Raw genomic sequence first — 49,095 nt, 5'->3', positions numbered from 1 at the left:
TGATTGAGAAAAAAATGAGTAGCAACGGACTTTTAGAACTCAGTTTTACTCCCGAAGAAAAACACCTGACTGATGCAGAATTAAACCCAGTGCATTTTTACATATAAGTAAGCCGAAAAATAATAGACCCCAACGATTTTAGAAATAACTATTATGTTTTTGAAGCCGATCAATTGGTTGCAATGCTTTACCTAAACGTAAACTTGGTGAGAAACCCAGATATGAAAACCATAGTGACTAGTCAGTTGAAACCAACCAAAGTCTCATAGGAAACGGATTCTAAACCTTAAAAGACATCTTGAATAATTGAACTATTAAAGGAAATAAGTCTTTTAGCCTTAAAGATAATTAGAGAAAAATAAACATTTAAATAAACCAAAATAAAAAATAATTAAGAACAACAGCATTATATATTAGAAAACTAGACTTATTTAATTTTTGTGTTTACTTTTGCAATCTAAAATTTGGATCATGTATAGAAGTCATAATTGTGGCGAATTAAACGCCTCACATATTAATACAGAAGTTACACTAGCGGGCTGGGTTCAGAAATCGCGTGATAAGGGATTTATGAATTGGGTCGATTTACGTGACCGTTATGGAATCACACAACTTATTTTTGACGAAAGTCGTAGTGATAAAACCGTTTTTGAAGCAGCAAAAACGCTGGGAAGAGAATTTGTTATTCAAGTTAAAGGAACGGTTATTGAGCGTGAAGACAAGAATAAAAACAAAAACATGATTACTGGTGACATAGAAATTTTAGTTACCGAATTAACTGTTCTTAATGCTGCATTGACACCTCCATTTACAATTGAAGATGAAACTGATGGTGGAGAAGATATCCGAATGAAATATCGTTACCTTGATATTCGTCGTAATCCAGTAAAAAATAGCTTACTGTTCCGTCACAAAGTGGCAATGGAAGTTCGTAAATATTTATCTGACCTAGATTTCTGCGAAGTTGAAACTCCATATTTAATAAAATCGACTCCAGAAGGAGCAAGAGATTTCGTTGTACCAAGTCGTATGAACGAAGGACAATTTTATGCTTTACCACAATCACCACAAACTTTCAAACAATTATTGATGGTTGGAGGAATGGATAAATACTTCCAGATTGTAAAATGTTTCCGTGATGAAGATTTGCGTGCAGACCGTCAGCCAGAGTTTACACAAATCGATTGCGAAATGGCATTCGTAGAGCAAGAAGACATTTTAAATGTTTTTGAAGGATTGACAAGACATTTACTAAAAGAAATAAAAGGTGTAGAAGTAGATAAATTCCCAAGAATTACCTACGACTATGCTATGAAAACATACGGAAATGATAAACCGGACATTCGTTTCGGAATGGAATTTGGAGAATTAAACGAATTTGCACAACACAAAGAATTCCCAGTATTTAATGCTGCCGAATTAGTAGTTGGTATTGCAGTTCCTGGCGCAGGAAATTATACCCGTAAAGAAATCGACGGATTGATTGACTGGGTTAAACGTCCACAAGTTGGTGCATCTGGAATGGTGTATGCTAAATGTAATGACGATGGAACGTACAAATCATCTGTAGATAAATTTTACGACCAAGAAGATTTAACCAATTGGGCAAAAGTTACAGGAGCAAAACCTGGCGATATGATTTTTGTTCTTTCTGGTCCAGCCAATAAAACACGTACTCAGTTAAGTGCTTTACGTATGGAATTAGCAACTCGTTTAGGTTTGCGTAAACCAGAAGAATTTGCTCCACTATGGGTAGTTGATTTTCCATTATTGGAATTAGACGAAGAAACTGGTCGTTACCATGCAATGCACCACCCGTTTACATCTCCTAAACCAGAAGATATGCAATTATTAGAAACTGAGCCTGGAAAAGTTCGTGCTAATGCATATGATATGGTGCTAAACGGAAATGAAATCGGAGGAGGTTCTATTCGTATTCACGACAAAGCAACACAGCAGTTAATGTTTAAATATCTTGGATTTACTGAAGATGAGGCTAAAGCACAATTTGGATTTTTGATGGACGCATTCCAATTTGGAGCTCCACCACACGGAGGATTGGCTTTTGGATTAGACAGATTAGTAGCTATACTAGGTGGACAAGAGACAATTAGAGATTTTATAGCATTCCCTAAAAACAATTCGGGTCGTGATGTTATGATTGATGCTCCTGCTCCTATAGATGCTTTACAATTAAAGGAATTACATATCAAAATTGACGCAATATAACGAGCGAATACACTGTAAATCAATATTTTTTCTAAAAAATTAACAGTTTGTTGTCTTTTGTATTATTTTATATCTTACATTTGCCTCATTATAAATTATTATTACTATTACAATGCGTACAGGTACAGTTAAATTTTTCAATGAGTCTAAAGGTTACGGGTTCATTACAGACGAAGAAACAGGAAAAGACATTTTCGTTCATGCATCAGGAATCAACGCGGAAGAATTACGCGAAGGTGACAGAGTTAGCTACGAAGAAGAAGAAGGAAGAAAAGGTAAAGTTGCTGCTAAAGTTGCAGTAATCTAAGCATAAAAATATAGCAATTTATTTTTTTTGCCACCGAATGCTTAAAAGCGTTTCGATTAATTTCGAAACGCTTTTTTTTTACGTCTATTTCTTAAAAAAATCATAAAATTAGAAATCTTATTTATAATCAATAAAAATTACACTATTACTACATTTCAAAACCTACTTAAATCATTTTTTAGCTTGTGATTTACATACTTGAAGGCTATCTTTGTGACTTATTTTTAAGCAAAAAATCCTTAAATTATGCATTCAGATCAAGTAAATTATATTCCAATTTTAATGCAGCTTATTTTAGCTGTTGGTTTTGTAGTAGGAACCATTATCATTTCTGGAAAATTAGGTCCAAAAAGAGCTTCTGCCAGCAAAGACAAAAACTTTGAGTGTGGTGTCGAATCTATTGGTAATGCCCGTGTACCATTTTCAGTAAAATACTTCTTGGTTGCCATCTTGTTTGTATTGTTCGATGTTGAGGTTATTTTCCTTTACCCATGGGCAGCAAACTTTAAAGAACTAGGTATGGAAGGAATGCTAAAAATGCTAATATTCATGTCGCTTCTTCTAGTAGGCTTTTTCTACATTATCAAAAAGAAAGCCCTAGAGTGGGAATAAAAAGAGATTTTAGATTTTAGATTAGTGATTTTATAATTACAGTTTAAAATTTAAAACCCTTGAATTAATACAATTGATTTAAAAAAATTGATTTCACGTTTTACGATTTCAAAAAATCTAAAATTAGAAATCAGAAATCTAAGATAAAAATGAGCGATTCAAATATAAATATGGTTGCCCCGCCAGAAGGAGTCACAGGAGAGGGTTTCTTCGCTACAAAACTTAACGATGTTGTAGGTTTAGCAAGAGCCAATTCATTATGGCCTTTACCATTTGCAACATCATGTTGTGGTATCGAATTCATGGCAACAATGGCTTCGCATTACGATATAGCACGATTTGGTTCTGAGCGTGTGAGTTTTTCTCCTCGTCAAGCTGATATGTTAATGGTAATGGGAACTATTTCTAAAAAAATGGGCCCTGTTTTACGTCAGGTTTACGAACAAATGGCAGAGCCTCGTTGGGTTATTGCCGTAGGTGCTTGCGCATCATCTGGAGGTATTTTTGATACTTATTCAGTTCTACAAGGAATTGACAAAATAATACCTGTTGATGTTTATGTTCCGGGTTGCCCGCCAAGACCAGAACAAATTCTTGATGGTGTAATGAAATTACAAGAATTAGTAAAAAGCGAGTCTGTAAGAAGACGTAGCTCACCTGAGTACCAAGAATTATTGGCTTCATATAACATTCAATAACAAAATGGCATTAGAGACAATAGAAATTCAAGATAAATTAATTGAAACATTTGGAGAAAGTGTTTTCAATTTCAATCAAGAAAGAGATATTTTTTCATTAGAAGTTGATTCTGAAAAAATTACAGCTGTAATTCTTTTTTTGAAAAATGACCCGATATTACGTTTTCATTTTTTAACCGATTTATGTGGTATTCATTACCCTGATAATGACGTTGATCATCAATTTGCAATAGTATATCATTTGCATAACTGGTATGAGAACAAAAGAATAAAAATAAAAGCCTTTATTAATGGTGAAAAGCCAGAAATAAAAACCATATCAAACATTTTCTTGTGTTCAAACTGGATGGAAAGAGAAACGTATGATTTTTATGGCGTAAATTTCATCGGTCACCCACAATTGAAACGTATCTTGAACATGGATGAAATGATTTCATTTCCTATGCGTAAAGAGTTTCCTTTGGAAGACAGTGGAAGAACAGATAAAGACGACAGGTTCTTTGGAAGAACAACAACAAATTTCTAAGACAAAATCATATAATTTTTCACATTAAATAAATGTCAGAACTATTATTACCACCAGAGCATCGCTATGCTAAAATAATCGAACAGAAACTAAACGACGAAGGAAGTGAACTTTCTGTTCTGAACTTAGGGCCAACACACCCAGCTACACACGGTATTTTTCAAAACGTACTATTAATGGACGGTGAAAGAATTCTTGAGGCTGAAACAACTATTGGTTACATCCACAGAGCATTCGAAAAAATTGCCGAAAATCGTCCTTTTTATCAAATCACTCCTCTTACAGACCGAATGAACTATTGCTCCTCTCCTATCAACAATATGGGATGGTGGATGACTCTAGAAAAACTTTTGGATATTGAAATACCTAAACGTGTTCAATACTTAAGAGTTATCGTAATGGAATTGGCAAGGATTACGGATCATATCATCTGTAATTCAATTCTTGGTGTAGATACAGGTGCGTACACAGGTTTCCTTTACGTTTTTCAATTTAGAGAAAAAATATACGAAATCTATGAAGAAATTTGTGGAGCTCGTTTAACTACAAATATGGGAAGAATCGGTGGATTTGAAAGAGATTGGTCTGAGGCCGCTTTTCAAAAAATCGAAACTTTCTTAGAAGAATTTCCAGTTGCATGGAAAGAATTCGAAAGCTTATTTGAAAGAAACAGAATTTTCATTGACAGAACGGTTAATGTTGGACCAATAAGTGCCGATAGAGCTATGGCTTACGGTTTTACAGGACCAAACTTACGTGCTAGTGGTGTTGATTACGACATTCGTGTTGCACAACCCTATTCATCTTACGAAGATTTTGACTTTATAGTTCCTGTTGGAAAATCTGGAGATACTTACGATCGTTTCTGCGTTCGTAATGCAGAAGTTTGGGAAAGTTTAAGCATTATTCGTCAAGCATTAGATAAAATGCCTGAAGGAAATGTTTTCCATGCTGAAGTTCCTGATTATTATCTTCCTCCAAAAGAAGATGTATACACTAATATGGAATCTTTAATATATCACTTTAAGATTGTTATGGGAGAAGTTCCAGTTCCTGTTGCCGAAATATACCATGCGGTTGAAGGCGGGAATGGCGAATTAGGTTTTTACCTGGTAACCGACGGAAGTAGAACTCCATACAGATTGCATTTTAGAAGACCTTGCTTTATATATTACCAAGCTTATCCTGAAATGATTAAAGGAGCTATGTTATCGGATGCCATTGTAATATTATCAAGTTTAAATGTTATCGCTGGAGAGTTAGACGCTTAAAAGATTTCAGATTGTAGAATAACGATTTTTGATTTCAGATTTAAAATAAAATGGAAAGAACACATTACAAACAAGAAATAAATATGACTGAGGCATTGATGAACCGCATCAATGAACTAATCAGTCATTATCCTGAAGACAAAAGAAAATCGGCATTATTGCCTGTTTTACACGAAGTACAAGACGCCCATGAAAATTGGCTAAGTATAGAGTTACAGGATAAGGTTGCCGAAATTTTACATATAAAGCCAATTGAGGTTTATGAGGTAGTAACTTTCTACACTATGTACAACCAAAAACCAATGGGTAAATACATGTTTGAATTTTGCCAAACTTCTTGTTGTTGTTTAAGTGGTGCCGAAAATTTAATGGATTATACATCTGAGAAATTAGGTATCAAAATGGGTGAAACAACTCCTGACGGTATGTTCAGCATTGCTGGTGTAGAATGCTTAGGTGCTTGTGGATATGCTCCAATGATGCAGTTAGGTGATTTCTACAAAGAAAAACTTACCGAAGAAAAAATTGATCAGTTAATCGCTGATTGCAAGGATAATAAAATAATATTACACGATAAATAATATGTCACAGAAAATATTATTAGATAAAATCAATATTCCTGGTATTAAAACCTACGAAGTATACCGCAAAAATGGTGGTTATGCATCTGTAGAAAAAGCTATAAAAACGCTAACACCAGACGAAGTTGTTGAAGAAGTAAAAAAATCAGGTCTTCGTGGTCGTGGTGGTGCAGGTTTCCCCGCGGGAATGAAATGGAGTTTTATTGATAAAAAATCAGGAAAACCAAGACATTTAGTTTGCAACGCCGACGAATCTGAGCCAGGTACTTTCAAGGATCGTTATTTGATGGAATTCATTCCTCACTTATTGATTGAAGGGATGATTACTTCAAGTTTTGCCTTAGGCGCTAACCTATCATATATCTATATTCGTGGAGAATATATGTGGGTTTACAAAATATTAGAAAGAGCCATTGCCGAAGCGAAAGCTGCTGGATTTTTGGGGAAAAATATATTAGGATCAGGATATGATCTAGAACTACACGTTCACTGTGGAGCCGGTGCTTATATTTGTGGTGAAGAAACTGCACTTATTGAGTCATTGGAAGGAAAAAGAGGAAATCCGCGTATTAAACCACCATTCCCTGCTGTTTCTGGACTTTGGGCTAACCCAACCGTAGTAAACAATGTTGAAACTATTGCCACTGTGCCATGGATTATCAACAACTCTGGTGATGATTATGCCAAAATTGGTGTAGGCCGTTCTACTGGAACTAAATTAATCTCTGCTTCTGGACACGTTAAAAATCCTGGAGTTTACGAAATTGAATTAGGTTTAAGTGTTGATGAATTTATGAATTCTGATGAATACTTAGGCGGAATGTCTTCTAGCAGACCTTTGAAAGCATTTGTTCCTGGAGGTTCTTCAGTGCCAATTTTACCTGCTGAATTAATTTTTAAAACTGCAAATGGTGAAGATCGTTTAATGACTTACGAATCTTTAAGTGATGGTGGTTTTGCTACTGGATCGATGTTAGGTTCTGGAGGATTTATCGTGTACAACGACACTGCTTGTATCGTAAGAAATACATGGAACTTTGCACGTTTTTACCATCACGAATCTTGCGGACAATGTACTCCTTGTCGTGAAGGTACAGGCTGGTTAGAAAAAATATTGTGGAGAATCGAAAACGGTCAAGGCCGTGAAGAGGATATCGAATTATTATGGAGCATCCAAAGTAAAATCGAAGGAAATACGATTTGCCCACTTGGAGATGCAGCATCTTGGCCTGTAGCAGCAGCTATTCGTCATTTTAGAGATGAATTTGAATACCACGTTCGTTTCCCAGAAAAGATAAAAAACAGAGAGCATTTTGTTGCTGAACCTTTTTCGCAAGTGAAACATTTAGTAACAAAACAAACAGTTTAAATTAGTTTAAAGCTTTTTAGTTTAAAGTTCAACAACTTGAAACTTTAAACCTTAAACTAAAATAACAAAATATAGAGATGAAAGTAACCATAGACGGTCAAAGTATAGACGTAGAGCCAGGGACAACAATCCTACAGGCTGCACGTATGATTGGTGGAGATTTAGTTCCGCCTGCCATGTGCTATTACTCAAAATTAAAAGGTAGCGGAGGAAAATGCCGTTGTTGTTTAGTTGAAGTATCGAAAGGAAGTGAAGCTGACCCAAGACCAATGCCAAAATTGATGGCATCTTGTGTAACAGGATGTATGGATGGTATGGAAGTAAACAGCAAATCTTCTGACAGAGTAACTGAAGCACGTAAATCAGTAACAGAATTTTTATTGATTAACCACCCTTTAGATTGCCCTATTTGTGATCAGGCTGGTGAATGTGATCTTCAAAATTTAAGTTTTGAGCACGGAAATCCGAAATCACGTTTTATTGAAGAAAAAAGAACTTTTGAACCAGAAGATATCGGTCCGCATATACAATTGCACATGAACCGTTGTATCTTATGTCAGAGATGTGTACAAGTTGCAGATCAATTGACAGATAATAGAGTTCACGGAGTATTAGATCGTGGTGATCACGCTAATATTTCGACTGGTATCTCTAAAGCAATCGATAATGAGTTCTCTGGAAACATGATCGATGTATGCCCTGTTGGAGCTTTGACTGATAAAACGTTCCGTTTTAAATCAAGAGTTTGGTTTAATAAGCCTTATAATGCACACAGAGAATGTACTACTCCTGGATGTTGTGGTAAAACAACTGTTTGGATGTTTGGTGGCGAAATACAACGTGTTACTGGCCGTAAAGATGTTTACCATGAAGTAGAAGAGTTTATTTGTAATAGTTGTCGTTTTGACCACAAAAACGTTGCTGACTGGACTATTGAAGGACCAAGAGAGTTTGAGAAAGATTCAGTTATCAACCAAAATAACTATACTCGTAAGTTAGAAAAAGTAGAAATCGATACTGAAAAGAATATTCTTTTAGGTAGAGATGAAGACCGTAAAAAAATTAGTATGGCTCAAATTCCATTAACCAATAACGACAAAAACTCTTAGAAATGGATAGTACATTTATAATAGAAAAAAGTGTTGTAATTCTTGTGGTTTTTGCTGTAACTATGATTATGGCGATGTATTCTACTTGGGCTGAACGTAAAGTTGCAGCTTACTTACAAGATCGTGTTGGACCAAACCGTGCTGGTTGGGGTGGATTATTACAACCTCTTGCAGATGGTATGAAGTTATTCTCGAAAGAAGAATTTATCCCTAATACACCAAACAAATTTTTATTTGTAGTAGGCCCTGCAATTGCCATGAGTACTGCTTTAATGACAAGTGCCGTAATTCCTTGGGGAGATAAGTTACACTTATTTGGCAGAGATATTTTATTACAAGCTACAGATATCAACATTGGATTATTATATTTCTTCGGAGTTGTTTCTGTTGGAGTTTATGGTATCATGATTGGTGGATGGGCATCTAACAGTAAATTCTCATTGATGGGAGCGGTTCGTGCTGCTTCGCAAATGGTTTCATATGAAATTGCAATGGGTTTATCCATGATTGCTTTGTTAATGATGACTGGTAGTTTAAGCTTAAGAGAAATCTCTATGCAACAAGCCGAAATGAACTGGAACGTATTTTACCAACCTTTATCTTTCTTGATTTTCCTTATTTGTGCTTTTGCTGAAACAAACAGAACTCCTTTTGACTTAGCAGAATGTGAAACGGAATTAGTTGGTGGATATCATACGGAGTATTCTTCGATGAAAATGGGATTCTATTTATTTGCTGAATATGCAAATATGTTTATCTCTGCTACTATTATTTCTGTATTATTCTTTGGTGGTTATAACTATCCTGGGATGCAATGGATGGTGGAGAATGCAGGTGTAAATCCAGCTAACGTTTTAGGAATGGTAGTTTTATTTGCTAAAATATGCTTTTTCATATTTTTCTATATGTGGGTTCGTTGGACTATTCCAAGATTCAGATATGACCAATTGATGCATTTGGGTTGGAAAATATTAATTCCGCTTTCTATCATCAATATCATGATTACAGGTGTTGTGATGTTAAGAGGTGAAATTGCAGCTTATTTAGGGTTTTAATAAACGGAAATACCTAGCCCTGATAAAAGTGAAAATCCTTTATTGTTTTCCTTTAAAACAATAAAGATTGTAACAGATAGCAGGATTAGCTTCAGATAAAAATAAAAGAAATAAATTTTTGAATTTGGTTTTGGAATCAAAATCGCAAATGATAAATTAAAATGTCGATAGAAACAATATCATTATCGGGTAGAAAAAAGGTAGTCTCTAACAAAGAGATGACTTTTCTTGAGCGATTGTACCTTGTTGCAATTTTCAAGGGGTTGGTTATTACAATCAAACACTTTTTTAGACGTAAGAAAACAATTCACTATCCAGAACAAGTTCGTGTACGAAGCGATGTTTATCGTGGTCAACACCAGTTGAAACGCGATGAGCAAGGTCGTGAGAACTGTACTGCGTGTGGATTATGTGCTTTGTCATGTCCTGCTGAGGCAATCACAATGAAAGCCGAAGAACGTAAAGCAAATGAGAAACATTTGTACAGAGAAGAAAAATATGCTTCGATATATGAGATAAATATGTTACGTTGTATTTTTTGCGGATTGTGTGAAGAGGCTTGTCCTAAAGATGCAATTTACCTGACTACGTCAAAAGTATTGGTTCCTTCTAGTTACGAAAGAGAAGATTTTATTTTTGGAAAAGACAAATTAGTGATGCCACTAGATGTGGCTATGAAAAACGCTCAACTTAAAAACGCTAATTAATGATACATATACCTGATTTTGCAAATGCAAATGCAATACAAATTACTTTTTGTATATTAGCTTTCATAACAGTGATAACTGCTTTCTTAACGATTTTTAGTCGTAACCCTATTCATAGTGCTATTTATTTAGTGATTTGCTTTTTCTCGATTGCGGGTCATTATTTACTATTAAATGCTCAGTTTCTAGCGATAGTTCATATTATAGTATATTCGGGAGCCATAATGATTTTGTTTTTATTTACCATTATGTTGATGAACCTGAACGAAAAACACGAAGTGCATAAACCCCGAATTACTCGTTTGGGAGCTATTGTTTCTTTCTGTTTGATTTGTATTGTATTAATTGCAATATTTATTAACTCTAAACCAATTGTTGGTGAATACGACTCGACTGGTGAAGATTTTCAATCGATAAAAGTATTAGGTAAAATATTACTGAACGAATATATGGTTCCGTTTGAATTTGCTTCTATTTTACTTTTGGTTGCCATGATTGGAACTGTGTTATTGTCTAAAAAAGAAAAATTGAAAAAATAATGAATAATATTTTAAATCAAATAGGTATTGAAAACTACATATTTTTAAGTGTAGTCCTTTTTTGCGTAGGTATATTTGGTGTTTTATACAGACGTAATGCGATTATCGTTTTTATGTCTATCGAAATCATGCTTAATGCCGTAAACTTATTATTTGTTGCTTTCTCTACTTATCACCAAGATGCACAAGGACAAGTATTCGTATTTTTCTCGATGGCAGTTGCTGCAGCTGAAGTTGCGGTTGGATTGGCAATTTTAGTATCGATATTTAGAAACATACATTCAATTAGTATCGATAATTTAAAAAATTTAAAAGGATAAATGGCAATGGATACCAATTTAGCTTTAGTTTTAGTATTAGCTCCTTTTTTAGGATTTTTAATCAATGTTTTCTTTGGAAAAAGTCTAGGAAAGACAGTTTCTGGCGCTATCGGAACGCTTTCTGTAGTGGTTTCATTTGCTGTAACTATTTATTTTTTCCTTCAAATAAATCAGACTCAACAACCTATCAACATTTCTTTATTTGAATGGATTCAGATAAGTAATTTCAAAGTTGATTTAGGTTTCTTATTAGATCAATTGTCATTACTTTGGTTACTTTTTGTAACTGGTATTGGTTCTTTGATTCACTTATACTCTATCAGCTATATGCATGATGATGAGAAAATGCACCAGTTTTTTGCTTACTTAAACCTGTTTGTGTTTTTCATGATTACGCTTGTTGTTGGAAGTAACTTATTAGTATTGTTCATTGGTTGGGAAGGTGTAGGACTTTGTTCTTACTTACTAATCGGTTTTTGGTATAAAAACCAAGAGTATAATGATGCAGCTAAAAAAGCTTTCATCATGAACAGAATTGGAGATTTAGGATTATTGGTTGGTATTTTTATCATCGGTTCTATGTTCTCTTCTTTAGATTATGCAACTATAAAAACTGCTATCGCTAGCGCAACTGACTTAAATGTTCCGTTGCTTTCTTTAGCTGCTTTTTGTTTGTTTATTGGTGCTTGTGGTAAATCGGCTCAAATCCCGTTATACACATGGTTGCCAGATGCGATGGCTGGACCAACTCCGGTTTCTGCATTAATTCACGCTGCTACGATGGTAACTGCTGGTATCTTTATGATTACCAGATTGAATTTTGTTTTTGATTTAACTCCAGATGTACAAAGCTTAATTGCTATTATTGGTGCAATAACTTCTCTTGTTACTGCTACAATTGGTCTGGTTCAAAATGATATTAAAAAAGTATTGGCTTACTCTACTGTTTCGCAATTAGGATTAATGTTCTTAGCTTTAGGATTAGGTGCTTACGAAGTGGCAGTATTTCACGTTATAACTCACGCTTTCTTTAAAGCTTGTTTGTTCTTGGGTTCTGGTTCTGTAATTCACGCTTTGCACGGCGAACAAGATATGCGTAAAATGGGTGGTTTGCGTAAAGCTATGCCAGTTACATTTATCACAATGCTTGTTTCTTCATTGGCAATATCGGGAGTTCCATTATTTTCTGGATTCTTCTCGAAAGACGAGATTTTATTGACTGCTTTTCACCATAACATACCGCTTTATGTTGTTGCATCGGTTGCATCTATCATGACTGCTTTTTATATGTTTAGATTAATGTTCTTAACTTTCTTTAAAGATTTTAGAGGTACTGAACACCAAAAAAGTCATTTACACGAAAGCCCTGCTTTAATCACTTTCCCATTAATTGTTTTAGCAATCTTAGCTACTTTTGGCGGATTGATTAGCTTACCTGGAAATAGCTGGTTGAATACCTATTTGGCTCCGCTTTTTACAAAAGTAGCTGGCGAAGCTCATCATTTAGGAACTACTGAATATACCTTAATGGGTGTTGCTGTTATTGGTGGTTTAGTTGGTATTTTTATTGCCTACTTAAAATACATCAAACAGGATAATGTTCCTGGTGAAGATGAATCTATAACTGGAGTTGCAAAAGTATTATACAACAAGTATTATGTTGATGAAGCTTACGATTATGTATTTGTACGCTCTATTAATGGATTATCTAAATTCTTTAGAGATTATGTTGAAACAAGTATATCAGCACTTGTTTTCGGATTAGGAAAAGTAACCAATGAGATAAGTTATCAAGGTAGAAAATTACAAAGCGGAAGTATCGGACTGTATTTGTTCGCATTTGTTTTGGGTCTTTGTGCCATTGTTTCTTATATATTTTTAGCTCAATAATTTAATAACTATGAACGTTTCTCTTATATTAATTATACTTTTAATTGGTGCATTTGTCACTTATTTTGTTGGTGATAAACTAGCTTCAAAAGTAGCTTTGTTCTTTAGTTTGGCCGCTTTAGGTTGTTCGATTGTATTGTTAAATCATTATAATCTTGGCGAAAGCATTAGCTATATTAGCCAATGGATTATTCAGCCTAAAATTTCATTTGTATTAAATGCAGATGGATTGGGTATTGCAATGTTGTTGCTTACAACTGCTTTAACGCCTATAATCATATTCTCTTCTTTTGGTAATTCTTACCCAAATGCAAAAGGATTCTATGCTTTAATTTTATTCATGGCATTTGCAATGGTGGGGACTTTCCTTGCTGCAGATGGTTTGTTATATTATATCTTCTGGGAATTATCATTAATCCCTATTTACTTCATTGCCTTAATTTGGGGTAATGGTGATACTGAAGAGCGCAGAAAAGCGGTAGTTAAATTCTTTATCTACACGCTTGCTGGTTCATTATTCATGCTTGTAGCATTTGTTTATTTATACACAAAAGCGGGTAGCTTCTTATTGACTGATTTATACGAACTGAATTTATCTGCAACTGAGCAACTTTGGATATTCTTAGCTTTCTTCTTAGCTTATGCTATTAAGATTCCTCTTATTCCTTTTCATACTTGGCAAGCAAGTGTTTACCAAAAAGCTCCTACTGTAGGAACTATGCTTTTATCTGGTATCATGCTTAAAATGGGATTGTATAGTATCATACGTTGGCAGTTGCCAATTGCTCCACTTCCTGCACAAGAATACATGAATGTATTTATTGGGTTAGGTATTGCTGGTGTGATCTATGGTTCTATTGTTGCATTAAGACAAAAAGACTTAAAAAAATTACTTGCTTATTCTTCATTAGCTCACGTTGGGTTAATTGCTGCAGGTACTTATACATTAACTGCTGATGGTTTAAGCGGATCTGTTTTACAAATGATTGCTCACGGTTTTGTGGTAGTTGGTTTGTTCTTGGCTGCCGAAATCATCTTCAGAAGATACGAAACTAGAGCTATTGCTGAGTTGGGTGGAATTCGTTACCAATCGCCTAAGTTCACTTCGATGTTTTTAATTTTAGTATTGGCATCGGTAGCATTACCATCTACGTTTAACTTTGTTGGAGAGTTTACAGTATTATATAGTCTTTCTCAAATTAATATTTGGTTTGCCGTTATAGGTGGAACTACTATTATTCTTGGTGCTTACTATATGCTTAAAATGTTTCAACATGTAATGTTAGGCGAAACAAATACGAAACCTTTTGCTGATGTATCTATCTCTGAAGGAATTTCGCTTGTAGCAATTATAGCTGTATTATTCTTTTTTGGATTGTATCCAAAACCAATTACAGATTTGATTTCTCCAAGTTTAGATGTAATTTTAAAAGTTATACATAGAAATTAAGATTTTAGAATAAAAGGTAATTATTTTTGAATTCGGATTTTATCTGACTCTTAAAAAGTTACACTGCTAAAGAATAAATAACATATTTTAAATAAAAATAAATTAGGGCATCATTAGTTTTAGATTCCTAAATCAAAAAAACAAAAATGAATACATTAATAGCTATAATAGGATTGGGTGTTTTTTGCCTACTGTTTGAAATTCTTAATTTAAGAAAAGCCATTATTCCAGTAACTATAATTGGTTTATTAGGCGTTTTGGCAATAAACTATTCAGAATTTGGTTTAACCGAAAGTTATTACAATAACATGATTGCGGTGAGTAAATACTCTACGGCATTTTCATCTTTGTTTATTGTTTTAACTATTTTCTTAGTGGCTTTGAGTTACAACTTCTACGAAGATCATCAAACAAAAATTTCTGATTATATAGCCATTAAAATATTCTTATTGGCTGGAGCTGTAGCAATGGTTTCTTTCGGAAACTTAGCGATGTTCTTTTTAGGAATCGAAGTATTATCAATCGCATTATACGTACTTGCTGCAAGTGATAGAACGAAGATAAAAAGTAATGAAGCTGGTATGAAATATTTCTTGATGGGTTCTTTCGCGTCTGGGATTATCTTATTCGGAATCTGTTTGATTTACGGTGCTATGGGTAGTTTTGATGTAATCGAAATTAGTGACTTATCTCAATCTGCTGAGTTACCTATTTGGTTTCCAATTGGTATTGTTCTATTAACTGTTGGTATGTTGTTTAAAGTTGCTGCTGTTCCTTTCCACTTTTGGGCTCCAGATGTTTACGAAGGTTCTCCTGCTTTAACAACTGCTTTAATGAGTACTTTGGCTAAAGTTGTTGCTATTGCTACTTTATACAAACTGTTAACGATATTGAATGCTGAACTTTCTGAAAGCTATGTTATCGTAATCGTAATTGTTTCGATGTTGTCTATGACTGTTGGTAATATTATGGCATTGCGTCAGGTTAATGTAAAACGTATGCTTGCTTACTCTGGTATTTCGCATGCTGGTTTCATGTTAATGACTTTATTAACTTTGGCTACTTCTGCTGGAACTCTTTTATATTACACTACCGCTTATGCATTAGCTGGAATTGCAGCTTTTAGTGTAATCTTATATGTTTGTAAAAATCAAGATAATGAAGACATCACTAATTTTCATGGTTTAGGAAAAACTAATCCTTTATTAGCAGCAATCCTTACGGCTTCGCTTTTATCTATGGCTGGTATTCCTATTTTTGCTGGGTTCTTTGCTAAGTTATTCTTGTTTAATCAAGCAATACAAGCTGGATACATCGCATTAGTAATTGTTGCAGTAGTTAACTCTATCATAAGTGTTGGTTATTACTTCAAATTAATATTAGCAATGTACACTAAAGAACCTAATGAAGCTCGTACAGGAAGACCATTCCTTATTTATGCTGTTGCAGTAGTTTCTATACTATTAAACATCATCATAGGTTTATTTCCTTCTTTGATTTTAGATCTTTTGAACTAATCATAATTACATAAAAATACAAGCCATCAAGTTTTACACTTGGTGGCTTTTTTTATTTGAACCATATAAGTTATTTAAGAGAATGTAAGTTTTAGCTGGAGGAATAAATCTAAAACTAGTATAGCCTTTAGTCTAACCTTATAATTATTTTGGCTAAAGCCACATTTATTATCAATTCATCAACCTCCAGCTAAAGTAGGAGGCAATTCAGAATAAAAATGGAACTCTTATGCTTTAGAAGCCACTCAGGATAAAAAAGACATAATCCAATTGTTAAAATATTTATAGCGCTTAAGGCAAATATCAAAATATAGGTTATATTTGGTACGTTTTAAAATCAAAATATATTATGGCTTTCAATTCAAACAACCCGTTTTTAAGTAATAAACGTTTTTCTCCAACTTCGGTTGTAGCAAAAAGTGACAATCCTCATCAGGCAAGAGTTATCGATTATGGTAACGAAATGACATTATCAGGTACTATCAATAAAACTCTTATTTTATTTTTATTGCTTACTGCTACTGCAATGATAACTTGGTGGATGTCTTTTAACGGAATCAACCCTATGCTTCCTACTATTGGTGGAGCAATCGTTGGATTAATTTTAGTAGTTATTGCAGCATTCAAACCGCAGCTTTCTCCATACCTAGCACCTGGCTATGCCTTGTTCGAAGGTTTGTTCATTGGTGGTATATCTGCAATTTTTGAAGCAATGTATCCTGGAATCGTAGTTCAGGCTGTTGGTGCTACATTTGTAACATTTATGGTTTGTCTTGGTTTATATAAATTCAAAATCGTAAAAGTAACAGAGCAATTCAAATCGGTTGTTATGGCAGCTACATTAGCAATTGCTACTTACTACTTAATCTCTTGGTTATTTTCGATGTTTACAAGCTTTACCCCTGTTCATCATGGCAGCTCTATGATGAGTATTGGTATTAGTGTTTTTGTAATTGTTATTGCAGCTCTAAACCTATTCTTAGATTTTGACAGAATAGAGCAAGGTGTTCAGGAAAAAATGCCTAAATTCATGGAATGGTACGGTGCAATGGGATTAATGATCACTCTAGTTTGGTTATATATCGAATTCCTAAGATTGTTATCTAAATTGAATAGTAGAAACTAATCGTTTCAATAATTATATAAAAAAAGCCTTTTTGAAAATCAAAAAGGCTTTTTTTATGCTGCTTTTTCAAAAGCAATAAAATGTGTCAATTTTCCTTTTAAGTTAAAAACAGGAAATGCATTTATTGTACAAAAGTAAGTTTCTCCATTTTTCTTATAGTTAAGAATAGTCTTTTCAAAAGTTTCCTGAGATTTTATAGCCAATCTAATTTCTTCTCTAACAACAGAGGAAGTTTCAGGTCCCTGAAACATTTTTGGTGATTTACCCAGAACTTCTACTTCTGTATAACCTGTCATATTAAGAATACGGCTGGAAGCAAAAACAATCTTCAGTTTCAAATCTGTAATTACTACAACTTCTTCTTTCAATCGTTCTAAAACATCAAATTCGGACTCATCCCAATTGTACTGATCTGCGATATGATGCACTTTTTGCCAATCAGAATAATTACTTTTTAAATCATTTAAAGACTCGTGATGAAAATCCCATGAAATCACTGGGATAACATTGCAATTCATCGCTTGATGGTATTTTGCAATTGCAGCATCGTAAGCATCTAAATTATACATAAAATAAAAATTTATTCAAAGATAAATCGAAAACAACATCAATCATAGCCTTATGCTGCATTTAACGCTAATTTAAGCGGTTTAAAAGTCAAACTTAAGCTGTACAACAATAGCTTTCTTAACTTCGGTATTAAGATTGCTTAATGAAATACCTAGCAACCGAACTGAATCTTTCATTCGCTCCTGATACAATAACTCTTTTACGGTTTCCATAATCAAGCTTTTATGGGCTATGAAATAAGGCAATGTTTTGCTTCTTGTTTGCTGAGTAAAATCACTATACTTAATTTTAAGCGTAATCGTTTTGCCTGAAATCTTATGCTTTTGCAAACGTTTCTCTAAAGAATTTGCAATTCGTTCGAGTTGCTCCAACATAAAAATTTCCGAAGAAAGATTAACATCAAAAGTATGTTCTGCTGCAACCGACTTCGTGATTCGATCTGATTTTACCTCACTATTATGAATTCCGCGTACGACATGATAATAAAAAGTACCCGATTTCCCAAAATGCTTTTCTAGAAACTCTAAGCTTTTACTCTTTAAATCTGTTCCTGTAAAAATACCAAGCTGGTACATTTTTTCGGTAGTCACCTTCCCTACTCCATAAAACTTCCGAATGGGTAATTCTTCCAAAAAAGGAATTATCTCATCGGGGTTAACTGTTTTCTGTCCGTTGGGCTTATTGTAATCACTTGCAATTTTAGCCACAAACTTATTAACCGAAATTCCTGCCGAAGCAGTTAATCCAACTTCATTAAAAATTCGCAATCTAATTTCTTCCGCTAATAAACTCGCACTTGGATTGCCTTTTTTATTAACTGTAACATCAAGATAGGCCTCATCAAGAGAAAGTGGCTCAACTAAGTCTGTATATTCATGAAAAATTTTGTGAATTTTATTTGATATCTCTTTATATCGATCAAAACGTGGACGAACAAAAATAAGTTGCGGACAATTGCGCTTAGCCTGCATGCCGCTTATTGCACTGCGAACACCAAATTTACGAGCCTCATAACTAGCTGCTGCCACAACACCACGATTCTCAGAACCACCTACTGCAATAGGTTTACCTCGCAAATCTGGATTATCCATTTGCTCTACAGAAGCATAAAATGCATCCATATCAATATGGATAATTTTTCGATATGTAGGCACGTCAGACATGTTACAAATTTAGATAGGAAACCAAGAAAAGAGAATAAAATGATCATAAATATTTTAACTTTTTACGTTAATTTTTCGAACCAACGCAACAAACAAAAAAATTCAAATTAACTTATAAAACAGCTGGTATTAGATTTTTGTGATAATAACAAACATTAACAAGTGAATAAGCAAAAACCAAATCATTTTCTCCTATTTTTGTAAGTACATTACAAAACATTAAAATGAGAACATTCGTTATTGGAGACATACACGGTGGCTTAATCGCTTTGAAACAAGTACTCGAAAGAGCAGCTGTAACAAACAAAGACACTTTAATTTTCTTGGGTGATTATGTTGATGGTTGGAGTCAATCACCACAAGTGATTGATTACTTAATTGAACTAAAACAAAAACAAAACTGTATTTGCATTCGTGGTAATCACGACGATTTACTTCAACAATGGATGAGAGACGGTAAAGACAATGAACTATGGCATCACCATGGTGGCGAAGCTACTGTTCTTGCATACGAATCGATTAGTTCTACTCACAAACAAATACACGTTTCATTTTTAGAATCACTGCAGGGTTATTATCTTGATTCTCAAAACAGATTGTTTATACATGCTGGCTTTACAAATATGAGCGGCGTGACTTACGAATACTCATCTGAATCCTTTTACTGGGACAGAACTTTGTGGGAAACTGCAATGGCATTAGATCCAAATATGAAAACGGATTCTTTATTCTATCCAAAGAGATTAAAACTCTATAAAGAAATCTTTATTGGGCATACTCCTGTTACTAGAATTCATGAAACAGTCCCTATACAAAAGGCTAATGTTTGGAATGTTGATACTGGTGCTGCATTTACAGGAAAATTAACCATTATGGACATTGACAGTAAAGAATTCTGGCAAAGTGACCCTTTAAACGAGTTGTATTTTGACGAAAAAGGCAGGAATTAATATATAAAGACTTATTTTTGCAAAAATTATAAATCACTACATTTTATGAAAAAGATTATTACACTTGCGTTTTTATTAGTTTTTGGTTTAACTCAAGCGCAACAAGCTTTCAGCGGCAAAGGTGACACTAAGGTTAACATCGGGGCAAACATCCAAGATGGTGGTACAGGAATTCAGGCTTCTATAGATTTAGGTCTTGGAGAAAACATCTCTATTGGATTTGTAAGTAGCTATTTATTAGGAATAAATGAATATAATGGTTTTTATGGTACCACTCAATATTACGGAGTAAAACCTGCATTTAAAGATCGTTTTGATGCAAAAGTTAGAATGAATGCTAACCTAGGAAACGTAATAAATGTAGATAAAAAACTAGATGTTTATCCTGGTTTAAGCCTTGGATTAAGAAATTTTGGCGGTCATGTTGGTGGTCGTTATTTCTTTACAGATGGTTTTGGTGTATTCACTGAACTTGGTTTTCCAATTGCTAAATACGGTGACAACGATAAAGTGTTTGACCATTTAAACAATCAATTTACTTTTAGCTTAGGAGCTTCTTTTAGTTTATAGAAAGAAACAACAACACTTTTCAAGCTTTAATAGCTTAAACATATCCAAAAGGCCATTTGAAATTTCAAATGGCCTTTTTTTATCACAAACTCACTAGATATCAATTATATATTAAATACATTTGTACTAAATTATTTACACTTCAATTATGGAAAAATTTATCAAAAATACTTTTTACTCTACATCAATAGCATTTTTAGTACTTACTGCTGTATCATGTAAAGATTCTAAAAAGGAAACTGAAAAAATACAGCCTAATACTTTCGCAGGCACTTGGATTGCAAAAGACTTCATCGATAATATAATTATTGATAATGGAATCCAGACCATTCACAATGGTGTTACAGAAATTATAGTACCAGAAAACTTGAAAGATAGCATTACTTTTATAAATGAAGATCTCGAAAAGAGCAACTATTTAGCTTCCTTTAAAAACGACACTTTAGTCAACCATTTGTATGAAACCAAAACTCAAAAAGCTGTAATCCAAGATGGGAATTTAATCCTATTACCACTCGATGAACGTTATCATTCACAAGAATATGTCAAAGCAGATAGTTCATTGGTCAAAAAAGCGAAAGAAACAAACGTAACTGTACTTCGTCTTTTAATAAACAAAGCACTCTCGGATAACATTTATTCAACTAAATCTTCAAAAACTGAAATTAAGTTTACTGAAGATGGAAAAGTAGATGGTCTTGCAAATTTCAAAAGCTATTATATTAGCATAAATGGAGATTCAGCAGATACTCGAGGTATAACAGCAATAAATTTCACGACAGTGGATGGATCTGATCAAAAATTAGGAATTGAATTCCAAAAAGATAAAGTAGAATTATATGATCTTGTACTTCTAACAAAATCAGATGAGAAACCATCCTACAGAAAAGGTAAATTATTATATTCATTGAGAATAATAAAACCAAAAAAATAAACATTTACAAAACAGAATGTAGTATTTACTTACACTCGCTCAAAAAAGCAACTCTTACGAGTTGCTTTTTTTTATGTCCTAAATTTTCAGAAAATGAAGATGTGATATTCAGCCAAGCCAATAATCTCAACCATTAGCTAATACGTAACGCTAAAAGAATATCATTACATAATTAATATTTAAAATGGATATTTTTTTACTATGTGTATTTTTTATCTAAAATAAATAATAATATAGAAATTTTATTTACTTTCGTGTAATCGATTACATTTTAACAATAAAATGAACATTTAGAGTAATCTATTTAAAACCAACCATTAACAAAAACCAGAATTATGAAAAAACTATTACTTTTTTTGACAATTTCACTTGCTTCTGTCCAAGTATGGGCACAACAAGTGTCCATTAACGAAGCTGCTGGATGGCTAGAATCTGCATATGTAAAATGGCAGCCTGTCGCTAATGCTCAAAGCTATAATGTTTACTATACCGGAATGGGAATAACTGATCAAAAAATAGATAACCAACTTATCCGAAGTTACGGGAGTTACTACCGCGCAGACATACCCGGAATTAAAGCTGGTGCATACACTGTAAAAATAAAACCTGTTATAGCTGGCGTAGAAGGAACTAGCTCAACGACAGCTTCAATTACCGTAAAATCACATGATCGTGCTGGATTTGCATTTTCTAACGGTCGCATACCCGGTGCATACAATTCAGAGGGTACTCCAAAAAATGGAGCTGTAATTATTTATATAACAGAAACTACTAAAAACACAGTCTCATTGGCTGTAACCGGAGCAACTCCTAGTCCATCTGTTGGCTTACAATCAATATTGGATGGATATAAAAAAGGGAAAGATTTACGCCCTTTAATTGTACGTATGATTGGACAAATAACCGATCTTGATTATATGTTAGCCGGTGATATCGTAATCGAAAATAATAATGCAGCTGCATCTTACATCACTGTAGAAGGAATTGGGGATGATGCTGTAGCCGATGGATGGGGAATACGAATCAAAAATGCATCTAATATTGAAATACGCAATATTGGTACTATGAACTGTAATAGCGGAGAAGGTGACAATATTGGACTCCAGCAGAGCAATGACTATGTTTGGGTACATAATTGCGATTTCTTTTATGGAAATGCTGGCAGCGATGCCGATCAGATTAAAGGGGATGGTGCTTTAGACAGCAAAAAATCAAATTATGTTACATTCTCATACAATCACTTTTGGGATAGCGGAAAATCAAATCTATTAGGCTTAAGCGAAGGAGCTAATCCTGGATATATAACATATCACCATAATTGGTACGACCACTCTGATTCACGTCATCCGCGTGTACGCTATTACTCAGCCCATATATACAACAACTATTATGATGGGAATTCTAAATACGGGTCAGGAGCTACTTTAGGCTCTTCTCTATTTATGGAGGCAAACTATTTTCGTAATGCAAAAAATCCTATGCTAATCTCTATGCAGGGTACTGATATATGGAGCGGCTCTAAACAAGCAAATGATGCTGGTAATCAGGGAACTTTTTCAAATGAAGCTGGTGGCTCAATAAAGGCATTTAATAACACATTAGACTCCTCTATCGGAACTAACTCCATGCGTTTTGTAGCTTATGCTGATCCAAATCCTTTATATAATATTGCTGGCAAAATTAATTCTACAACAGACTTCGACGCTTATGTTGCTTTAACAAGAAACGAACAAGTTCCTGCAACAGTTAAATCAAGTTCTGGCGGGAATACTTATAACAACTTCGACACTAATCTAGCAATAATGTATCCTTACATTCCTGATAGTCCTGAAGATGCAAAAACAAAAGTTATGCAATACGCTGGTCGTATAAACGGTGGTGATTTCAAATTTGGTTTTGATAACGCAGTAGATGATACTTCATATGCCGTAAATATACCCTTAAAAAACGCTCTAATAGGTTACAAAACAACATTAAAAGCAATTCAAGGTGAGCAAACTATACCAACTAGCAGTCAAACACTAATTGCAACAACTAACAACATTAGCCAAGAAGTTGCTGAAAACACGTCTATTGAATCAATCGTTTTAACTTGGGGAGGCGATGCTACTGATGTAACTATATCTGGATTACCTGCATCAGGAATTAGCGTAGTAAAAAATACTTCTGCTAAAACAATCACAATCTCAGGAACACCTACTGCTACTCTATCTTATTCAGTAACTACAATTGGTACTGCAGGGACACCGACAATATTATCTGGAACTGTTACAGTTATACCTGTAGGAAGCGCTTCTGGCACTCAAATACATAACTTTACAGCATCTATCAAGGAAAGTTCATTCTACAACATCACTGGCAACATGAATGCCACAGCAGGATCTGTAAGTTATTCTGATTTGGCATTAACTGCACGTTTAAAAATAGAAACAAGCACGACCATAACATATACTACAACTAATGAGTCAACATTGACTTTAGTATTCGACAATACTTTTTCAGGAAAAGTCAAGATAAACGGTACAAATTACACTGCAAGCGCAGGAATCATTACTATTACAGTTCCTGCTGGCAACAATACAATTTCTAAAGGCGACACGGCAAACTTATATTATATAAGTACTGAGTACAAGACTACATTGGGGGTTAATGACAATATTCAAACTAAAAAAATAATTTTGTACCCTAATCCCGTAACTGATTATTTAAATATATCAAACTCAAATCAGAATATAGAGAATGTAATGATTTACAACATGAATGGTTCTTTAGTAAAAACTACTGGAAAAGACATTGAAACAATCGACATGAGCCATTTAACTCCTGGGAATTACTTAATAAAACTACAAACAGCAGAAGGCACATCAAACCAAATAATAATTAAAAAATAACTCATTGCAAATTACTGTTCAAAAGAAAGACTTCCCAAAAAAGGAAGTCTTTCTTTATTGCAACTGTATTGCGAAATCTGTTTTCAACACCAATTTCACCAATTAACACTAATCCATTTCTGGAATTAATCGCTTATGCTTAAAATGCAATTTTGTTGCATTACCTGTTTCTATTTCTAAACTCTTGCTGTTCAGACATCTTTCCGAACTCTTTTACAAACTTTTTAATTGTGCTGAGATTAAATACTACAAAAAACAGCATCCCTAAGAAAATAGTTATCCAACTATAAATTAGCTGCACACCTGACACATCTGAAGCAACTACATAAAAAAGAATGGTGGGTAATACTGATAATAACAGCGTAAGCCCTAAACACAATAGTAGTGGCGAAATGAAATAACTAATAATAGCCGTAAAACCCATCTTTCTCAATATGGCCGCGATAATTGTGAATCCTAAAATACCAAAGATTATAATAGCAAATCCGTAGATTAAAACTAAATCAGTGGCTTTGTTTATTTCGGTTTCATAACCGAAGAGTTTATTAAAATTGAATTCCATTATATGCTTTTTCTTCTGTTGAAACTTCAAATAAAGTTTGTGTTTTATAACCCAACATTTTTGCTAAAATAAGGTTTGGAAACTCCTGAATACCGATATTATAAAGATTTACACTATCGTTAAAAAACTCTCTTCTGTCGGCGATTTTGTCTTCCATTTGCGAAACTCGTTTTTGTAATTCAAGAAAATTTGAATTAGATGCTAATGTTGGATAATTTTCTGAAACAGCAAACAACGTTTTCAAGGATTTAGAAAACTCATTAGCGTTTTCTATTTTTTCATCGACCGTTTTAGAATTTAAGAAATCAGTACGTAACTTAGTCAAATTAGTCAGCATAGCTGTTTCATGTTCCATAAACTTAGAGGCAACTTTAACCAACTCTGGTACTTCATCTGCTCTTTGCATCAAAATAACGTCAATATTCCTAAAAGCTTTCTCGAAGTTATTCTTTAGCATAACCAGCTTATTATAAGTACCGATAAAAAAGTTAAATAGTATAATTACCAGAATTAGCCCCACGATTAAAGCAATGTTTTGTGCTGTCATATTTTATTTAGTTTAAAATGATATAGATAAGTATAAGTGTAATGAAAAATAGTGTTGTTAAAAATGAAATTAGCAATGGTTGGTATTTATTCCTAAATGAAATACTTTGAGGTATCGCTACCCCAAAAATGCCATTAGAGTCTCCTTTTCTGAGAACGACATTGCCTTGATCTGAATCGGCATAACCAATCAGCAACATATAATCGTTATGTTTTAAATAGGTTTCGGAATACCTCTTTTTTCCTCCCTCCTGCTTATCGATTCTATCAAAATAGAATTCTAATCCTTCTCCATTTACAGTAACACTTCCTGTTTCGTCTTTTATCTTAAAAACACCCGTTTTAAGTTCTGTAAATATAGTTCTATAAGATCTTTTGCCATCATCATCTGCAGGTCCTTCTTCTTCGATGGTATAATAATATCCTATACAGGGTTTACTAAAATAAGGTGAAATAATAGGTTCAATTTCTTCCAAATCACCTTCTACCTCAACTAATCCCATCGCAATCGCATTCATCTTAGAAGTTGGCAAAACCGCCTGAAGCTTAAGAAACTTACTTTTGTTACTTGGAAAAAAAATCATTTTTATAAAAATAAGCCCAGGAATAATAAAGAAAAGAAACTTTAATTTCTCTATTTTAACCAACCAAGCAATTGCCCCAATCACTACAACTAAAATAAGCAAACCAAGCAGTTTCTCACTTAAAGGTGTTTTTTGAATATTATGTTTTCTATTGAATTTTTCTCTTTCAGCTTTTTCAATTTTACTACTTTGAATTCCTGAATAAAACATACCTATAATTCCTAGTATAAAAACAGATGCAAATAAAAAAAAGAAAACCATAAGGGTATATTTGGAATCAACTAGAAAACTCAAGCCAATAAACGATGGACATAAAACAAAAAACAGCCATGTTGGGAATTTTAAATTATATAAACCTGAAAGAATTATAGTTTGAAACAATGCAATTCCCAGACTAAAAAACATCAGGAAAACTACCATTCCACCATCTGGCTTATTTTGATCAAAAAATGTAAAGAATTCGTTCATTATTAAGACTATAGATTATTCAATATTAAAATTATTAAAACACAATTTCTACTTGATTAGAAAGCAACTTTCGGATCTTATTTCTTTCTAAATCAGAAACTGGGTTGTTACTTAAATCTAAACCGATTAATTGCTGCAATTTATTGACTTCGTTAGGAATCTCACTAATATTATTATTACTTAAAACTAGAAACTTAATGTTTTTAAATTGTAGAATTGCTACGGGAAATGCATCTAGCTTAGCATTAGTTAAATTTAATTCGACTACCATATCAGGTTTTAGCTTTGCTTCTTCTAACTTATAAAAAGTAGTTTTTTCTTTTTTCTTACCTTCTTTACTTTGGATAAAAAGACCTACAGCAGCCAAAATAAGTGATGCTAAAAAAAAGATGCATAACAGAGCAACCCAAATAGGAGAATCATCTTTTTCATGAGTAAAAAGCCTTAAATAAACGAAATAAGCTAATCCGCCAAGCATCGTTAAAAACAATCCCAATACTATTGAAAACAAAACGTATTTAAAAATCCCTAAGAGCACTTTTTTAACTCCTGTTCTATTCTTACTAAATATAATATATGCTCCCAAAGCAAAAAGTAGAAACCAAAAAATAGCCACTCCTAATTGGGTAATTTTTGTTCCATTCTCTATAATAGAGAAAGATATAGCAACAGGAAACATTAAAGCAAACCAAATGACAAAGGCAGTAAATCCGATGGAGAAACATCCCATTTTCTCTTTTTTTCCCGATGACTTAAGCCACATATAAGCAATTAATATAGAAAGCGCTATCACTCCTAAAAAACCATATCCAAAAGGAGTAAGTCCCGCTAAAAAAATTAAACTCATATTAATAATTTTTCAAAATATTATTTATTTACCACTATTTAAAAAGCACATGAAATAACAGAACACTTCATATTTAAGTGCTAATTTAAATAAAACACTATAAATTAAGCATTAAAAAAAACCGCTTTTCTCAAATAATAGGAGAAAAAGCGGTTTTTATATAAATGATTTTAATCTTACAAATCAAATTTTATTCCTTGTGCCAATGGCAAACTTGTAGTATAATTGATTGTGTTAGTCTGGCGACGCATGTATATTTTCCAAGCATCAGAACCTGATTCACGACCTCCACCAGTTTCTTTTTCACCACCAAAGGCTCCACCAATTTCAGCACCCGAAGTTCCGATGTTTACGTTTGCAATACCGCAATCCGAACCTACAACAGATAAGAAATACTCTGCTTCACGCAAATTATTAGTCATAATTGCTGAAGACAAACCTTGAGCAACTCCATTTTGAATATCAACAGCGTTTTCTACAGTTCCACTGTATTTTATTAAATACAAAACAGGAGCAAATGTTTCATGTTGTACGATTTCAAATGAATTTTCAGCTTCAGCAATAGCTGGTTTTACATAACATCCGCTTTCGTAACCTTCTCCAGAAAGTACACCACCTTCTACAAGGATTTTACCTCCCTCGGCAACAACTTTTGTTAAGGCATTTGCATACATCTCTACAGCATGTGTATCGATTAGCGGACCAACATGATTGTTTTCGTCTAAAGGATTTCCGATACGTAATTGTTTGTAAGCCGAAACGATTGCATCTTTTACTTTATCATAAATACTTTCGTGAATGATTAAACGACGTGTCGAAGTACAACGTTGTCCTGCCGTTCCTACTGCTCCAAAAACAGCACCAATGACAGTCATTTTAATATCTGCATCAGGAGTAACAATAATTGCATTATTTCCTCCTAATTCTAATAATGATTTACCTAAACGTCCAGCAACAGTTTGGGCAACAATTTTACCCATACGAGTAGAACCTGTAGCCGATACTAAAGGAATACGTTTATCTGCAGTCATCAGCTCTCCTACTTTATAATCGCCATTAATCAAGCAAGAAATACCTTCTGGAAGATTGTTTTCTTTAATTACCTGTGCAATTATATTTTGGCAAGCTATACCACAAAGTGGTGTTTTCTCTGATGGTTTCCAAACGCAAACGTCACCACAAATCCAAGCCAAAGCCGTGTTCCATGACCAAACCGCTACTGGAAAGTTAAATGCCGAAATAATACCGACAATTCCCATTGGGTGATATTGCTCATACATACGGTGTCCTGGGCGCTCAGAATGCATTGTTAATCCGTGAAGCTGACGTGATAATCCTACTGCAAAATCGCAAATATCAATCATCTCCTGAACTTCTCCATATCCTTCTTGTAATGATTTCCCCATTTCGTAAGAAACCAATTTACCTAAAGCTTCTTTATTCTGACGTAATTTTTCTCCAAACTGACGTACGATTTCTCCACGTTGTGGCGCTGGCATAAGTCTAAACACCTTAAATGCCTCAGTCGCTGTTTGCATTACTTTTTCATAATCGGCAGCCGTAGATGTTTTTACCGATGCTATTAATTTTCCGTCTACTGGCGAAAAGCTTTCAAGAATATCACCTGAAGAAAAGTTATTTATTCCGGTTGATGTTCCTTCGTTAATGGCTTTTATACCCAATTGCGCCAATGCGTCTTTCATTCCGAATTGCTCTGCTATTGTTATCATTGTAACTTTTTGGTTAGAAATTGTTATATTTTTTTATGTAAATATATTTGAATTTATCTATCTATTAAAATTTTATTACGTGTGGTTACATAATGTTTTTCCTTTTAAACCATATATAGATAAAAACACACATGACAAACATAAAAATAATTGCGTACAAATACCCATATTTCCATTCTAATTCTGGCATATATTTAAAATTCATTCCATAAACCCCAACCAAAAAGGTAAGAGGCAAGAAAAAAGCGGAGAAAACTGTTAATAATTTAACGACATCATTATTTTTTTGAGCAGTCACCGACATAAAAGTATTCATTAAGTTTATCGCATCATCCATAGCCTCCTCATAAGCTAGTATAAGCTTAACCAGATTATCTTTTACATCTTCAAGCGCTGAAGAATTTTCTTCTGGAACATGAAATTTATTAATTACATTTTGCGTTAGCACCAATAATTTCTTAGTAATTCTAGTCTCTGCCTTTTGAAAATACAAATCCTCCAAAGAGATTTTATTTTGTTGCTTTAAGAAAATAGTTTTCTCAACTTCGTCTATCTGATCCGTTTGCCATTGCGAGGGAGCGTTATAGGTTAAAATAATTTCTTTAAAAATGCGTATTAGCAATTCATAAACAGAAGTACACTTTAAATCTGATTTAAAAATATCCTCCAAAAAAGGAAAAGAAGTTCTGTGTATCGTTATTAGTTGCTTTTCATTATAGAAAAAAGCTACTTTATTTGAAAGTTCTCCTACTGTAGAATTATTATCATATTCATTTGCAGTATAAGCTCTTAGAATAATAAAATTAAAATTTTTGATTTTTTCAATTTTTGGCAAATGCCCATGTTCTACCGAATCCTTGACAGGAAAAACCTCCAAGTCAAACTTTTTAGCAATATCTTCTAATTGTGCTTCTGTTGGCCCTTTTATGTCAAGCCAATTAAATGATTCAAATGATTTTTCGGAGATATTTTTAGTCATTATGCTGTTTAATTTTTAATTAAGTTTGAACCTGTTAGGTGTAATTAATTTTAATTCTATAAAGTTACGATTAAGGATTTAAAACAAGCAAAATGATTTTTGTTTCACCTAGCTATTACAGATTAAAGCCGATTTATAAGTAAATAAGTCTGCGTATATCAGCTTAAATCTTGTGAAATCTGCGTGAAATAATGTTTATACCTTCTTTATTATTGAATTGACCTATGAGTTAAAACATATTCTTTTTCTTAAACAAGAAAACGCCGCAAATTGATATTAATAAAGAGATTAGCAAGATGATAAAAAAACCGTGGTTGTTTTCCTGAAGATTATTAGGAACATTCATCCCGTATAAACTAGCTACCAAAGTTGGAATCATCAAAATTATAGAAATCGAAGTTAACCTTTTCATAATAACATTTAAGTTATTCGAGATTACCGATGCATAAGCATCCATCATTCCGGTTAAGATATTACTGTAGATGTTTGTAGTCTCTTCGGCTTGACGCAACTCAATTTCAACGTCCTCAACTAAAACAGGGTCAAAATCATCTCTGTGATTTTTTAGGTTTTTAATTCTATGAAACAACATATCGTTGCCTTTTAGGGAAGTAATAAAGAACACCAAACATTTTTCTATTTGAAGCAATGCTTGTAATTCTTCATTTTTAATCGATTTTTCAAGATTATCTTCAGCCAATCGAATACGCTGATTTATTTGCTTTAAGTACTTTAAGAACCAAATACTTGAAGACAAAAGCAATTTTAAAACCAAATCAAAATGGCTACTGATATCCGATTTTTTGCGTTGGGTATATAAAACAAAATCGGGTAAAATCTCGGTTTGATGAAAACTAAGTGATACAAAGACATCATCTTTAAACATTAACCCTAATGGTGCTGTATTGAATGGTAATTTTGCATCATTGCTTTTAAAAGGAATTCGCAATATAATAAGAAACCAGCCATTTTCGATTTCGATACGTGGCCGTTCGTCAATATCTTCAATATCGTTATAAAAAGCTTCTGGAATTTGTAACTCCTGGAGTAAGAATTTAGTTTCTTCCTGAGTAGGGCAAACTACATTAATCCATTTGTTGTTTTCGCGGTTTTCTGTTGGGAATAATCCGTTGTTGTTTTTGTAAAAGGTAATCATAATGCAAAACGTTATTATAGAAATAGCGCATGCATTACACAACAACTATTTCTGTTTATCTTTCTTCTTCCTCGAATAATAATCGTCCATGTGGATAATTTATTTTTTTTTTGCAAAAGTATGCCTTTTAAATAGAAAACTACGAATTATTTTTTCGCAACAAATCTTGGGTCAGATTCCATCACAGTACCACATTTAGTACAGGTTCTCAAATCTTTAGAATTATAGAAATGTTCAAAGTGTGGTAAGAAATCTTTCTCGATATTATGAAGTTCAAAAAACACTTCGTACAATTTATGATTGCAATTATCACAATGCCAAAGCAATCCGTCTTTATGCCCCTTTCCAACTCGTTTTCTTTCGATTACTAAACCTATAGAACCTTCTGAACGTACTGGACAATGTGGTATACGAGCAGGATGAAGATACATATCTCCCGCATGTAAATCCATTTCCTTACGTTCTCCATCTTCTTGGATAATTACTTTTATGCTTCCCTCAAGTTGATAAAAAAGTTCTTCTGTTTCATTATAATGATAATCTTTACGGGCATTAGGCCCCGCAACAACCATTACGATATAATCATCAGATTCAACATATAAATTTTTATTACCTACTGGGGGTTTAAGTAAGTGACGATTTTCATCAATCCATTTAGTAAGATTGAATGGTTTTGCTATAGCCATAATTATGAGATGCTAGTTTTGAGGTGCTAAGTTAGTAAAAAGTATTCTTTCTCGGTGTTCAGTGACAATATTCAGTGTTCAGTACCATTCTCAGTATTCAGTGGCAGTCGCAGTGTTCAGTTCACTTCTGAATACTGCCACTGGTACTGCGACTAAAAACTAGAAACTCATTTCTTTAATAAGGTAAATATAAACTGGGAAATGATCACTAAAACCTATTTCGGTTGCGGCATGTCGCAACGGATATCCTTTGTATTTCCCTGAATTTTGTATTAAATACGATTTATTGAAAATTCCGGCTTTCCAGAATTGAAAAGATTTAAAATCTGTCTTAATCAAAGATTCTGTAACCATGATTTGGTCAAAGACATCCCATGAATCACGATAAGCAATAGTTCCCATTCCTTTCTTTGCCATATCTTCAAAGGGATTGTAAACTCCAAACTCTGGTACATCGGCTTTATTGGCTTTCGCACCAAGCGCAACTTTTATACTTTTGTTATAAGGTCCATCATTAAAATCTCCCATTGTAATAACTTTGGCGTTAGGATTTATTCGTTGCAGGGAATCAATTATTTTTCGGTTCAATGCACCTGCAGCTTCACGATACGGACTCGATTTTTGCTCACCACCAGAACGTGACGGCCAGTGATTTACAATTATATTAATTTCTTCTCCATCTAGAAATCCTGTTACGAGTAATTGATCTCTAGTAAACACCCGTTTTTTCTTATCCTCAATTGTATCAGTAATACTTTCTATCGGTTTTTTATAAATAACAAGCGGAATATTCGAAAACGTAACTGGTTTAAAATATTTCTTTTGATATAACAAAGCTACGTCGATACCTCTATGATCAGGGGAGTCAAAATGAATGATTCCTAATTCATTATCTATTAATTTAGGTTGTTTTATTAAATCTTCAAGAACTCCTCTATTTTCTATTTCGGCACACCCAATAAATGTTGGCGGATTAGGATTCGTGGGCATTCCAATTTCAGACAGAACTCTGGCAAGGTTCTCTAGTTTTTTAAAATATTTCTGGGATGTCCAATGTCGGGATCCTTTTGGTGTCCATTCGGCATCCCGGATATTTGAACTCTTTATAGTATCAAAAAGGTTTTCAACATTATAAAAAGCTACAGTATGAATAGCATACTTTTTTGTTTGTGCTTGTAGCTGTTGCAACAATAAATTTAAAAAAATTAAGACCGAAAAAGCAATTGTTCTCATTGTTATTCTTATTTATAAACACTTATTTTAAAGAAATTTCTTTCAAATACAAAACTAATTCATTTAAATAAGAAGTTTTAAAATACTTTACATAATGGTTATCTTTGTTTTCAGATAATCTTGTTTAGGTTCTAAATAAGGGATTCACATTGATAACATTGATATAAAATGAAATATTTAACCGCAACCTTACTCCTTTTTTTATGCAACTTTACTTTTGCACAAGCAACTTTTAAAGTAGATAACTTCTCAAAGGATTATTATGGAAAGATATTTATCGCGGACACATCCGAAGTATTTTCTAAAGGTTGGATTGCTATTTATGATACTAAATCTCAAAAACAAATTATAAAAGTAGCCGCTGAAGAACTGGCGTTGAGTTTATATAACGGAAAAGCGTTGGCAAACATAAAACAACTGCCTTATGGCGAGCAAAGTTTAATCATGTATGAAGATTACAATTTTGACGGAATTAAGGATTTTGCTATCGAAGATGGGCAAAACAGTTGTTACCACGGTCCTTCTTTCAGGATATATCTAGCCTCTAAAACTGGTTTTAAATTCAGCCCCGATTTTACAGCGCTTGCTCAAGAATATTGTGGCATGTTTCAGGTAGATTACAAGCAAAAGAAAATAAGTGTAATGACCAAAGATGGCTGTTGCTGGCATCAGTTTTCGGAATTTATTGTCGAGAATAACAAACCGAAAGTAATTAAGATTGTCGAAGACGACCAAACTGGTTTCCCTTATAATAATTACAGTGAACAAAATTGGGATGGCAAGAAAATGGTAACAATATCCAAAAGAATGATTACGCTGGACGAAGAAGGTGTAAAAACAATATTCTCTTTTAAAGTAGATAAAAACCAAAAACAAGTTGTGCTTTTTAATAATAACGACCGAACACTTAACTATGTTTTAATTGATAAAAATGACGAAGTGGAGTTTTCCTTTCCTATAAATATCGCTTACCAAAACCCCGATTTTAATTTTGACAGAAAAAACAATACCATAACATTCCAGAATAAAAATGTTATTTATACCATATATGACAATAACAATTCTATAGGAATTACCATAGTTACTGGTGGAAAAACATACAACTGGATTGGAAATAATACAACAAAAAAAGGCAAACTAACGGATATAACTACAACGCCATTAGACAATGTTGTTGTGAACTAAAAAAATAAAACATGAATACTAACCAATTCCGATACGTAAAGAAACATTTTGCTTTTTGTAAATTCGCATTTCTTATAATAGCATTACAATCATTCACCTGTCAATCTCAACAAAACATGATAACACCACCTTATTTACAAAAAGGCGATACTGTAGCCCTAGTAGCAACAGCAAGAAAAAACATCGATGATAATTTAAAACCAACTATTGACTTACTTAAAAGTTGGGGAATAGAAGCTGTAATAGGAAGTACAATTGGTTTAGACACCAATCAGCTAGCTGGAACCGACGAGCAACGTGCCATTGATTTTCAACATCAAATGGACAATCCAAACATTAAAGCTATTTGGTGTGTTCGCGGTGGCTACGGAACAGTTCGAATGATTGACCTACTTGACTTTACAAAATTTAGACAACATCCTAAATGGGTTATAGGCTTTAGCGACGTAACAGTCTTACACAATCATCTTAATACAATGGGATACAAATCAATTCATGGTATAATGCCTGTAAGTATTCCTCGTGCAACGCCCGATGCGATTGCTACTATGAAAATGGCTTTGTTTGGAAACCCTATTTCCTATTCAGTTTCACCAGACCCAATGAATCGATTTGGTAAAGCAACTGGCGAACTAGTTGGAGGTAATTTATCAATTTTATATAGTTTATTAGGATCACAATCGGCTATTGACTGCAGAAACAAAATACTTTTTATAGAAGATTTAGATGAATATCTATATCATATAGACCGTATGATGATGAACTTAAAACGTAACGGTTGTATCGAAAACCTAAAAGGAATAGTAATTGGTGCTATGACCAAAATGAAAGATAATGATATCCCATGGGGGAAAAATGCATTAGAAATTATTGATGATGTTACCAAAAAATACAATATTCCTGTAATTTTTAATTTCCCTGCAGGACATATTCAAGACAACAGAGCATTGGTAATGGGAAGCACTGTTACAATAGAAGTTAATGCGGCAGGAAGTACACTTATTTTTAATAAATAGTTATAAAACCTATTCACTTTTTTTGAATTGGCTCTAGCTTTAGCTGGAGTAATAAAAAGAAAACAAGGATTGGGCTTTAGCCAAAAGGATTTATCATTTGGCTGAAGCCCACATTTATTATCGATTCTTCAACCTCCAGCTGAAGCAGGAGGAAATTCAAAAGCATCTGTATATCATTTTATGACCTTAGATAACATTTCAAAACTATAACTAAACAAAATGGCTGAACACAATGAGCTCGGAAAAAAAGGAGAAGAACTTGCTGTAGAATATCTCCAACAAAATGGCTATAAAATTCTAGATCGAAATTGGACTTTTCAGAAAGCCGAAATTGATATTATCGCCACAAAAGAAAATATCCTGGCTATTGTAGAAGTAAAAACAAGATCGAACTTGGATTTTGGATCACCACAAGATTTTGTTGATGCAAAAAAAATTCAACTACTTGTAAAAGCAGTAAATGCCTACATAAACGATAGGGAAATAGATTTTGAGGTTCGTTTTGATATCGTCGGAATCCATAAAAACAAGGAATCATTTGTAGTTGAGCATCTTATAGATGCTTTTTATCACTTTTAACATAATTTTCTATTGTTATATTTGTAACAAATTGTTTTTTAATTTATATTTGCAAAAAAATATAACACACAATTAACTAAACCAACCACACTAAGTTAGTACAAAAACCAGAAAATTATGAAAACTGTTTCCTCCATCGTAGAAAATTACATCAAAACGAAGCCTTTTTTATTAAATGCATTATCACTTGGCATTATTAATTTGACCTCATTATCTAGAAATATAATGACTGAATTAGAAAGCGAGTTTGGTAAAGAAGTAAAACAAGGCGCTGTAGTAATGTCTTTAAAACGACTAACGGAAGAATTAGATTTTAAATTAAATCATAAGATAAACAAAGTAATCAAGAATATTGGTGAGATTACAGTTAGATCTGAGCTTACAGATTACACTTTTGCAGCATCAGAAACTGTATTAAACAAACAAGCCGATTTAATTTCAGACATAAATACATTATCAGATATATTCTACACTTCATCTCGTGGAGTAAACGAAACCAACATTGTAGTTAGCAGCAGTATAAATCAACTAGTTGAAAAACATTTTGCTCGCGAAAAATTAATCCAAAAATTGAGCAATTTAGCTTCAATTACTGTAAAACTACCAAAAGAAAACATCGTAGTTCCAGGTATATATTACTTCATTTTCCAGCGTTTAGCCTGGGAAGGAATTATAATAAATGAAGTAATCTCTACATCAAATGAATTTACGATTTTAGTAAGTGAAGATCAAGTAGATATCGCTTTTAAAGTTATCAAAGATTTAAAAAACTAGATTTCTTATAAAATACTTCTCAATCCCTTTTTCAATTTAAAAATTGAAAAAGGGATTTTTTTATGCATTCCTCTCAATACTTGCAACATACAAAATCGATTAACCAAAAAAATCCTTTAAACATTACCAACAAAAAAACAAACCGATTTGTACTGGTAGGGTTATTTTCGGATCATCTCAAATAAAATATATAGTTCTCTCACTACTAGTTTTACTATTAAAAAGAGAATAGAATTTAACTCCTAATTGTACTAAAACTCATACTTAAAAATGTATTACGAGGACAGAATAATTTCAAAAAAACAGTATTTAAAAAGAAAGAATACAATTAAGAGATTACTTTAAAATATTCCTACTCATTCATTTCACTTAATATTACAACGAAAAAACTTATGTTTTTTCGTCTTTCAGTCAAATTTCACACTATAGCTGCTTCCTCTTAATTAATTTATGAGCATTTAAAATCATACTAATTTCTTGATTTTATAACCTCAATAATCTATCAATTTTATCACTAGATGAAATGGCACACTTGACACATTTTTTTTAAAGCATCAAAAACAAACTGGTAGGTACTGGTGTATTTTATATATACAATCCTCTAAATTTGGATTTCATTATTCTTATAAAATTACAGTCAAAAAAATAAATATCATTTTTTTAAAAGAAAAACCCATACATAATGACAAAAAATTAATAACTCCAGCAAATACCTCCCTCAAATAGAATAAAAAGCTTAACCACAACCAGAAACCAAAAACTAACTCAAAATGAAACAATTAAAAAACTTACTTAGGAAGCCTTTTCTAATGCCGATCATTCTCCTTTTTTGGCTGCCTAATACCCTGCTTGCGCAGGAAAGTCAGGCAAAAAAAACCATCTCTGGAAAAGTTACAGATGATAAGAACAACACTTTACCAGGTGTTAGTATATCTATAAAAGGGACTAAATACAACGCTGCAACCGATTTTGACGGAACTTATACCTTAACGTATGTGCCTAGTGGTACAAATCAAACTATCGTTTTTTCATACGTAGGGTTTATAGAAAAAACGGAAGCTCTTGACAATCGCAACGTGATTAATGTAGCAATGCAAGAAGAAACCAATAAACTTAACGAGGTAATCGTGATTGGTTATGGTACTCAAAAGAAAGGTAATGTAACCGGTGCTATATCTTCTGTAAAGAAAGAAAGTCTAGAAACACGAGCTACAACAAATCCGGCCGAGGCATTACAAGGCTTGGTATCTGGAGTAAATGTGCAAAAAGCAGGTGGTGTTGCAGGAGCAGCTGTAAGCGTAAAAATACGTGGGGTAAATACCTTTGGAGCTACTGAACCGCTTTATATTATTGATGGGTTTCAAGGAAATATTAATACTGTAAACCCAACAAATATAGAATCTATGGAGGTTCTTAAAGATGGTGCCGCAGCTGCAATTTACGGATCTGTTGCTGCTAATGGAGTTATTATTGTTACTACCAAAAATGGTCAGAAAGAAGGGGTAAAAGTAGATTTTAGCTCCTTTTTAAGTATCACCAACCCATCTAAAACGTTGGATTTATTAAATGCTGATGAATATAAAACCGTACACAAAAGAATGTACGATGAATATAATAAATATGCTACTTCTCCCAAATCTCTTCCAGCATATATATCTGCTCCATCTACAACCGACACTGATTGGCAAGATGAAGTTTTCCGTTCTGGACTTACTCAAAATTACGGTTTAGGTATCCAAGGAAGACAAGGCGACATTAAATTTGCTTTATACGGTAACTATGTAAAGCAAAAAGGAATTATAATCGATAATGAATTTGGTCAACAAACTGCTAGTGCAAGAGTTAGTTTCAAAAAATCAATCTTTGATGTAGATGGAAAAATGGCATATATAGCAACACAAAATGAGCTGCCTAATTTTCAGTTAAAAGAAGTGTACACCATGTCTCCGCTAGTTCCTGTTTATGATGCTAACGAACCTTACGGTTATGGATTGTCTAACAAAAATGGCTTGCCAGCTGGTACAAACCCAGTTGCCGAAGAGCATTTTAGAGATGGTATGAACAAAGGACAAGATTTAACCGCAAATATTGCCATTACTGCAAACATTACCTCTTGGTTAAAATATAAAATAGCTTATTCTTACCGTGTAAAAAACAATCAGGAAACCTATCATTTTCCTCCATACATTGCCAATCCTAAAGAAATACATCAATATGCTTCGCAAGAAGAGTTAAGAACATTTTGGGATGAGCAAATATTAGACAACATTATTACAGTCGATAAAACTTTTGGAAAACACAGCTTTGGTTTAATGCTTGGTAATACTATAAACGGTGTTTCGTCTAACTGGAATAGAGTAAATGTCGAAGGAAAAACAACCGATTATTCTGTAGAGAATGGACAATTGGTTTCGATTGATCGTCCGTCTGGGTTTTTAGATCCTGGTTTTGCAACTATCGGAGCTGGTAAAGGAGGGACATATTCTGCTGATGGTTCTAAATTTCAATACAACCGTGTTTCTTTCTTTAGCCGATTAAACTATTCTTTCAATGATCGTTATTTACTTCAAATGACAGTTAGAAAAGATGGTTCTTCTAAATTTGGTGAAGACAGCCGTTGGGGAACTTTTCCTTCTATAGCATTAGGATGGAAGATAGAAAAAGAAGATTTCTTCCCTAAAGATTTCATTATATCAACTTTAAAATTGCGTGCTAGCTGGGGACAATTAGGTAACGAAGCTGCCTTAGGATATTACTCTGCAAATACATTAATTAAAACTGGTAACATTTTAGGTTCAGGTTATGTACAAGGAAGCGGAAGTAACCCTTGGCCAGGAAGTATTGCAACTGCATTAGAAAACAGAAACTTGCAATGGGAAACAACAGATTCTAAAAATATTGGTATCGATTTTACGCTTAAAAACGGAAAAATTAGCGGTTCTATGAACTACTACCATAATGTAACCGATAATTTATTGATTACAAAAAAACTAGCCCCATCAGCTGGAGTAGATGATCCAACACTTAACGTAGGTAAAATTAGTAATAAAGGATTTGAACTTGAAGTTAATTATCGCGATCAAATCAATGAGTTTAAATACAACGTAGGCTTTAACTTTACAACTCTTAAAAACAACGTAGAATCTCTTGCTAACGAAGGGCAGACTATTTATGGACAAGGGTTAAAATTTGGTACAGAACACTTCCCTACTCAAGCTCGTGTAGGAAGCCCGATTAGTGCGTTCTACTTATACAGAACCGATGGTATTTTCCAATCTACAAATGAAGTAAATGCACATAGCAAAAATGGTGTTTTATTACAACCAAATGCGCAACCAGGAGATATCCGATTTAAAGATTTAAACGGAGATGGTGTTATAGACGAAAATGACAAATCATACGCAGGAACAGGATTGCCAAAAATGGAAGCTAACCTTAGTTTAGGCGCTAGCTATAAAGGTTTCGATTTCTCTGCTTTAATAGGAAGTGGTTGGGGTAACAAATTATACAACGGAAACAGATATTTTTATGAATCTATGAATTCAGGAACCAACATGTTGGCTTCAACGCTTAATTCATGGACACCAGAAAACCACAGTAACACGCCTCGTGCAGTACTACAAGATCCTAACGGAAACAGTCGTGAATCTGATCGTTTCTTAGAAAGTGGTGATTTTATAAGAATGCGTCAATTACAAATAGGATACACAATACCTAATAAAATGTTAGGTGGAGCAAAAATTGACAAGCTTAGATTTTACGTAAGTGTAGAGAACCTATTTACAATCACAAATTATTCAGGTATTGATCCAGAATTCTCACGTGAAACAGTTCTTAATACAGGAGTAGATCGCTTTGTGTACCCATTTACAAGATCATTTGTATCTGGTGTTCAATATATATTTTAATACTATTATAAAAAACATAATCATGAACAAGATATTTTTTATATTATCCGTTATAGGTTTATTCACAATCACTGGTTGCAGTGACTATTTAGACCAACAATCTCCCGATCAACTTACCTCAGAGAATTTCTGGAGGAACAAATCTGATGCCGAATCAGCTTTGGCAGCAACCTATTCGCAACTCGAAGGTGCTGTCGATCAATGGTATTTTGCCGAAGTTAAATGGCCAGTCGAAGCATATCGTGAAGACATTTGCGATTTAGGAAGTGATGCATTAAATTACCCAAACTGGGTAGAACTTTCAACATTTACCTACACAAATGGTAATAGCCAATTTACCGAATATTGGAGAATCAATTATAGAGGAATTAGTAATGCTAATCAGGTTATAGATAAGTTACCACAACTTCCTTCAGCAACTATCACCGATGCCGACAGAGCACAAATAGATGCCGAAGCTCGTTTTTTACGTGCCTATTATCACATGAAATTATTGCTTAACTGGGAGCAAATTTATGTTAGAAATAAATACATTATTAAAGAAAGTGATTTAAACATACCGTTATCAACACGTGCACAAGCTTGGGATTTCATTACAAGCGAGCTTAAAATTGTAGCTGCAATATTACCTCCTAAACAACCACAGGACAAAACCGGTCGTGCTACCAGCGGAGCTGCCAACAGTTATTTAGGGTTTGCTTATTTAACCAGAGCTTACGAGGAGACAGCTCAAAAACAAACCTACTTAAATGAATCTCTTGCTGCTTTAAATAAAGTACAAGGATATGATTTAGTTAAAGATTATGTGTCTATGTTTGATGGTACTACCAAAAATTCTAAAGAATCTATATTCGAATTACAATTCTCAGAAACAACTGCCAATGGTGCGTTCTATCGTAATGCGCTCCACTATTGGATGGCTGCTGCAGAACTTGGCGGATGGGATGAGATTCTTCCTAGCACAATGCTTGTAAACGAATTTAAAAAAGAAGGAAAAATAGCTACTACAGGAAATTACGATTCTCGTATTTATAGCACACTTTTCTTTAAAGACCCTTACTTTAATGATCCAGATAACCCAAGAGTATTAGGAACTACTTATGATGATAAATTTGGTGATACAGACAAACCAGTATTCCGTAAATTTATACCTAGCACACAAGAAAAAATGGATCAGGAATTTACAGCAATCAACGTTCCGCTTATGCGTTATTCGAATGTATTATTGATGCAAGCCGAAGCATTAAACGAATTAGGTCGTACACCAGAAGCTATTCCATACATTAACAAAGTTCGTGACAGAGCCGATATGCCTGCAATGACTGGTACAACTGGTAATGAGGTAAAAGCTCAAATCGAACACGAAAGAATACTAGAATTTCCGCTAGAAAACTATCGCTTTTATGACTTACGTCGTTGGGGCAAAACAAAATCAGCACTTGATGCTGTAGCCCGCACTGGTTTTGATGCATCAAAAAACAATTTTTATCCAATACCATTAACAGAATTACAAGCAAATTAATCCATTGAATTATTTTAATTTTTAAAAGAATAGCCCTATATTTCTTGGGCTATTCTTTTTATATAATCATAACTTGTTGCAGTAATAATTTTTAACACATAGAAACATAGGTTTATAAAAAAAGACGTTTCACTCAAAATAAACCGCATAGAAAGCTATGCGTTAAATACCTTTTTTACGGATTACACTAAACGACATTATGCTTATCAATTGATACCGATTTACAAGAAAAAATACATCTTAAAATAAAAAACTCCATAAAGACGAAACAACATGGGCAAAAGGCAAACACTTTTTATTCTTTCATTCTTTTTTATATTACAATCCAGTTGGGCACAAAAAGACTTTCCGATTTTAGAATCTTCAAAAAACAGTATAAATTACAAAGGAAATCCGGCAAAAGCTACCGATAGAAAATCATTAGTTTTCTCGGATAAAGGAGCTTGGTTCGGATTCGGATTCTTAGAACCATCCGGAGTTCAGGCTGGCTTTTCAGGTCCTTTTTTAATGACAGAACAAAACGGAGTTTGGTTAAGTCCATCATTTGTTTCCTTACAACTTAATGACGAGAACAAACAAGAAATTATCAACTGGAAAACGGCATTAGTAAGTCAAAACAGCTACAATAGCCACTTAGAACAACAATTTAAAAACGAAAAATTAGATATAAAACAACAACTTGTTTTCTTATCAGGACATTCGGCATTACAAAAAACAAGTATTACTAATACATCTGGAAAAGCAATAACGCTTTACCCATCTTATGGTTCGACTATTTTTTTAGATGATTTACAGTTATCCAAAGAAGGTAAAACTTTAAAAATCGTTTCCACGAAAAGTACAGCTGTGGGTTACATTCAGTTTATTAATACTACACCTGAAATTGAAATTACCAAACAAGGTTATAAAACTCAAACAGAAAAATTGGTATTAAAACCAAACGAAACCAAAGAAATAGTTGTTTCTCAATCCTTTATTTTCTCACAATATTCATGGAAAAATGAAAATGAAATTATAGCAAAAACAACATTTAACACCCTGCTTAAAAAAACACAAAAAGAAAAAGAAACTCAATTGGCACAATTAATTGCCAAGAAAAAAGCAATTTACAAAGACAATACTTATTCTGATTTAGTAGCAAAACTGGTACTTACATTGCAAAACAATACCCGAATTGCTGCCGAAGGTTTAAAACATGGTGGGCTTTTCCCAAGTTACAATTACGAATGGTTTCATGGTTTTTGGGCATGGGACAGTTGGAAACACGCTGTTGCTGTTGCCAATTATGATTCTGAATTAGCAAAAGATCAAATGCGTGCACTATTTGATTATCAGGAACCAAACGGATTTATTCCGGATTGTGTTTACAGAAATAATCTTATCGAAGAAAACAATTACCGAAACACAAAATCTCCACTTGCAGCATGGGCAATCTGGAAAATTTATGAAAAAACCAAAGATGCTAATTTTATAAAAGAGTTTTATCCAAAACTAAAATCATATCATAACTGGTGGTACAAAGAACGTGACCACGATCAAGATGGAATATGCGAATTTGGTTCTACAGATGGTACATTGGTTGCAGCAAAATGGGAAAGCGGAATGGACAATGCTGTACGTTTTGATGATAGCAAAATCCTGAAAAACGGAGACAAAGCCTATTCTTTAGACCAAGAAAGCGTTGACTTGAATTCATTTTTATATGCCGAAAAGAACTATTTAAATAAAATGGCTCAAGTTTTAAAATTGAATGAAGAAGCTAAAAAATGGCAAGACGAAAGTGTAGCATTAAAAGCTAAAATTCAAACTCAATTTTGGGATCCAACAACAGGTTGGTATTACGATACAACAATCGACGGAAAAACATTGATAAAAGCAATGGGATGTGAAGGTTATTTACCTATTTGGGCTGAGGTAGCTACTACTGAACAAACTAAAGCAATGAAAGAAAACATGATGAATCCAACTATTTTCAACACTTTTGTTCCTTTACCAACATTGGCAGCAAACCACCCAAAATTTAAACCAGAACGTGGCTATTGGAGAGGACCAATTTGGCTTGACCAAAGTTATTTTGGTATAAATGGATTAGAAAAATACGGTTATACATCCGAAGCAAACCAATTGGCACATAAACTCATTCATAATGCTGAAGGAGTTCTGGACAAAGGCACTTCTATAAGAGAAAATTACCAACCGCTTACAGGAAAAGGAATGGAAGCCTTTAACTTTAGCTGGTCGGCCTCACATTATTTAATGCTTCTTTTAGAAGATAAATAATTAAGCTACTAATTGTAATTATTTTTAACACATAGAAACATAGTTTACAAATTTCGAAAAAGGCGTTTCACTCAGAAATAAAACACATAGTGCTATGCAAAAAAATCGAGATTTTCTAGAGAAGACCTTAAGTTTTAACTTTTAAATCTATGTTTCTATGTGTTAAATCCCTTTTTTATGAATTACAACCATAAATAACAAATTACCTATATTCGATTAACCCAATACAACCAAGAATGTTCAAGCAAAATACACCTTTAGTTAAAATTTTATTTACACTATTGCTTATTGCAAATTGTAATTCGACTCCCGTTTTTTCTCAAAGTAAAAAAACCACCGCTACAGAGAAGAAAGACCCACAACGGTTTTTTTCAAAACCAGATTTAATGCAAATTGGTGTTTACTATTATCCTGAGCAATGGCCAAAAGAACAATGGGAACGCGATTTAAAAAACATAAAAAAACTAGGATTTGAGTTTACGCATTTTGCTGAATTTGCTTGGACTTATATGGAACCCGAAGAAGGCAAATATGATTTTAAATGGCTTGATGATGCACTTGCCATTGCTGAAAAAGAAGGCTTAAAAGTGATTCTTTGTACTCCAACTCCAACTCCACCAGCTTGGATGGGAGATAAATATCCTGAAATTTATTTGGTAGATGCAAGCGGACGTCGCAGAGAGCACGGCAATAGAGCGAATGTATCTATAACAAATGAAAAATACCGAGAATTTACAGATCAAATAGTGGCCGAACTTGGAAAAAGATACGGTAAAAATAAAAATATCATGGGCTGGCAAATCGACAATGAACCATTAGGTACTGCCGATTTTAGTCCTTCAGCTCGCAAAGCATTTCAAATTTGGCTTAAAGCCAAATACGGAACTATCGAAAAATTAAATACCGAATGGGTTGGAAATTTCTGGAGTACCCGTTATAATAACTTCGAACAAATCGTTTTACCTAATGCAGAAATTTATTTTGAAGATAAATTAAGCCCTCATGCCGTTTTAGATTTTAAACGATTTACCTCAGATGCACAAGGTGAATATTTGAATAGACAAGCCGAGATACTTAGAAAGTATGTTGATCCAAAACAATGGATAACAACCAACTTTACCAATGTAATTTATGATGCCGACCCAAGAAGTGCCAACAAAATGGATTTCATTACGTATACGATGTATCCTGTAAGTGGTCAAAATCCTTTGGGAGGAGATAGTTTTAGAATGGGATCACCTAACAAAATATCTGAAGCCAACGATTACTATAGATCTATAAGCGGTGTTACTGGTATTATGGAATTACAACCTGGGCAAGTAAACTGGGCAGGGATTAACCCACAATTACAACCTGGAACGGTTCATATGTGGATCTCACAAGCTTTTGGCGGTGGTTGTTCATTTACTTGTACGTACAGATACAGACACCCACTAGGAAGTAGCGAAATGTACCATGACGGAATCGTAGGAACAGATGGGGTAACACTTACAACAGGCGGAAAAGAATTTGTACAATCTATTGAAGACATGAAATTACTTCGTAAAGAGTACAATCCTAAAGCAGTAATTCCACAAGAAATTGCAAAAAGAAAAACAGGATTTTTATGGAGTCATGAGAACCTTTGGGATTTAGAAAACCAAAAACAAACCGAATTCTGGAGTACTTGGAGACATAGAAATACTTATACAACAGCTATAAAATCGACTGGTGCTCCAGTAGATTTTATTACCGAAAACGATGACTTCTCTGCTTACCCATTTATCGTTGCTCCTGCTTACCAGCTTATAGATCAGAAATTGGTAGACAAATGGACCAAATATGTTGAAAACGGAGGAAGCTTAATCCTTTCTTGCCGTACGGGTCAAAAAGATAGAAACGGACATTTCTTTGAAGCCAATTGGAGTGCACCAATTGTACCGTTAATCGGTGCTGATGTAGAGTTTTTTGACATGCTTGTTGCCAATGTAAACGGAACAATAACTACAGGAAACAATACTTATAAATGGAATACCTGGGCAGATGTCCTAAATCCTAAACAAGGAACAGAAGTGTTGGCAACCTATGCAGATCAATTTTATAAAGGTAAAGCAGCAGCTGTTACAAGAAAACTAGGCAAAGGAACTGTTACTTATATTGGAGCAGAAAGTAAAGATGGAAGCCTAGAAAGACAAGTAGTTCGTACTATTTATGAACGTGCAAAAGTAGCTATCGAAGATTTACCAAAAGGTGTTTTTGTAGAATGGAGAGATGGTTTTTATGTAGGTGTAAATTATACAAACGAGCCTATAAACTTACCAATTCCTCAAGGAAGCAAAATTCTTGTGGGACAAAACCCATTACAACCAGCACAAGCCATTATTTGGAAATAAAAAAAAGTCAAAATTTAATTCCTGCAAGGTTTCAAAAACCTTGTAGGTATAATTAAGACACCTACAAGGTCAAAAAAAGGCCTTGCAGAATTACGAGAAAACAGACAAAACAACTTAATAAACATTACCAATGATTTTTTCAGAAACAGACATTCAGCAATTAGCGATAGAACATTATGGATTATCCGCTACCGTAAAAGCATTAGACGGATATGATGAATTGAATTTTATCTTAACCGATGAAAAAAATCAGAAGTATATATTAAAGCTTTCCGATGAAAATCAGCCGTATCCTTTTCTAGATGCGCAGGTAAAAATCATTCAGCATTTAAGCAAAAGTCCATTAGCCAAAAGTTTCCAGCAGTTTTCTATCAATAAAAACGGAGAAGCCTTAACGCAAATAATTAGAGACAACAAAACGTATTACATACGAATCCTTAGCTTTCTTGAAGGCACTTTTTGGTACGAACAACCAAACAAATCAAATACTGCGCTTTATAATCTAGGCGCTTTTATGGGGAATATGGACAAATCGCTTCAGGACTTTTCTCATCCGGCAATGCATCGTCATTATACTTGGGACATTAGCAGAGCAAGTGACGCTAATGAAAAACTGAAGTATATTACCAATCACGAACGCAGACGAATTGCGGGGTATTTCCTTTTGCAGTTTGATACCGAGGTGCTTCCGCAAATACATCAGCTTCATCATGCATACATTCATAATGATGCCAATGATTGTAATGTAATGGCGCAAGATGAAAAAACAACCGGCTTGATTGATTTTGGCGATATGGTCTATTCCGCTTTAATCAATAACCTTGCGATAGCTTGCACCTATGCAATTCTTGAAAGTGACGATCCGTTAACAGACGCTTCATTTATAGTAAAAGGGTATCACGAAACATATCCGCTTACAACACAAGAATTAGATTTATTATATTATTTAATTGCAGGAAGACTTTGTATAAGCGTAACACAATCGGCTTATAACGCATCGCTAAATAGTGATAATGCCCATCATTTCATCACCGAGAAACCAGCTTGGGAGTTATTGTACAAACTCATCAAAATAAACCCAATAAAAGCTCAGGACACTTTTAGAAAAGCTTGCGGATTTGATGGCGTAATAAATGATTCCGACTATTCAGATTTATTACAAGCTCGTCAAAAAAATGTAGGTCGAAACCTGAGTATTGGTTACAACCAAAAACTAAAAATCGTAAAAGGAGCATTGCAATATTTATACGATGATAAAGGGCGAACCTTTGTCGATTGTGTAAACAATCCATCACATGTTGGGCATTGCCATCCTGTAGTGGTAAAGAAAATGCAGAAACAAATTGCTACTTTAAACACTAATACAAGATACCTCAACGATACGATACTAGAATATGCCGAAAAACTTACAGCAACATTACCATCGTCATTAAACGTTTGTTATTTCGTAAACTCTGGTAGTGAGGCCAATGACCTTGCTATACGAATGAGTCGCCACTTTACTAAGCAAAAAGATATCATCGTATTGGATCATGCTTATCACGGAACCTCAACAGTTGCCATGGAAATGAGTCCTTACAAATTTGACAGTAAAGGAGGCTTTGGACAAATGCCATGGATTCACAAAGCAATCAATCCCGATTTATATCGAGGTCCTTATAAATATGGCGATGAAAAAGCAGGTGAAAAATATGCCGCCGATGTACAACGAATTATAGAAGATTTAAAAAAAGAAGACAAATCGCCCGCAGTATTTATTTGTGAAACCTTATTGGGAGTTGGAGGTCAAATTCCGTTACCAGAAAATTATTTAAAAACTGTATATGAATACGTAAGAGCTTCAGGAGGAGTTTGTATTGCCGATGAAGTTCAGGTAGGATTTGGAAGAATTGGCGATAAATTCTGGGGATTCGAGCTACAAGATGTAGTTCCAGATATTGTTGTATTAGGAAAACCTATTGGAAACGGTCATCCGCTTGCAGCTGTAATCGTAACAAACGAAATTGCCGATGCTTTTAATAATGGAATGGAATACTTCAATACTTTTGGAGGTAATCCCGTATCAATGTCGGCTGGACTAGCTGTTCTCGAAGTGATTCAAGATGAAGAAATGCAACAACATGCCTTAGAAGTAGGTAATTATCTCATGGATTTACTAAAAGGATTAATGAATAAGTTCCCAATCATTAGTGATGTTCGTGGACATGGTTTATTCATTGGTGCCGAAATGGTAAAAGATAGAACCACTATGGAACCTGCTATTCCTGAAATTGATATTGTTGTC

At 33.7% G+C, this 49,095-nt stretch carries 41 protein-coding genes (1 of these 41 cut by a window edge); 30 read left to right on the top strand and 11 right to left on the bottom strand.

Features of this window, described 5'->3' with window-relative positions:
* Positions 1-471: 471 nt before the first annotated feature.
* The 17 genes from aspS (at position 472) to OIU80_RS09340 (ending at position 17,306) form a co-directional block, all read left to right on the top strand.
* The gene (gene aspS, locus OIU80_RS09420; protein ID WP_264286765.1) at positions 472-2,229 is read left to right on the top strand and encodes an aspartate--tRNA ligase; all 1,758 of its coding nucleotides are present in this window, start codon (positions 472-474) and stop codon (positions 2,227-2,229) included.
* A 112-nt stretch (positions 2,230-2,341) separates the two neighbouring features.
* The gene (locus OIU80_RS09415; protein WP_007137066.1) at positions 2,342-2,536 is read left to right on the top strand and encodes a cold-shock protein; all 195 of its coding nucleotides are present in this window, start codon (positions 2,342-2,344) and stop codon (positions 2,534-2,536) included.
* A 246-nt stretch (positions 2,537-2,782) separates the two neighbouring features.
* Entirely contained in the window at positions 2,783-3,148 is a 366-nt protein-coding gene (locus OIU80_RS09410; RefSeq protein WP_264286764.1) for an NADH-quinone oxidoreductase subunit A, read from the top strand.
* Between the two features lie 149 nt (positions 3,149-3,297).
* A complete protein-coding gene (locus OIU80_RS09405) occupies positions 3,298-3,846 on the top strand; it encodes an NADH-quinone oxidoreductase subunit B (protein ID WP_035618207.1) in 549 nt (182 codons plus the stop codon).
* A gap of 4 nt (positions 3,847-3,850) precedes the next feature.
* Positions 3,851-4,372, top strand: coding sequence for an NADH-quinone oxidoreductase subunit C (locus tag OIU80_RS09400; RefSeq protein WP_264286763.1), 522 nt, complete (start codon positions 3,851-3,853; stop codon positions 4,370-4,372).
* A 32-nt stretch (positions 4,373-4,404) separates the two neighbouring features.
* Positions 4,405-5,643, top strand: a complete 1,239-nt coding sequence (locus tag OIU80_RS09395) for an NADH-quinone oxidoreductase subunit D (RefSeq protein WP_264286762.1) — start codon at positions 4,405-4,407, stop codon at positions 5,641-5,643.
* A gap of 50 nt (positions 5,644-5,693) precedes the next feature.
* The gene (locus OIU80_RS09390; RefSeq protein ID WP_035618214.1) at positions 5,694-6,224 is read left to right on the top strand and encodes a complex I 24 kDa subunit family protein; all 531 of its coding nucleotides are present in this window, start codon (positions 5,694-5,696) and stop codon (positions 6,222-6,224) included.
* Position 6,225: 1 nt separating this feature from the next.
* Entirely contained in the window at positions 6,226-7,593 is a 1,368-nt protein-coding gene (gene nuoF / locus OIU80_RS09385; protein ID WP_264286761.1) for an NADH-quinone oxidoreductase subunit NuoF, read from the top strand.
* A 77-nt stretch (positions 7,594-7,670) separates the two neighbouring features.
* The gene (locus OIU80_RS09380; protein WP_264286760.1) at positions 7,671-8,702 is read left to right on the top strand and encodes a 2Fe-2S iron-sulfur cluster-binding protein; all 1,032 of its coding nucleotides are present in this window, start codon (positions 7,671-7,673) and stop codon (positions 8,700-8,702) included.
* Between the two features lie 2 nt (positions 8,703-8,704).
* Complete coding sequence (gene nuoH / locus OIU80_RS09375) at positions 8,705-9,757, top strand: NADH-quinone oxidoreductase subunit NuoH (RefSeq protein ID WP_086893655.1); 1,053 nt, start codon at positions 8,705-8,707, stop codon at positions 9,755-9,757.
* A gap of 161 nt (positions 9,758-9,918) precedes the next feature.
* Entirely contained in the window at positions 9,919-10,464 is a 546-nt protein-coding gene (locus tag OIU80_RS09370; protein ID WP_039117043.1) for a NuoI/complex I 23 kDa subunit family protein, read from the top strand.
* A complete protein-coding gene (locus OIU80_RS09365; protein WP_264286759.1) occupies positions 10,464-11,003 on the top strand; it encodes an NADH-quinone oxidoreductase subunit J family protein in 540 nt (179 codons plus the stop codon). The genes OIU80_RS09370 and OIU80_RS09365 overlap by 1 nt, the downstream gene beginning before the upstream one ends.
* The gene (gene nuoK, locus OIU80_RS09360; RefSeq protein WP_035618229.1) at positions 11,003-11,323 is read left to right on the top strand and encodes an NADH-quinone oxidoreductase subunit NuoK; all 321 of its coding nucleotides are present in this window, start codon (positions 11,003-11,005) and stop codon (positions 11,321-11,323) included. Before OIU80_RS09365 ends, nuoK begins: the two co-directional genes overlap by 1 nt.
* Positions 11,324-11,329: 6 nt before the next feature.
* A complete protein-coding gene (gene nuoL, locus OIU80_RS09355; protein WP_264286758.1) occupies positions 11,330-13,213 on the top strand; it encodes an NADH-quinone oxidoreductase subunit L in 1,884 nt (627 codons plus the stop codon).
* Positions 13,214-13,223: 10 nt separating this feature from the next.
* Entirely contained in the window at positions 13,224-14,663 is a 1,440-nt protein-coding gene (locus OIU80_RS09350) for a complex I subunit 4 family protein (protein WP_264286757.1), read from the top strand.
* 146 nt (positions 14,664-14,809) lie between these two features.
* Complete coding sequence (locus OIU80_RS09345; RefSeq protein WP_264286756.1) at positions 14,810-16,180, top strand: NADH-quinone oxidoreductase subunit N; 1,371 nt, start codon at positions 14,810-14,812, stop codon at positions 16,178-16,180.
* Positions 16,181-16,529: 349 nt separating this feature from the next.
* A complete protein-coding gene (locus tag OIU80_RS09340) occupies positions 16,530-17,306 on the top strand; it encodes a Bax inhibitor-1/YccA family protein (protein ID WP_264286755.1) in 777 nt (258 codons plus the stop codon).
* A 53-nt stretch (positions 17,307-17,359) separates the two neighbouring features.
* Here the strand turns inward: OIU80_RS09340 and OIU80_RS09335 are convergent, their stop codons facing one another.
* Both OIU80_RS09335 and dinB read right to left on the bottom strand, forming a co-directional pair.
* A complete protein-coding gene (locus OIU80_RS09335) occupies positions 17,360-17,875 on the bottom strand; it encodes a PAS domain-containing protein (protein ID WP_264286754.1) in 516 nt (171 codons plus the stop codon).
* A gap of 81 nt (positions 17,876-17,956) precedes the next feature.
* On the bottom strand, positions 17,957-19,039 hold the full coding sequence (gene dinB / locus OIU80_RS09330; protein ID WP_264286753.1) for a DNA polymerase IV: 1,083 nt from the start codon (positions 19,037-19,039) through the stop codon (positions 17,957-17,959).
* 224 nt (positions 19,040-19,263) lie between these two features.
* Between dinB and OIU80_RS09325 the strand changes: the two genes are divergently transcribed.
* From OIU80_RS09325 to OIU80_RS09310, 4 genes are all read left to right on the top strand, one after another.
* The gene (locus OIU80_RS09325; RefSeq protein ID WP_264286752.1) at positions 19,264-19,989 is read left to right on the top strand and encodes a metallophosphoesterase family protein; all 726 of its coding nucleotides are present in this window, start codon (positions 19,264-19,266) and stop codon (positions 19,987-19,989) included.
* Between the two features lie 45 nt (positions 19,990-20,034).
* Entirely contained in the window at positions 20,035-20,559 is a 525-nt protein-coding gene (locus OIU80_RS09320; protein ID WP_264286751.1) for a DUF6646 family protein, read from the top strand.
* Between the two features lie 148 nt (positions 20,560-20,707).
* Positions 20,708-21,493: a hypothetical protein gene (locus OIU80_RS09315; RefSeq protein ID WP_264286750.1), complete on the top strand. Its 786-nt coding sequence runs from the start codon at positions 20,708-20,710 to the stop codon at positions 21,491-21,493.
* A gap of 335 nt (positions 21,494-21,828) precedes the next feature.
* Positions 21,829-24,384 carry a pectate lyase family protein gene (locus tag OIU80_RS09310; RefSeq protein WP_264286749.1) on the top strand — a complete coding sequence of 852 codons (2,556 nt, stop codon included), beginning with the start codon at positions 21,829-21,831 and terminating at the stop codon, positions 24,382-24,384.
* Positions 24,385-24,544: 160 nt separating this feature from the next.
* Here OIU80_RS09310 and OIU80_RS09305 read toward each other — a convergent pair whose 3' ends face one another.
* The 9 genes from OIU80_RS09305 to OIU80_RS09265 form a co-directional block, all read right to left on the bottom strand.
* Entirely contained in the window at positions 24,545-24,946 is a 402-nt protein-coding gene (locus tag OIU80_RS09305) for a hypothetical protein (protein ID WP_264286748.1), read from the bottom strand.
* Positions 24,930-25,493 (bottom strand): LemA family protein, encoded by a 564-nt coding sequence (locus OIU80_RS09300; protein WP_264286747.1) that lies wholly within the window; start codon positions 25,491-25,493, stop codon positions 24,930-24,932. Before OIU80_RS09300 ends, OIU80_RS09305 begins: the two co-directional genes overlap by 17 nt.
* 7 nt (positions 25,494-25,500) lie before the next feature.
* Entirely contained in the window at positions 25,501-26,544 is a 1,044-nt protein-coding gene (locus tag OIU80_RS09295) for a hypothetical protein (protein ID WP_264286746.1), read from the bottom strand.
* 34 nt (positions 26,545-26,578) lie between these two features.
* Complete coding sequence (locus tag OIU80_RS09290) at positions 26,579-27,391, bottom strand: hypothetical protein (RefSeq protein WP_264286745.1); 813 nt, start codon at positions 27,389-27,391, stop codon at positions 26,579-26,581.
* A gap of 176 nt (positions 27,392-27,567) precedes the next feature.
* The gene (gene amaB, locus OIU80_RS09285; protein ID WP_264286744.1) at positions 27,568-29,121 is read right to left on the bottom strand and encodes an L-piperidine-6-carboxylate dehydrogenase; all 1,554 of its coding nucleotides are present in this window, start codon (positions 29,119-29,121) and stop codon (positions 27,568-27,570) included.
* Positions 29,122-29,206: 85 nt separating this feature from the next.
* Positions 29,207-30,100, bottom strand: a complete 894-nt coding sequence (locus tag OIU80_RS09280; RefSeq protein ID WP_264286743.1) for a CorA family divalent cation transporter — start codon at positions 30,098-30,100, stop codon at positions 29,207-29,209.
* A gap of 229 nt (positions 30,101-30,329) precedes the next feature.
* The gene (locus OIU80_RS09275; protein ID WP_035618274.1) at positions 30,330-31,256 is read right to left on the bottom strand and encodes a magnesium transporter CorA family protein; all 927 of its coding nucleotides are present in this window, start codon (positions 31,254-31,256) and stop codon (positions 30,330-30,332) included.
* 146 nt (positions 31,257-31,402) lie between these two features.
* Positions 31,403-31,942, bottom strand: a complete 540-nt coding sequence (locus tag OIU80_RS09270; protein ID WP_264286742.1) for a 3-hydroxyanthranilate 3,4-dioxygenase — start codon at positions 31,940-31,942, stop codon at positions 31,403-31,405.
* 159 nt (positions 31,943-32,101) lie between these two features.
* A complete protein-coding gene (locus OIU80_RS09265) occupies positions 32,102-33,175 on the bottom strand; it encodes an endonuclease/exonuclease/phosphatase family protein (RefSeq protein WP_264286741.1) in 1,074 nt (357 codons plus the stop codon).
* Between the two features lie 168 nt (positions 33,176-33,343).
* Here OIU80_RS09265 and OIU80_RS09260 point away from each other — a divergent pair, with 168 nt between their 5' ends.
* The 9 genes from OIU80_RS09260 to OIU80_RS09220 form a co-directional block, all read left to right on the top strand.
* Complete coding sequence (locus OIU80_RS09260; protein WP_264286740.1) at positions 33,344-34,360, top strand: XAC2610-related protein; 1,017 nt, start codon at positions 33,344-33,346, stop codon at positions 34,358-34,360.
* A 116-nt stretch (positions 34,361-34,476) separates the two neighbouring features.
* Positions 34,477-35,376, top strand: a complete 900-nt coding sequence (locus OIU80_RS09255; protein ID WP_264286770.1) for a S66 peptidase family protein — start codon at positions 34,477-34,479, stop codon at positions 35,374-35,376.
* 219 nt (positions 35,377-35,595) lie between these two features.
* Positions 35,596-35,955, top strand: coding sequence for a YraN family protein (locus OIU80_RS09250; protein ID WP_264286739.1), 360 nt, complete (start codon positions 35,596-35,598; stop codon positions 35,953-35,955).
* A 117-nt stretch (positions 35,956-36,072) separates the two neighbouring features.
* The gene (locus tag OIU80_RS09245) at positions 36,073-36,729 is read left to right on the top strand and encodes an aspartate kinase (protein WP_035618292.1); all 657 of its coding nucleotides are present in this window, start codon (positions 36,073-36,075) and stop codon (positions 36,727-36,729) included.
* A 770-nt stretch (positions 36,730-37,499) separates the two neighbouring features.
* Positions 37,500-40,637, top strand: coding sequence for a SusC/RagA family TonB-linked outer membrane protein (locus OIU80_RS09240; protein WP_264286738.1), 3,138 nt, complete (start codon positions 37,500-37,502; stop codon positions 40,635-40,637).
* Positions 40,638-40,659: 22 nt separating this feature from the next.
* Positions 40,660-42,159 (top strand): RagB/SusD family nutrient uptake outer membrane protein, encoded by a 1,500-nt coding sequence (locus OIU80_RS09235; protein ID WP_264286737.1) that lies wholly within the window; start codon positions 40,660-40,662, stop codon positions 42,157-42,159.
* Between the two features lie 273 nt (positions 42,160-42,432).
* Positions 42,433-44,439 carry an MGH1-like glycoside hydrolase domain-containing protein gene (locus OIU80_RS09230; protein ID WP_264286736.1) on the top strand — a complete coding sequence of 669 codons (2,007 nt, stop codon included), beginning with the start codon at positions 42,433-42,435 and terminating at the stop codon, positions 44,437-44,439.
* 236 nt (positions 44,440-44,675) lie between these two features.
* Positions 44,676-46,811, top strand: a complete 2,136-nt coding sequence (locus tag OIU80_RS09225) for a beta-galactosidase (RefSeq protein ID WP_264286735.1) — start codon at positions 44,676-44,678, stop codon at positions 46,809-46,811.
* A 130-nt stretch (positions 46,812-46,941) separates the two neighbouring features.
* Positions 46,942-49,095: the 5' portion of an aminotransferase class III-fold pyridoxal phosphate-dependent enzyme gene (locus OIU80_RS09220; protein ID WP_264286734.1), read on the top strand. It continues 150 nt past the right edge of the window; only the first 2,154 of its 2,304 coding nucleotides appear in the window; it begins with the start codon at positions 46,942-46,944; its stop codon lies off the right edge, out of view.

Origin of the sequence: Flavobacterium frigoritolerans, assembly GCF_025847275.1 — a bacterium.
GTDB lineage: Bacteria > Bacteroidota > Bacteroidia > Flavobacteriales > Flavobacteriaceae > Flavobacterium > Flavobacterium frigoritolerans.
This window is presented reverse-complemented; position numbering and strand designations above follow the sequence as displayed.

Coding starts and splice junctions, on each gene's coding strand:
- OIU80_RS09370 (WP_039117043.1), top strand. CDS start 9,919: ATGTCGATAGAAACAATATCATTATCGGGTAGAAAAAAGGTAGTCTCT.
- OIU80_RS09240 (WP_264286738.1), top strand. CDS start 37,500: ATGAAACAATTAAAAAACTTACTTAGGAAGCCTTTTCTAATGCCGATC.
- OIU80_RS09380 (WP_264286760.1), top strand. CDS start 7,671: ATGAAAGTAACCATAGACGGTCAAAGTATAGACGTAGAGCCAGGGACA.
- OIU80_RS09400 (WP_264286763.1), top strand. CDS start 3,851: ATGGCATTAGAGACAATAGAAATTCAAGATAAATTAATTGAAACATTT.
- OIU80_RS09310 (WP_264286749.1), top strand. CDS start 21,829: ATGAAAAAACTATTACTTTTTTTGACAATTTCACTTGCTTCTGTCCAA.
- OIU80_RS09290 (WP_264286745.1), bottom strand. CDS start 27,391: ATGAGTTTAATTTTTTTAGCGGGACTTACTCCTTTTGGATATGGTTTT.
- nuoL (WP_264286758.1), top strand. CDS start 11,330: ATGGATACCAATTTAGCTTTAGTTTTAGTATTAGCTCCTTTTTTAGGA.
- OIU80_RS09305 (WP_264286748.1), bottom strand. CDS start 24,946: ATGGAATTCAATTTTAATAAACTCTTCGGTTATGAAACCGAAATAAAC.
- OIU80_RS09245 (WP_035618292.1), top strand. CDS start 36,073: ATGAAAACTGTTTCCTCCATCGTAGAAAATTACATCAAAACGAAGCCT.
- OIU80_RS09230 (WP_264286736.1), top strand. CDS start 42,433: ATGGGCAAAAGGCAAACACTTTTTATTCTTTCATTCTTTTTTATATTA.
- OIU80_RS09320 (WP_264286751.1), top strand. CDS start 20,035: ATGAAAAAGATTATTACACTTGCGTTTTTATTAGTTTTTGGTTTAACT.
- aspS (WP_264286765.1), top strand. CDS start 472: ATGTATAGAAGTCATAATTGTGGCGAATTAAACGCCTCACATATTAAT.
- OIU80_RS09390 (WP_035618214.1), top strand. CDS start 5,694: ATGGAAAGAACACATTACAAACAAGAAATAAATATGACTGAGGCATTG.
- OIU80_RS09225 (WP_264286735.1), top strand. CDS start 44,676: ATGTTCAAGCAAAATACACCTTTAGTTAAAATTTTATTTACACTATTG.
- OIU80_RS09410 (WP_264286764.1), top strand. CDS start 2,783: ATGCATTCAGATCAAGTAAATTATATTCCAATTTTAATGCAGCTTATT.
- OIU80_RS09365 (WP_264286759.1), top strand. CDS start 10,464: ATGATACATATACCTGATTTTGCAAATGCAAATGCAATACAAATTACT.
- OIU80_RS09255 (WP_264286770.1), top strand. CDS start 34,477: ATGATAACACCACCTTATTTACAAAAAGGCGATACTGTAGCCCTAGTA.
- OIU80_RS09250 (WP_264286739.1), top strand. CDS start 35,596: ATGGCTGAACACAATGAGCTCGGAAAAAAAGGAGAAGAACTTGCTGTA.
- OIU80_RS09295 (WP_264286746.1), bottom strand. CDS start 26,544: ATGAACGAATTCTTTACATTTTTTGATCAAAATAAGCCAGATGGTGGA.
- nuoK (WP_035618229.1), top strand. CDS start 11,003: ATGAATAATATTTTAAATCAAATAGGTATTGAAAACTACATATTTTTA.
- nuoH (WP_086893655.1), top strand. CDS start 8,705: ATGGATAGTACATTTATAATAGAAAAAAGTGTTGTAATTCTTGTGGTT.
- OIU80_RS09270 (WP_264286742.1), bottom strand. CDS start 31,942: ATGGCTATAGCAAAACCATTCAATCTTACTAAATGGATTGATGAAAAT.
- OIU80_RS09345 (WP_264286756.1), top strand. CDS start 14,810: ATGAATACATTAATAGCTATAATAGGATTGGGTGTTTTTTGCCTACTG.
- OIU80_RS09280 (WP_264286743.1), bottom strand. CDS start 30,100: ATGACTAAAAATATCTCCGAAAAATCATTTGAATCATTTAATTGGCTT.
- OIU80_RS09415 (WP_007137066.1), top strand. CDS start 2,342: ATGCGTACAGGTACAGTTAAATTTTTCAATGAGTCTAAAGGTTACGGG.
- OIU80_RS09265 (WP_264286741.1), bottom strand. CDS start 33,175: ATGAGAACAATTGCTTTTTCGGTCTTAATTTTTTTAAATTTATTGTTG.
- OIU80_RS09275 (WP_035618274.1), bottom strand. CDS start 31,256: ATGATTACCTTTTACAAAAACAACAACGGATTATTCCCAACAGAAAAC.
- OIU80_RS09315 (WP_264286750.1), top strand. CDS start 20,708: ATGGAAAAATTTATCAAAAATACTTTTTACTCTACATCAATAGCATTT.
- OIU80_RS09235 (WP_264286737.1), top strand. CDS start 40,660: ATGAACAAGATATTTTTTATATTATCCGTTATAGGTTTATTCACAATC.
- OIU80_RS09405 (WP_035618207.1), top strand. CDS start 3,298: ATGAGCGATTCAAATATAAATATGGTTGCCCCGCCAGAAGGAGTCACA.
- OIU80_RS09325 (WP_264286752.1), top strand. CDS start 19,264: ATGAGAACATTCGTTATTGGAGACATACACGGTGGCTTAATCGCTTTG.
- OIU80_RS09340 (WP_264286755.1), top strand. CDS start 16,530: ATGGCTTTCAATTCAAACAACCCGTTTTTAAGTAATAAACGTTTTTCT.
- OIU80_RS09300 (WP_264286747.1), bottom strand. CDS start 25,493: ATGACAGCACAAAACATTGCTTTAATCGTGGGGCTAATTCTGGTAATT.
- amaB (WP_264286744.1), bottom strand. CDS start 29,121: ATGATAACAATAGCAGAGCAATTCGGAATGAAAGACGCATTGGCGCAA.
- OIU80_RS09335 (WP_264286754.1), bottom strand. CDS start 17,875: ATGTATAATTTAGATGCTTACGATGCTGCAATTGCAAAATACCATCAA.
- OIU80_RS09350 (WP_264286757.1), top strand. CDS start 13,224: ATGAACGTTTCTCTTATATTAATTATACTTTTAATTGGTGCATTTGTC.
- OIU80_RS09395 (WP_264286762.1), top strand. CDS start 4,405: ATGTCAGAACTATTATTACCACCAGAGCATCGCTATGCTAAAATAATC.
- dinB (WP_264286753.1), bottom strand. CDS start 19,039: ATGTCTGACGTGCCTACATATCGAAAAATTATCCATATTGATATGGAT.
- OIU80_RS09260 (WP_264286740.1), top strand. CDS start 33,344: ATGAAATATTTAACCGCAACCTTACTCCTTTTTTTATGCAACTTTACT.
- nuoF (WP_264286761.1), top strand. CDS start 6,226: ATGTCACAGAAAATATTATTAGATAAAATCAATATTCCTGGTATTAAA.